We start from the raw sequence: 57,140 nt of genomic DNA on the forward strand, positions 1-57,140 counted from the left end.
GCGCGCAGGGGTTCGAGCAGTTCCGACAAGCCGTTGTGGTCGATTTCCTGCATCAAAGCCAGCAAACCACCCAGTTCACCGTGGGGGAAACCTTCGCGAGCGAACCAGTTCAGGTACTGACCGGGCAGGTCAGCGATGATGCGGCCCTTGTATTTGCCGAAGGGCATTTCGCGGGTAATCAGCAGTTCGAGCTTTTCGGGATTCATCATCAGTCATCTTGATTCAAGGCCGTCTGGAAAATACAGGCATTCTGCATGCAGGCCAAATGACAGATCATGCAAAAAAAGCGGATACAGATTCCTCGTTAAAACCTAACCAATTGAAATATAAGTAAAAAGTCATCAATTCAAAGCTGGCATGCAGGCTGCAACTACTTATTGCATCTTTCATCAACCGCAAGGAATTGAAAAATGACCGACATTAATAAAGAAGCGATTTCTGTACTCAACGACCTGATTGAAACCAGTAAAGACGGTCAGGAAGGGTTCAAGACTTGCGCTGAAGACATCAAGCATCCAGAACTTAAAAACCTGTTCATGCAGCGCTCCGCCGACTGCGCTGCTGCCGCTGCCGAGCTGCAGGCTGCCGTGCGTTCCCTGGGCGGTGATCCGGAAACCTCCACCAGTGTCAGCGGCGACCTTCACCGTCGTTGGGTCGACGTGAAGGCGATGTTCACCGGCAAGGATGAAGAGGCGGTGCTGAACGAAGCCGAACGCGGTGAAGACCACGCGCTGAAGGCGTACAAGGAAGCGCTGGAAAAAATCAACAAAGACAACCTGGTGAGCATTCGTGACATCGTTGAACGCCAGTATCACGGCGTGCAACGCAACCACGATCAGGTGAAAGCCCTGCGTAACCAGGCTCGCGCACGCTCATAAGCGTTCGTTATCTGTCAAAAACGCCAGCCAGTCTGGCGTTTTTTTATGTTCGGGATTTAACACTGGACGGGATATAGATAGCTAGCTAATAATTTGTCATTCAGATCATCTCGCCTAACCCGGCTATCGTTAAGCCGTCCTTTCAAGAGTGTCCTACGTGCCTATCACTTTGCAGGCTTTGTTCGCGCCTGACCGCCGCGCCTTGCAGTTCGCGATCAAGACTTTGATCGGCGGCGGCCTGGCACTGTGGCTGGCGTTGCGCTGGGGGCTGGAGCAACCGTCGTGGGCGTTGATGACGGCATTTATCGTCGCCCAACCGTTGTCCGGGATGGTGGTGCACAAGGGTTTGGCACGGCTGTTGGGTACGCTGGTCGGGACGATCATGTCGGTGGTGTTCATGGGCCTGTTCGCTCAGACGCCCTGGCTGTTTTTGCTGGCGTTGGCGTTGTGGCTCGGGCTGTGTACGGCGAGTTCGACCTTGCTGCGCAGCGCCTGGTCCTATTCCTTCGTGTTGGCCGGTTACACGGTGGCGATCATCGCATTGCCAGCCATTACCCATCCGCTGACAGTGTTCGATCAAGCCGTGGCGCGCTGCACGGAAATCTGCCTGGGCATTCTCTGCGCCACCGCTGCCAGTGCGTTGCTCTGGCCATTGCGGGTCGAACGGCAACTGGCGGACCAGGCCCGGGCAGCCTGGCAAAGCGGCATGAATGCCGCGCGTGCGACGTTGGCCGGCGACGCTCAGGCGCGTAAAGGCTTGCTGGAAATACTCGGGAAAATCGTCGCGTTCGATGCCCAGCGCGAACATGCCTGGTTTGAAGGTAGCCTCGGTCGGCAACGAGCGCGGGCCATCAGCGGTTTGAGTCAGAAGCTGTTGATGCTGTTGCGCATCGCCCGTTCGGTGCGCCGTCAATGGAATCAATTGGAACTGCTCGAAGCCGAGCAACTGATGCCATGGATGACCGAGGTTCAAGAAGCGATTGGCGCTTGTGATACCGCCCAGTTGCAAGCCTTGCGCCCCAGATTGCTCGACGCCTCTCACGATGCACGCATCAGTGCTGCGCAAAGTTACTGTCTGGCCCGTTTCACTTTGTTGCTCGATACCGCCATGGCGGCCTGTACCGCATTGAAAGCGGTGGAGGAGGGGCGTGAAACGGCCGACCCGCCGAGAACCCTTACGCCGCATCGCGACCTGTCATTGGCGCTGGTCTTTGGCGCGCGCAGTGCGCTGGCGTTTCTGGTGGTGTCGGGTTTCTGGCTGGCGACGGCATGGCCTGCGGCGTCGGGCGCTCTGGTGCTGACGTGTGTGGTGTGCAGTCTGTTTGCCAGCCGCGAGAATGGGGCGCAAATCGGCATGAGCTTTCTGCGCGGCATCCTGCTGGCGATTCCATCGGCGTTTATCGTCGGGCAGATTCTGCTGCCGCAATGGAGCGGGTTTGCGCTGCTGTGCATGGGCATGGGCGTGCCGCTGTTTCTCGGCGCGCTGGGCATGGCCAAACCGCAGATCGGCGCCACGGCCACGTCCTTCTGTCTGCACTTTATTGTGCTGGTTTCGCCGCTGAACATGATGAAGTTCGATGTCGCGAATTTCTTCAATAGCGCTCAGGCCATGTTGATCGGTGTCGGCGCTGCCGTATTGGCGTTTCACTTGCTGATCATGCGTAACCCGACATGGCATGGCCGACGCTTACTGGCGGCGACCCTCGCCGATCTGGTGCGCCTCACCCGACGCAATCTGCGCGGCGCCGAAAGCTGGTTCGGTGGGCGCATGGCCGACCGTTTGCTGCAACTGGCGCGGCATTATCCCGAGTTGCCGGAGCCGGCGCGCAGCCGCTGGGATGACGGCTTGCTCGGCCTGGACATCGGCGATGAGTTGCTGCATTTGCGCTTGAGCCTGGCGGCCGCCCAGGTGCCGGTCAGTGCGCCCCAGCGGCGTTATCTCGAGCAACTGGAAAAAGTCCTCGGGCAAGGCCCGGCCGGCAGTCGCGCCGAGGCGCTGGCACAACCCAGCGAAGCATTATTGAAAACCTTGTACGCGTTGCCGCCCAGCGACGCGGTGAAACTCGCCCAGGGCGCGGTGCTGCAATTACAAAGCAGCTGGCGTGCCTGGTGTCACCAACAGGAGCAAAGCCATGGGCTTGCGTGAGTGGTCGGTGGGCGGCGTGCTGCTCAGTCCGTTTCTGATTGATGTGTTGCTGGCGTTGCTGGTGACCGGAGCGTTGCGCATGGTCTTGCGCCTGACCCCGGTCGGCCGCTGGATCTGGCACGAAGCGTTGTTTGATTGCGCCTTGTACGTCTGTGTATTGACTCTGATCACCGTCGTCCTCGGGCCTTTATAAAGGAGTTGAATATGCGTACATCCGTACGTGTCGCGATAACCCTGAGCCTGACGGCGCTGGCGATTTTTGCCGGTTTCCATCTGTGGCAGTACTACATGTTGACGCCCTGGACTCGCGACGCGCGGATCCGCGCCGACGTCGTAGTCATCGCCCCCGACGTGTCTGGCTGGGTGCGAGAGCTCAAGGCTTTCGATAACCAACAGGTCAAGGCTGGCGATGTGTTGCTGAGTATCGACCGTGATCGTTTCGAAGCCGCGCTGGAGAGGGCGCAAGCGGTGGTGCAGACCCGTCAGCAGCAACTCGGTTTGCGTGAACACGAAGCCAGCCGCCGAGCCAGTCTCGGGCCGCAGGCGATCAGTGCCGAACTGCGCGAGAACGCGCAGATCAATGCCGGCATCGCCCGGGGCGAACTGCGCGAAGCTCAGGCTGAAGCCAAGGTCGCGCAACTCAACCTGACCCGCAGCGAGGTGCATGCGCCGCGCAGCGGTCACGTCACCAACCTGCGTCTGGCCCAGGGTAATTACGTGAATGCCGGGCAACCGGTGATGGCGTTGATCGACGATTCGACCTTTTATGTGCAGGCGTATTTCGAAGAAACCAAACTGCCGCGAATTCGCGTCGGCGATCCGGTCAAAGTCTGGCTCATGAGCGCCGGGGAGGCGTTGCAGGGGCACGTCGAAAGCATCAGTCGCGGGATTACCGACCGCAATACCACGCCCGATGGGCAGTTGCTGGCCGAGGTGGAACCGACGTTTAACTGGGTACGCCTGGCGCAGCGGATTCCGGTGCGGATCAAGCTCGACACGTTGCCTGAAGGGATCAGTTTGAGCGCGGGGATGACGGCGAGTGTGCAGGTGCAGGAGGAAGGTAACTGATCATTCCCACGCTCCGCGTGGGAATGATCATGCGGACTTGCAAATCAGCCGATGCTGATCGCCGGCAACGTCGGCAACGTCACGGTCTGTTGCTTGCGCGGCGCCAGAATCTCTGCCTCGCCATCCACGACCAACTCATCGCGCTGGTTGAACACGCGAGTGGCGATACGTACACGAAACTTCGGCAGTTTCTCGAGAATTTCCAGGCGCACAGTCAGCGTGTCGCCAATTTTTACCGGCTTCTGAAAGCTCATCTTCTGACCGATGTAAATCGTCCCCGGCCCAGGCAACTCGCAAGCCACCGCCGCGCTGATCAACGCGCCGCTGAACATGCCGTGGGCGATACGCTCCTTGAACATGCTGGCGGCGGCGAACTCGGCGTCCAGGTGCACCGGGTTGTGGTCGCCGGACATCGCGGCGAACAACTGAATGTCGCGCTCTTCGACGGTCTTGCGGTAGCTGGCGGTCTGGCCGACTTCAAGGGCTTCGTAAGGCGTGTTGGTAACCTGGGTCATCTGTCTCGATTCCTGTGACGAATTAAAAAAAATCCACAAAAAAACTATTCGGTTCTGGGTGGCCGGCGAGCGCTCAAGTCCTGGGCGATCCAGTTCAGCACATCGGCAGTCACTTCATCGCGATTGATTTCATTGAACAGTTCATGCCGGGCCTGCGGGTAAATAGTCAGCTGCAGGTTCTGGCAGCCAGCGTCGCGCAGGGCGTGGGCCAGATCTTTCAGACGTTTGCCTTCGCTTACCGGATCACATTCGCCGCCGATAACCAGCAGCGGCAGGCCCGGATCGATCTGGGCGAGATTGGACGCTTTGCTGATTTGCTGCAAGCCGCCGAGCAAATCGATCCACAGTTGATTGGTGCAGCGAAAGCCGCAGAGCGGGTCATTGGCGTATTTGTCGACTTCAGTCGGGTCGCGACTCAGCCAGTCGAACGGCGTGCGCGCCGGTTTGAATTTCTTGTTGAATGAGCCGAACGACAGCCATTCGATCAGCGCACTGAGACCCTTGGGCCCTTGGCGCAGGCGTTCGAGGCGAGCAATCTGTCGTGCTGCGCGATAGAGCGTTACGGGCTGGAAGTTCGAGCCGCTGAGAATCGCCCCGTGCAGGCTGGCGCTGTGGTGCAGCAAATAGGCCTGGGCGATGTAGCTGCCCATGCTGTGGCCGAGCAACACGATCGGCACGCCGGGATGCTGTTGGCCGATATGTTGGTTAAGGCTGGCCAGGTCGCCGACCACTTTGCACCAGCCATCATCATCGGCGAAATGGCCCAAGGTGCCGTTTTCGGCAGTTTTGCCATGTCCACGCAGGTCGGGCGCATACACACCGTAATCCCGATCACAGCATGCTTGCGCCAGACGGGCGTAACGGCCGCTGTGTTCTGCCATGCCGTGGGCCAGCAGGATCACCGCCTTGAGCGGCGCGGCCGGCAGCCACTGGTTGACGAAGAGGCGGCTGCGGTCACTCGCGGTCAGCCAGAAAGTGTCGTGGATCATGGCGATTCCTTTGCGTTGGGCTGCATGAGGCTGCCGGGTGGGAAACAGCCTCGATGCATTGTATAGCGCATCCCGTCGCCTACTGTCTGATCAGGCCACGGCGGGGCAGCAAGATTCACGCGATCAATGACGACCGTGCGCATATTTGCCTGATTCGTTATAGCTGCTAGTGTCCGGGAAGCACCGTTTTTCGCTTTCTGTTTTTGAGAAAGGACAGAAAGCGGCCCCGGATAGGCTCAGGTAAAGAGGACAAGAACAATGCAACCTGATTTCTGGAATGACAAGCGCCCGGCTGGCGTGCCCCTGGATATTGATCTTGGAGCTTATAAGTCGGTGATCGAGGTGTTCGAGCGTTCCTGCAAGAAATTTGCCGACCGCCCGGCGTTCAGCAACATGGGCGTGACCCTGACCTACGCCGAACTGGAACGCTACAGCGCCGCGTTTGCCGGGTACCTGCAAGCCCACACCGACCTGGTGCCGGGGGATCGCATCGCGGTGCAGATGCCCAACATCCTGCATTACCCGATTGCCGTGTTCGGTGCCTTGCGCGCCGGGCTGATCGTGGTCAATACCAACCCGTTGTACACCGCGCGGGAGATGCGTCATCAGTTCAAGGACTCCGGTGCCCGGGCGCTGGTTTACCTGAACGTGTTCGGACAGAGGGTCCAGGAAGTGCTGCCCGACACCGACATTCAGTACCTGATCGAAGCGAAGATGGGCGACCTGATGCCCACCGCCAAGGGCTGGCTGGTCAATACCCTTGTGAGCAAAGTGAAAAAGATGGTGCCGGCCTATTCATTGCCGCAGGCGATTTCCTTCAAGAGCGCGCTGCGTCTGGGCCGTGGCCTGGGCATCAAACCGCTGAACGTCGGCCTCGACGACATCGCCGTGCTGCAATACACCGGCGGCACCACCGGGCTGGCCAAGGGCGCCATGCTGACCCACGGCAACCTGGTGGCGAACATGCAGCAGGCGCGCGCGTGTCTGGGGCAATTCGGTGCAGACGGTCAACCACTGCTGCGCGAAGGTCAGGAAGTGATGATCGCGCCGCTGCCGCTGTACCATATCTATGCCTTCACGGCGAACTGCATGTGCATGATGGTGACCGGCAACCACAACGTGCTGATCACCAATCCACGGGACATTGGTAACTTCATCAAGGAGCTGAAGAACTGGCGGTTTTCGGCGCTGCTGGGGCTCAACACGCTGTTCGTCGCGCTGATGGACCATCCCGACTTCAAGACCCTGGATTTCTCCAGCCTCAAGCTCACCAACTCCGGTGGTACCGCGCTGGTCAAGGCCACGGCCGAGCGCTGGGAGCAGCTCACCGGTTGCCGCATCACCGAAGGTTACGGCCTGACCGAAACCTCGCCGGTGGCCTGCACCAACCCCTACGGCGACAAGTCGCGCATCGGCACGGTCGGCCTGCCGGTGCCAGGCACAACCCTGAAAGTGATCAACGATGAAGGCGTCGAGCAACCGCTGGGCGAGCGTGGCGAACTGTGTATCAAGGGCCCGCAGATCATGAAGGGTTACTGGCAGAAACCCGAAGACACCGCCGAAGTGCTGGACGCCGACGGCTGGTTCAGGTCCGGCGACATTGCGGTGATCGACCCGGACGGTTTCGTGCGCATCGTCGATCGCAAGAAAGACATGATCATCGTCTCGGGCTTCAACGTGTACCCCAACGAGATCGAAGACGTGGTGATGGCTCACCCGAAAGTCGCCAACTGCGCGGTAATCGGCGTGCCGGACGAGCGTTCGGGGGAGGCGGTGAAGTTGTTTGTGGTGGCCCGTGAATCAGGTGTCAGCCTTGAAGAGCTGAAGGCCTACTGCAAGGAAAACTTCACGGCGTACAAAGTCCCCAAGCACATCGTCTTGCGAGAGTCGTTGCCGATGACGCCGGTGGGCAAGATTCTGCGGCGGGAGTTGCGAGAGATCGCCTGATCGTTGAATGGCCGCGCTTTGCGCGGATCGCGGGCAAGCCACGCTCCCACACGTTCAGTTTGTGCACAAAGAATGTGTACGACGCGAACCTTGTGGGAGCGGGCTTGCCCGCGATGCTTTATAGGGGGCTGAAGCCCCTGTTTCAAAGGCTTTCAAGGAGTTATAGAATTTTTGCTCTAAAAGTGACTATTGATTAGTCAAGAGTCAAAAATGTGACTATAGAGGCCGTTTTTGGCTCTAGTCGGCCCTTGGCAAAGCTGCTACTCTCGGCGCGCTTTGTGACTTCTCGGCCTTGTTAAAAGCCAGACTCACCAATAATCAAACACCAATAATAATCGCATCAAATGCGGTATTTGAATTCGCGTTGCTGAGGAGTGGGCTTCCATGATCGAAGACTTTTGGAAGGATAAGTACCCAGCTGGAATTGCTGCCGAGATCAATCCAGACGAGTATCCGAATATTCAGGCAGTGTTGAAGCAATCCTGCCAACGCTTCGCTGACAAACCGGCATTCAGCAATCTGGGCAAGACAATCACCTACGGTGAGCTGTACGAATTGTCCGGTGCCTTTGCCGCTTACCTGCAACAGCATACCGATTTACAACCAGGCGATCGAATCGCCGTGCAACTCCCCAACGTGCTTCAGTACCCGGTCGCCGTTTTCGGTGCCATCCGTGCCGGGCTGATCGTGGTTAACACCAACCCGTTGTACACCGCGCGGGAAATGGAACACCAATTCAACGATTCCGGTGCCAAAGCCCTGGTCTGCCTGGCCAACATGGCGCATCTGGCCCAGACCGTCGTGCCGAAAACCGGCGTCAAGCATGTGATCGTCACTGAAGTGGCCGACCTGCTGCCGCCGCTCAAGCGCCTGCTGGTCAACAGCGTCATCAAGTACGTGAAGAAGATGGTCCCGGCGTATCACTTGCCCAAGGCCATCAAATTCAATGACGTGCTGCGCAAGGGCCATGGCCAGCCAGTGGCGGAAGCCAACCCGGCCAGCAGCGACATTGCCGTGCTGCAATACACCGGTGGCACTACCGGCGTGGCCAAGGGTGCGATGCTGACCCATCGCAATCTGGTGGCGAACATGCTGCAGTGCAAAGCGCTGATGGGTTCCAACCTCAATGAAGGTTGCGAGATCCTGATCACCCCGCTGCCGCTGTACCACATCTATGCGTTCACCTTTCATTGCATGGCGATGATGCTGATCGGCAACCACAACATCCTGATCAGCAACCCGCGCGACCTGACGGCGATGGTCAAGGAACTGTCGAAGTGGAAGTTCAGCGGCTTCGTCGGCCTGAACACGCTGTTCGTCGCGCTGTGCAACAACGAAGCGTTCCGCAAGCTGGATTTCTCCAGCCTGAAAATCACCCTGTCCGGCGGCATGGCCTTGCAACTGGCCGCGGCCGAACGCTGGAAAGAGGTTACCGGTTGCCCGATCTGCGAAGGTTACGGCATGACCGAAACCAGCCCGGTGGCCACGGTAAACCCGAGCCAGAACATCCAGATCGGCACCATCGGTATTCCGGTGCCATCGACGCTGTGCAAAGTCATCGACGATGCCGGTGTTGAACAGCCGTTGGGCGCCATCGGTGAACTGTGTGTGAAAGGTCCGCAAGTCATGAAGGGCTACTGGCAGCGTCAGGACGCCACCGATGAAATACTCGACAGCGAAGGCTGGTTGAAGACCGGTGACATCGCGCTGATCCAGCCCGACGGTTACATGCGCATTGTCGATCGCAAGAAAGACATGATCCTGGTCTCCGGTTTCAATGTGTATCCCAATGAGCTTGAAGACGTGCTGGCGACTCTGCCGGGCGTGCTGCAATGCGCGGCCATTGGTGTGCCGGACGAGAAGTCGGGCGAGGCGATCAAGATCTTTATCGTCGCCAAACCGGGTGTGACCTTGACCAAGGATCAGGTGATGGAGCACATGCGCGCCAACGTCACCGGCTACAAAGTGCCGAAAGCCGTGGAATTTCGCGACGCGCTGCCGACCACCAACGTCGGCAAGATCCTGCGCCGCGAACTGCGCGACGAAGAGCTGAAGAAACTGGGCGTGAAGAAAGTCAGCGCCTAGTCAAACAAAAGCCCCGCAGTGCGGGGCTTTTTGTTGCCTGACTGATCGTTCCCACGCTCTGCGTGGTAACGCAGCCCGGGACGCTCTGCGTCCCAGCATCGGACGCGGAGCGTCCGTGGCGGCATTCCCACGCAGAGCGTGGGAACGATCAACAGGGGGGTTACTGACGGAACTGCACGAAGTTGACGTTGGTACCGGCCGGGCGCATGTCCTGCAGGTAGGAATCCTTGTCGGCGCTCAGTTCCAGGCTCAGGGCTGCCTTGCGCTTGCCTTGGTTGCGCACCACCAGGCCTTCGAGTTTCTCGCGCAGGAACACCGTCGGCACTTTAAGGTGCAGCAGTTCGTCGGTATCCGGGGTGTGCATCAGCAAGTGAATCCATTCGTACTGACCAACGGCCAGGCGCGCGACCGGAATATCGAACCAGAAGATATTGCGGTTGCGGTTCAATTCGGTGAAATGGCAATTGTTGACGCCAAGCACAGCACCGCCGAGTTCCTGGTTTCTGCGGGCAATGGCCTGCTTTTTATCGAGTTTCATAACGTTCCTACGGGATTGGATCTTCAGCGCCATGGCCTGAATACGTTGCGCATTCTCGGGGCAAAGACTGCAAACATAAAGCCTAACCTGCGAAATGTCCGGTTAATAAATAAATGAAACTCCGGGCAAAGGCCTCCGGTCAATCCTTGTGTAACCACTTTCCCCGTTGAAATGTTCACAGGAGAAATACCATGGGCAGCACTGGCGATAAAGTTAAAGGCATGGCAAACGAAGCGGCCGGCAACGTCAAGCAAGGCGTCGGCAAGGCCACCGGCAATGAAAAACTGCGCTCCGAAGGCGTGGCGCAGGAGAGGAAAGGCGAGGCCCAACAAGCAGTCGGCAAAGCCAAGGATGCTCTTAAAAAAGGTATCGACAAGGTGTAATCCGGCATTTGACGAGTAACAGAAACGGCCATCCGAAGATGGCCGTTTTTGTGTTGGATAGGCGAGATATACCCTGTGATTGTTTCAAAGTCGCCAAGTAGGCTACTTTGTTGTAGAAAACGGCCTCTGAGTCGCCATGACTTCAACTCTTTTTGCGGCGAAAGGAGACGCTAATGTTTTTTCCAACCATGAAAGGTTTGCCCCTGCATCGGGTAATGATGCGTACGGTCACTGAGTTCATCGATGATGAGATGTCGACCTATGCCTCGGCGCTGGCCTACCAAATGCTGTTCTCGCTGTTCCCTTTTATCCTGTTTCTGATCGCCCTGATCGGTTTTCTGCATTTGCCGGACTTCTTTTCCTGGCTGCGCCTGCAATCGGAACTGGTTCTGCCCCCCCAGGCGCTGGAGCAGGTGAATCCGGTGATCGACCAGCTCCAGCAATCCAAGGGCGGCTTGCTCTCGGTGGGTATCGTGATCGCCCTGTGGACCGCATCTGCCGGTGTGCGGCTGATGATGAGCGCGATGAACGCCGCCTATGACGTGGTTGAAGGCCGTCCGGTCTGGAAACGTTTTCCACTGTCGATTTTCTACACCATCGGCATCGCCGGCATGTTGCTGATTGCTGCCGCGCTGATGGTGCTCGGGCCGCAGGTGATGGGTTGGATTGCCTCGCAAGTGGGCCTCGAAGATTTTATCGTGACCGTGTGGACCATCGTTCGCTGGCCGGTGATCGTGGTTCTGTTGATGATGGCGGTGGCGCTGATTTACTACGTCATGCCCGACGTCAAACAAGAATTTCGCTTCATCACCCCGGGTGCGGTGTTGTCTGTGGTGGTCTGGATCATCGCTTCGCTGGGCTTTGGTCTCTATGTCAAAGCCTTCGCCAATTACAATGCCATGTATGGCAGTATCGGCGCGATCATCGTGTTGCTGCTGTACTTCTATATTTCCGCTGCCGTGCTGTTGCTCGGCGCGGAAATGAACGCGGTGATCGAGCACATGTCATCCGAAAACAAGAAACACGGCGAAAACGTGCCCGAAGAACCCAAACACCACGTTTCGGGACTGGGACGGGACCACTCAATCAAGCCGACCACTGACGAAGCCCTGAAATGATCCGTGAAATTCTGAAAATGGGCGATGAACGCCTGCTGCGCATTGCCCCACCGGTGCCGACAGAAATGTTCGACAGCCCTGAGTTGTGGCAATTGATCGACGACATGTTCCAGACCATGGAAAGCGTCGGCGGAGTTGGCCTGGCCGCGCCGCAGATCGGTGTCGACCTCCAACTGGTGATCTTTGGTTTCGAACACAGCGAACGCTATCCGGACGCCGAAGCGGTGCCGCAGACGATTCTGATCAATCCGCTGATCACGCCATTGAGCCCGACCCTCGAAGAGGGTTTCGAAGGTTGCCTGTCAGTGCCGGGCCTGCGCGGCGCGGTTGATCGTTATCAGCAGATTCGCTATGAAGGTTTCGATCCCAAGGGCGAACCGATCGTGCGAATTGCCTCGGGATTTCATGCGCGGGTGGTGCAGCATGAGTGCGATCACCTGATCGGCCGGCTATACCCGTCGCGCATCAGTGATTTCAGCAAATTCGGCTTTACCGAGGTGATGTTCCCGGATCTGGACCCTGCGGCGGACGACTGAGATCGTCCTTCGAATCCAACGCAAAACACTGTGGGAGCGGGCTTGCCCGCGAATGCAATCTGCCTGACAACACTGATATCGGATGTGCCGGCCTCTTCGCGGGCAAGCCCGCTCCCACAGGGGTTGTGTCGTTTCAGAGGGCGCGCGGTTCCAGCCCCATCGCAATCATCGGTTTGCTCCGCGCATAGCGGCTCAACCGTTCAGCCATGGCGTAGGGCAGGGGCGGGTCGAAGGTAAAACCGCGACGTTCATAAAAACCACGCAGATCCGGATGGCAGAACAACCAGACGGGTTCTTCGAGGTGCTTGATGGCGTGGGCGATCAACGTCGCGGCGATCCCTTGCTCGCGACAGCGCGGGTCGACGAACAGCCCGGTCAGCCAATGCCCGCCGGCCACTGGCCGCAAACATAACGCGGCAATGATCTCATCGCGTTTCGCGACCCACAGGCGAGCGTCGCGGACTGCTTTCATCGACGATTGGTGGGCGCGGTAAAACTTGTTCATCAACGGCCATAACGGCTCGTCGAGCAAGGTGTACTGGGTGTTGGGCATGGGCCAGGACTGTCAGTGCGCAAAGCGGGTGATTATAAAAGAACGCGGGCGCCGCGATAGGTGTATACCTGATCTCACGTCCCGTATGAGTGGAGTATGTATCATGGCCAAAGGCATGGATTCAAAGAAAGCGGCAAAGAAGAAACCGGCTAAAACCGCCGATGAAAAACGTGCGGACAAGAAGGCCAAGAAGGTGGGCGTGTTCGGCCACTGATCCCGCGTCAACGGAGCCCGAGTCCTCGGGCTCCTTGTTTTTTAGGCCTATCGAAATAACCAGATAATCTGCAAGAAATCCCGAAGACCTGCCCACCCTTTCAAGGCTAAACCTACAAGCGAGTTACTCGCGGTTGATTTAACGCCTCACGCCAATTGCGCAGCCAACGCGCCTTTCACGGCTGGCCGCATATCAACCCTCGCCTGAAATCGCGCCAATGCAGGCCACTGACTCAGATCGATGTCAAACCCCTGAGTCCAGCGCAACACCGTAAACAGATACGCATCAGCAATACTGAATCCGCCAGCCATCAAATAATCCTGCCCCTCCAACGTCTGACTCAACACGACAAAACGCTTGAACAGCTTCTCTTTGATTAGCGCTTTCACATCATCCGGAAACTGTGAATTGAATAGCCAACCCAGCCCACCATGAATCTCGGTCGAAACGAAATTCAGCCATTCCTGCAAACGCACCCGCTCGAACGTCCCGTTCGCCGGTGCCAGGTTCGCCTCGGGTCGTAGATCCGCCAGGTACTGCAGGATCGCCGGGCCTTCGGTCAGCACCTCACCGTTATCCAGCTGCAATGCCGCGACGTAGCCTTTGGGGTTTATGGCGAGGAAGTCCTCGCCGGTGGCGGTTTGCTTGGTGCTGTTGTCGACGCGGACCAACTCGAACGGCAGATCCAGTTCGCACAGCACGATGTGCGGCGCCAATGAGCAGGCTTGCGGGGCGTAATACAACTTCATGGGCAGGGCTCTGGTTGCGGGTTTGCGCCAGTGTCATAGTGCGCGGCACGCTCGGTAAAATTAATCTTTCAGAAAACTGCCATTAGGAAAGCTACTGCCATGATGAACCTGATGCACTGGCGAATGGTGGTGACGGTGGCCGATACCGGCAACATTACCCGGGCAGCCGAGCGGGTTGGAATGACCCAGTCTGGTGCCAGTCAGGCGTTGGCCTTGATCGAAGAAACCCTGGGCGTTCAGCTGTTCAGCCGGGAAAACCGTCAAACCTTGCCGACCGCCATCGGCTTGGCTGTGATCGAACAGGCGCGAACCATGCTCGGTGCTCTCGAGAACATTCGCAGTACCGTCAACGCCACTAAAGATATCCAGCGCGGGACGATTCGCCTGGCCAGTTTTCCGTTGGTGCTGGCGACCTTACTGCCGCCGCTGCTGCGCCAATTCAGTCGGCTGTATCCCGGCATTCAAGTGGTAGCGTTGGAGGTCAGCGACGATGAAGTGGAAACATTGCTCAGTACCGGGCTGGTGGATGTCGGCGTGGTGTTGAACCCTGCGCCCGCGCGCAGTGCTGGTCGTTTAGGGCGTGATGCCTGGGTGGCGGTGCTGCCTGGTGGCCACCCCTTGGCGCGCCGCTCGAATGACGAGGGCGTTTCATTGGCTGAACTGGCGGAGCAACCCTTCGTGCTGGCCACGGGCGGTTGTTCGACCAATGCCCGCAGCCTGGCCGCCGATGCCGGGCTGCAACTGCTGGATGTACGGGCAGAAGTGCGTGAGTGGAGCAGTGCGTTCACCCTGGTGCGAGAGAACATCGGCGTGACCCTGGTGCCGGGAATGACCCTGCCGACCCATCGCCAAGGATTGTGCGTAGTGCCTGTGACGCCGCGTATCGATCGCGAGTTTGCCTTGGTGGTCGCGCCTCACAAAGAACCTTCGGCGGCGGTGCGGGCGTTGTTGGGGATGCTTGCAGATCACCCGATGGGAATGTCGAACTCCTGAAACGCATCATCCACCGGCCTATAACCCAACACCCGGGTAGTTTCACTGAGGTCCAGGCGTTTGAAACGGTTATTGGAAATACCGTGGGCGATCAGGTGTTGCACACCTTTGACCTCTACCGAGAGTTGCAGTAACTGCACCGCATCACGAGGGCTGAGCCATGCGCTCAGGTCACGAGCGTTGGTCAATTCGTGACGGTCCGCAAACTCGAAAGCGCCGATGCGTATGGCGATGCTCGATAGGTTGTGTTTGGCAGCATAGAACGCACACAAGGCTTCGCCATAACACTTGCTGACGCCATACAGATTGGCCGGCATCACCTGCATGCCCGGTGTGATCTGCCGGTCCACCGGATAACCCTCGATGGTCTGCGCGCTGCTGGCGAACACCAACCGTTTACAACCCGCCGCCACGGCGGCTTCGAACAGGTAAGTGGTGGCCAGAATATTGTTGGGCAGTAACTCATCGAAAGAGGCGGTGGCGTAAGGGATGCCAGCCAGATGCACGATGACGTCGATGCCCTTCAGCACTTCGCTTATGGCGGTGAGGTCGGACAGGTCCTGGCGTACAAAGCGATGCGGTGCATCGACATTGAAGTCGGGTTCGATTCGATCCGTCAGCACGAAGGTGTAGCGGTCCTGCGAAGCTTCGAAAAAGGTTCTGCCGATTCTGCCACAGGCGCCGGTCAGCAGTACGTTGAGTCCGTTCATGGGGTTCTCTTTTTATGGAAGGGCAGAGGGGGCGGATTTGGCGCTATGGCACGCCAGTGCAAGCGTGTTCCATGAACCCCGGCCGCAGCGCCAGTCGTCGGCAATAGGCGTCGACGGCGGGGTAGTCCGGACGTTCCATCGGGGTCATCCGCCAGCGGTTGACCGACAATCCGATGAGAATATCTGCCAGTGTGAACTGCGGTCCGGCGACATATGCTCCGGTCGCCGCGAGTTGCTGTTCGAGGATGCCCATTTTTGCGTTCCAGCCGCGAACGCCATCGGCAATCCGCTGCGAGTCCTGGAAGTTCGGCAATTGCCTGACCAGCGCAAAAAAAGCGTAGCCCCACGACGGGTTGAGTTCGGTGGCTTGCCAGTCCATCCACTGCTCCACGCGAGCGCGGGCCGCCGGTTCGATGGGCAGCAGGTCAGTGTTTTGGTGTTTGCCGGCCAGGTACCGGCAAATGGTATTGGACTCCCACAGCACGCCGGCTTCGTCGATGAGTACCGGCACTTGTGCGTTGGGGTTGAGCTGGAGAAATTCCGGGCTCTGGGTCGATGCGAAACCGCTGCCCCAGTCTTCGCGTTCGTAGGAAACGCCCAGTTCGTCGCAGGTCCACAGGACTTTTCTGACGTTGATTGACGAGGCCCGACCCAAAATCTTCAGCGTATGTCCCATTGAGCTTCTCCGTTTGCTGTTCCAGGTCTCGGGAATCTAGCACGCGGAGCGTGGGAATGGTCGCGCTTCAGGTGCTCTCGCGCACCTTCAATTCAAACCCCATATCCTGCACCGGTTTGGTCACTGAATTGCCGGCCAGCAAGGTCAGCATCAGCTCTGCGGAGCGACGGCCAATGGCTTCTCGTGGGGTGCTGATGCTGCTCAGGCGCGGCACCATGTGCTCAGATGCCGGCAGGTCGTTGAAGCCGAGGATCGCCACGCGCTCCGGGATCTTGATTCCATTGCGCAACGCTTCGAGCAACGCGCCCTGGGCCAGGTCGTCGTTACCGAAGAAGATTGCATCGACGTCCGGATGGGCGGTGAGCAGTTGCAGGAACAATTCGCCGCCCAGACCCACCGACGAGGCTCGTGGTGTCAGCACTTCCAGGGCGGGATCATACAAACCGGCCTTTTGCAGCGCGCGGCGGAAACCTTCGCCACGCAGTAGCGTTCGTTGATCGAGTTGCGCGCCGATGTAGGCCAAGCGTTTGCGACCGCGTGACAGCAAATGCCCGGCAGCGGTTTCACCGGCAGCGACTTGCGAAAAACCGACGCAATTGAGCCCCGCCGCGCTGTCCAGTTCCATCATGTAGACGCAGGGAATGTTGCTGGCCTCGATCATCCGCCGCGAACTTTCGGTGCGGTCGAAACCGGTCAGCAACAGGCCGCGAGGCTGATAAGCCATGTAATTGCGCAGCAGGTTTTCTTCTTCATCACGCGAGTAATGGAAGTTGCCGATCAGCACTTCGAAGCCCTTTGGTCGCAAAACCTGATGAATGGCTTCCAGCGTGTCGATGAACAGCAGGTTGGACAATGACGGCACCAAAACCACCACGGAATGGCTCTGGGCCGAGGCCAGGGCGCGGGCGGCGGGGTTGACCACGTAGTTCAGGTCGAGGGCGGCCTTCTGGACTTTTTCCACCAGTTCGGTGGCCACCGTGCTGACGCCGCGCAGGGCGCGGGAGGCGGTAATCGGGCTGACACCGGCCAGGCGCGCGACTTCGTTGAGGGTAGGGCGGCCAGTGGTGCGAGTATTTTTATCGTTTTTAGGGGTATTCATCGGACGGCTTGCCAAACAAAATTCAAGGCACTAAGGTAGCGCTGTCTCGATGCAGCTGCAAATGCGTGAACGAGGTTTGCCTGATCCTCGCTTTTTGGCCTCGAGAACGAACATGCTGCAACCCACAAAAATGACAAGAAGGCGTCGGCAACTTCTGCTTTTGCACTTGAGTCTTACGTAGCAAAGGTAGCGCTGTCTGCGCGCTGAGGTGTTACATGAATCATCCCATCACCGCCCTGGTCATCATGGGCGTTGCCGGTTGCGGCAAGACCTGCGTCAGCCAGTCCCTGTGCCAGCTTAGCGGCGCGACCGCCATTGAAGGCGACACTTTCCACCCTGCCGCCAATATCGAAAAGATGAGCGCGGGTATCCCCCTGAACGATGAAGACCGTGCCGGCTGGCTCGACAGCCTGTGCGATGAGCTGCGCCGCGTCGATGCCAAGGGCGAGCGCCCGGTGCTGACCTGTTCGGCCCTCAAACACAGTTACCGCGAACGCTTGCGCAGTGCCTTGCCGGGCCTGGGCTTCGTTTTCCTTGAGCTGACCCCCGAAGTCGCCGCCGATCGTGTGTCTCATCGGCCGGGCCACTTCATGCCGTCGACCTTGATCGACAGCCAGTTCGCCACTCTTGAATCGCCCGTTGGTGAGCCCCTGACCCTGGCTCTGGATGCGTCCAGCCACAGCGTCGATGAATTGGCGAAGCAGGCTCATGCATGGTGGCTCGATCATGGCTTGAAACTCGCCAGTTGAGTTTTGCTCCAAGAGATAGCGCTGTCCTGACGGCATTTGAATAATTGCTTTCATAACAACAACAAACAACGGAGACACCCCCCATGTTTGGCATGTCCCACGAGTCATTCCTGCTGCTAGACGCAGTGGTCACAGTGATAGGGCTTATCGTCCTGATCACCAAATTCAAGTTGCACCCATTCCTCGCACTGATCATCGCCGCCGCCTTCCTCGGGCTGACGTCCGGCATGCCGATCGGCACCATCATCAAGGCGTTCCAGGATGGGTTCGGTGGGGTACTCGGTTTCGTCGGCATCATCCTGGCGTTGGGCACCATGCTCGGCAAAATGATGGCCGAGTCGGGCGGGGCGGACCAGATCGCCCAGACGCTGATTCGAGCCTTCGGCAAGGACAAGGTGCAGTGGGCGATGATGTTCGCCGCGTTCCTGGTCGGCATTCCGCTGTTCTTCGAAATCGGCTTCGTGCTGCTGATTCCGCTGGTGTTCATCGTGGCCCGTCGCACGGGCGTGTCGATCATCAAGATCGGTATCCCGCTGCTGGCTGGTCTGTCCGCGGTACACGGCCTGGTGCCGCCGCACCCGGGTCCGCTGCTGGCCATCGGTGTGTTCGGTGCCGACATCGGTAAAACCATTCTGTACGGCCTGATCGTTGCGCTGCCAACGGCCATCATCGCAGGCCCGATCTTCGGGACGTTCATTGCCAAGCACATTCCCGGTCACCCGAACCAGGAGCTGGTGGATCAACTGGCGCGCGAAACGGATTCGGCTGAACTGCCGAGCTTCGGCATCACGCTGGTGACCGTGCTGCTGCCGGTGTTCCTGATGCTGCTCAAGACATTTGCCGACGTGGTGCTGCCCGATGGCAACATCTTCCGCACTTTCATGGACCTGATCGGTCACCCGATTTCGGCGTTGCTGCTGGCATTGCTGCTGTCGCTGTATACCTTCGGCTACAAGCAGGGCATCGGTTCCAGTCAAATGATGAAATGGCTGGATGCCAGCCTTGCGCCGACCGCCGCGATCATTCTGATCATCGGTGCCGGTGGTGGCTTCAAGCAGATGCTGGTGACCAGCGGTGTGGGTGACGTGATCGGTCACATGGCGGTGAACGCGCAGATCTCGCCGATCCTGCTGGCCTGGCTGGTGGCGGCGGTGATTCGCATCGCGACCGGTTCAGCGACCGTGGCGACCATTACCGGCGCGGGCATCGTGGTGCCGGTGGTGGGGATGATACCGGGCGTGAACCGTGAGCTGCTGGTGCTGGCCACTGGTGCCGGTTCGTTGATCCTGTCCCACGTCAACGACGCCGGTTTCTGGCTGGTGAAGCAGTACTTCAACATGACCGTGGCGGAAACCTTCAAGACCTGGACCGCGATGGAAACCATCCTGTCCGTGGTGGGCCTGGGCTTCATCCTGCTGTTGTCGTTGTTCGTCTAAGCACACTGCACTGATCGTTCCCATGCTCCGCGTGGGAATGCATCCCGTGACGCTCCGCGTCACAGTGGACGCGGAGCGTCCATGGCGGCATTCCCACGCAGAGCGTGGGAACGATCAAGCAAAAAAAAACCGCAGCAATGCGGTTTTTTTGTGGGAACGATCAATGTGTCAGGCGTTGGTTTTCTGAACCAACCCATCCGCCCGGAACATCCCGCGAATCCCGCGCACGGCCTGACGAATCCGGTCCTGGTTTTCGATCAGCGCGAAGCGCACATGATCATCCCCATACTCGCCAAATCCCACACCCGGCGAGACACAGACCTTGGCCTCGGCCAGCAGTTTCTTGGCGAATTCCAGCGAACCCATGTGTGCGTAAGCCTCGGGAATCTTGGCCCAGACATACATCGATGCTTTCGGGTTTTCGACCATCCAGCCCAGTTCATGCAGGCCTTTGACCAGCACGTTGCGCCGCTGCCGATACTGATCGGCGATGTCTTTGACGCATTGCTGATCGCCTTCCAGCGCCGCGATGGCCGCGACCTGCAGCGGGGTGAACGTGCCGTAATCGTGGTAGCTCTTGATCCGCGCCAGGGCGTTGACCAGTTCCGGGTTGCCGACCATGAAACCGATGCGCCAGCCGGCCATGTTGTAGCTCTTGGACAGGGTGAAAAACTCCACCGCGATGTCCTTGGCGCCGGGCACCTGCATGATCGACGGGGCTTTCCAGCCGTCGTAGACGATGTCGGCGTAGGCCAGGTCGTGCACCACCAAAACGTCGTACTGTTTGGCGAGGGCGATCACCCGCTCGAAGAAATCCAGCTCCACGCACTGGGCGGTGGGGTTGGACGGGAAACCGAGGATCATCATTTTCGGTTTCGGGATCGAGCCGCGAATCGCCCGTTCCAGCTCGGCGAAGAAATCCACGCCAGGAATCAGCGGCACCGAACGCACCTGGGCACCGGCAATCACGGCACCGTAGATGTGAATCGGGTAGCTGGGGTTCGGCACCAGCACGGTGTCGCCCTGGTCGAGGGTGGCCAGCATCAAGTGCGCCAGACCTTCCTTGGAGCCGATGGTGACGATGGCTTCGGTTTCCGGGTCGATGTCGACTTCGTAGCGATCCTTGTACCAATTGGAGATCGCCCGGCGCAGGCGCGGAATCCCTTTGGACGTGGAATAGCCATGGGTGTCTTCACGCTGGGCAACAGTGACGAGTTTTTCGACAATGTGCGGTGGCGTGGCGCCGTCGGGATTGCCCATGCTCAAGTCGATGATGTCTTCGCCACGACGACGGGCGGCCATCTTCAGCTCGGCAGTGATGTTGAAAACGTAAGGGGGGAGTCGATCTATGCGCGCAAAGCGGCGCGGCGAACCTTGTTCGGCCATTGTTGCCTCGGATAACGTAAGCGCCCGGAACCGTCCGAGCGACGCTGGCCACTGCGGTGGCCTGTGGCGGAATGTAAGGGCAGCTGTGGCAGACTGTCCAGCGTCTATGTAAACAATTTTTGCGAAGGAAATCGGTTGATGGAATTTACCAGCGGCTTTTTGCTGAGCCTTTCGCTGTGCCTGGACATCGGTGTGGCCAATATCGCAATGATCACGTTGGCGATGCAGCGCGGCTATTTCCAAGGCTTTGCGCTGGGACTGGGGACGTGTGTCGGCGACCTGATTTACGCCGTGCTGGCCCTGGCTGGCATGACCGTTTTGCTGCAATACGAAACCGTGCGCTGGATGCTTTGGATCGGCGGGTCGGCGCTGCTGCTGTATTTCGCGGCGAAGATGATTTATTCGGCGATCCACCATGAAGCGCTGTTGGCGCAGACCGCTGAAGTCGGTCACAACTCCCACCGCAAGGAGTTCTTTCGCGGGATTTTCCTCGCCATGTCGTCCCCCAGCGCCATTCTCTGGTTCGCCGCGGTAGGCGGAACACTGATCGCCCGTTCCGGTGGTGGTGGCGCGGTCAGCTCGGCGCTGTTTCTTGGCGGTTTCTTGTGCGCCGGTGTGCTCTGGTGTGTGGGTCTGTGCTTCGCTGCGAGCCACGGTGGCAAATTGCTCGGGGACAAACTACTGCGTTATTCCTACATGGCATCGGCAGCGATCTTCTGCTATTTCGCGGTCTACGTGATCCTATCGGGTTACAACGAGTTCATCGGTCCGGGCGCCCTCGAACAGTTGCACGCACTGTAACTGGGCGAATCAGGTTTGGCTTCTATACTCCCAGCCGAACCCACCTTTTGTACCAGGAGTTGAGTCATGGATGAGCAAACAAGCGCCGAGAAGGTCGAGCCACGCTTTGAAAACGGGCACTTCATGCTCATAGCGGGGCTTGGCGGACGATTTACGGCGGAGACAACCAAAGCGATCCCCGACCTATGGGAGAAATTCATTCCCGAGATGGGCAAAATTCCCGGTCAGAAAAGCGAAGTAACCTACGGCATCTGCTGCAATCCGGATGGCAAGGGTGGTTTCGAGTACATCGCCGGTGTCGAAATCAGCAAGCTCGACGACCTGCCCGAGAAGTACCGCTGGATCGAAGTTCAGCCTCAGAAGTATGCAGTCTTCGAACACAAGGGCTCTCTGGATGCCTTGCCCCAGACCTTTCAATACATCTGGAAAACCTGGCTGCCGAAGTCCGGTCATGAAGCGGCGGACGCTCCGGAGTTCGAACGCTACAGCGACGATTTCAACCCCAAGCTCAATACCGGCGTGCTGGAAATCTGGCTGCCTCTCAAGGCGTAATGAGCGGGTCGAGCGGCGGATCGGTGATTCGCCTCTCGATGTCGTATTGATGCTGATTTATGATCCCAACCTTTCCCACGCCGATTCCGAGCTGCCATGAACACCGTCATCCGCCACGTCAGCCCCGCTGACCTGGACCGTTGCTATGCCATCGAAACCGTTGCCTACGAAGGCGATGAAGCCGCTACCCGCGAGAAAATCGCCACCCGCATTGCCACTTGGCCCGAGGGCTTCATCGTTGCTGAAGTGAATGGCGTTGTCGCCGGTTTCATCAATTCCGGTGCGGCATTTCAGGTGGAGATGTCGGACGAAGCGTTCAAGGAACTGATCGGCCACGACCCGGCCGGCCCGCACGTGGTGATCATGTCGGTGGTGGTGCATCCGGACTATCAGGGGCAGGGGCTGGCGAAACGCTTGATGAGTGAGTTTATCCAGCGCATGCGTGCACTGAACAAGTCCAGCATCAACTTGATGTGCAAAGAGCGGCACATTGCGCTCTATGCCGGGTTTGGTTTTGCCTACATCAAGCCCTCGGCGTCCGACCATGGCGGGATGGCGTGGCATGAGATGGTGTTGACGCTGTAACCAGGGCCGGCCCAGATTCAGCATGGGCCGGTTTGATCATAATACTCAATCGATCCCGACAAACCCGCCGGTCTGGTGCTGCCACAACCGTGCATACAAACCGCCATGGGCCAGCAGTTCGGCGTGGCTGCCGGTTTCGGCGATCTTGCCGTTTTCCAGCACCACCAAGCGGTCCATTCGCGCGATGGTCGAGAGGCGGTGGGCAATGGCGATCACGGTCTTGCCCTGCATCAGGGTTTCGAGGCTTTCCTGGATCGCTGCTTCGACTTCCGAGTCCAGTGCCGAGGTGGCTTCGTCCATGATCAGGATCGGCGCGTCCTTGAGCAGCACCCGGGCGATGGCAATCCGCTGACGCTGACCGCCGGAGAGCTTCACGCCACGTTCACCGACATGAGCATCGAAACCGGTGCGACCTTCAGAGTCCGACAGCAACGGGATGAACTCGTCGGCGCGAGCCTTGTGCACCGCTTCCCAGAGTTCGGCATCGGTGGCGTCGGGTTTGCCGTACAGCAAATTGTCGCGGATCGAACGGTGCAGCAGCGAAGTGTCCTGGGTGATCATGCCGATGCGTTCACGCAGGCTTTCCTGGCCGACTTCGGCGATGTTCTGGCCGTCGATGAGAATCCGCCCACCCTGCACGTCATAGAGGCGCAGCAGCAGATTGACCAACGTCGATTTGCCGGCACCGGACGGGCCGATCAAGCCGATTTTCTCGCCGGGTTTGATCGTCAGGTTGAGGTCGCTGATGATCCCGCTTTTCTTGCCGTAGTGAAAATCGACGTGATCGAAACGTACCTCGCCACGGGCCACCTTCAAAGGCTTGGCCTGCTCGCGGTCGGTGATGCTGACTGGCTGGGAAATGGTCTGCAAACCGTCCTGAACCATGCCGATGTTTTCGAAAATGCCCGTCACCACCCACATGATCCAGCCAGACATGTTGACGATGCGGATCACCAGACCCGTGGCCAAGGCAATTGCGCCCACTGAGATCAACGACTGCGTCCACAGCCACAGCGCGAGGCCGGTGGTGCTGACGATCAGCAGGCCGTTCATGCTAGTGATGGCCACGTCCATGCTGGTCACCACACGGCCAGCCAGTTGGGCTTTTTCGGTTTGTTCCTTGATCGCTTCGCGGGCGTATTGCTGTTCGAAGTTGGTGTGGGCGAACAGCTTCAGGGTGGTGATGTTGGTGTAGCCATCGACGATCCGTCCCATGAGTTTGGAGCGTGCATCGGAAGACACCACCGAGCGTTCCTTGACCCGTGGCACGAAGTAGTGGAGGGCGCCGATGAAGGCGGCGATCCAGGTCAGCAGCGGGATCATCAGGCGCCAGTCGGCTTCGGCGAACAGCACCAGTGAACTGATCGCGTAGATCAGCACATGCCATAGCGCGTCCACCGCTTGCACAGCCGAATCGCGTAACGAGTTGCCGGTCTGCATGATGCGTTGGGCGATGCGCCCGGCGAAGTCGTTCTGGAAGAAATTGAGGCTCTGTTTGAGCACGTAACTGTGGTTTTGCCAGCGGATCAGGCTGGTCAGGCTAGGGCTCAAGGTCTGGTGCACCAGCAAGTCATGCAAGCCGACGAATATCGGGCGCAGGATCAACGCCACCACCGCCATCCAGGCCAGTTCGATGCCGTGTTCCTTGAAAAAATCGACGTTGGGCGTGCCTTGGGCGAGGTCGATGATGCGGCTCAGATAGCTGAACAGCGCCACTTCGATCAGCGCGCCGAACAGGCCGACGATCAGCAGGACGGCGAAACTCGGCCAGACCTGCTTCAGGTAATAGGTATAGAAGGGGAGAACCCGATCCGGCGGAGCCGCCGTCGGTGCATCGCGGAAAATGTCGATCAGTTTTTCAAAACGACGATAAAGCATCAGTTCTCCGCCCGCGCACGGGCTCTCCTTTAAACGATATGAGCGGCGCCGGCAGAACCGGCGGCCGCTCAAGACTCCCTGTCCAGCTTACTCTCAGTCGATGCGCTTGGCCGACTTGATGAAGACCGGGTCGGCCGGCACGTCTTTCATGCCGCTTTTGGTGGTGGTCTGGGAGTTGACGATGACATCGACCACGTCCATCCCTTTAACGACTTTACCAAACACGGCATAGCCGTCGCCCTGGTCGAGGAAGTCGTTGTCTTTGACGTTGATGAAGAACTGGCTGGTGGCCGAATCCGGGACGGACGTACGAGCCATGGACAGCGTGCCACGCACGTTATGCAAGCCGTTTTTGGATTCGTTCTTGATCGGCGCCTTGGTTTCTTTTTGCTGCATTTGTTGAGTGAAGCCGCCGCCCTGGACCATGAAGCCAGGAATCACACGGTGAAAAATCGTGTTGTTGTAAAAGCCGCTGTCGACGTACTCAAGGAAGTTCTTGGTACTGATCGGCGCTTTGACCGGGTCCAGTTCGATTTCGATCTGGCCATTGGTGGTTTCCAGCAGCACGTGCGGCGCCTTGGCGGGCGTGGCGGCCATCAGGTTGGCGGCAAACAGAACGGAGCCGGCGACGAGGGCGATTTTTTTCAGCATAAGTCAGTGATCCTGAGTGGTGGTGTCGACTGCGGTGAGAAACTCGAGCAGCGTTTGGTTGAAGCGTTCCGGTTGATCCAGCGGGGTGGCATGGCGTGAGTCGGCGATCACCACCAGCCGCGCATCGGGTAGCAGTTTTACATAGGTTTCTTTCAGTGCGACCGGGGTGTAGTCACGGTCGGCGCTGACGATGAGGGTTGGACAGGAGACCTTGGAAAGTCGTTCCTGAACCCCCCAGCCGACAATGGCATCGAAGCTGGCGAGATAAGCACGTTTGTCGTTTTTTGCCCAGCGCGCCGCTATTTTTTGTCGTAACGAAGCTTGTTCGGGCTTGGGAAACAGCTTGGCACCCAAGGCCTTGCCGATGGTGCCCATGCTCAGCGCGCGCATCAGACTCCAGCGCTTGAACCACTGCCAGTAATCGTTGCGGCTGCGCCGTTTGACTTCGGGCGCGCTGTTGACGATGCACAGGCTCTTGAGCAGTTGCGGCTGGTCCACCGCCAGTTGGAAAGCGATCATGCCCCCCATCGAAAGCCCGACAAGATGCGCAGGGCCAAGATTCAAGTGTTCCATCAACGCAATCAGGTCGGCGCTGAACCCGGCGATGCTGTAGCGCTCGCGGGGTTTGTCGGAGCGCCCGTGGCCGCGCACATCCGGGACAATCACCCGATGATGGGCTGAGAGCGCCGGGATCTGCATTTCCCAGTCCAGGGTGCTGGATCCCAGCCCGTGAACCAGCAGCAACGGCGTGCCGTGGCCATATTCCTCATAGTGCAGGTTGCAACCTTCATGTTCGAAATAGGCCATGGGTACACTCCGTGTCAGGCTTGTTCAGGGGCGGCGAAGGGCGCATCCAGCGGCGCGGTATCGAAGGTGCGCAGCAGTTCGATGAGAATCTGCGTGGCCGGGCCCAAGGGTTTGTCCTTGTTTGAATACAGATAGAAGCTCGGGTTGCGGCTGCCACCCTGGTCCAACGGTAGCACTTTGAGCGTCCCTTCCTTGAGTTCGCGCTCGATCATGTGCCGAGGCAACCACGCGAAACCCAGGCCGCTGCTGACGAAGGTCGCGGCGGTGGCCAGGCTGCCGACGGTCCAGCGCTGCTCGGCGCCGAGCCAGCCGACGTCTCGTGGTTGCTGGCGGCCGGAGTCGCGGATCACCACTTGCATCTGGCTTTCCAGGTCCTGGAAGTTCAGTTCGCGGTTCAAGCGATGCAAGGAATGCTCGGGGTGGGCGACCGCGATAAATTCGACGTCGCTCAATTCCGCGCCCAGATAACCGGGAATACTGAACCCGGTGATGGCCAGATCGGCCACGCCTTCGAGCAACACTTCCTCGACACCCGACAACACTTCTTCGCGCAGACGCACCCGGCAGCCACGGCTTTGCGGCATGAACGCGGTCAGTGCGCGGACGAGGCGGGCGCTGGGGTAAGCGGCGTCGACCACCAGCCGCACTTCCGCTTCCCAGCCTTGCTCCATGTGATGGGCGAGGTCTTCCAGTTGGCTGGCCTGTTTCACCAGTTGTCGGGAGCGGCGCAACAACACGCCGCCGGCCTCGGTGAGCACCGCTTTGCGGCCGTCGATGCGCAACAGCGGCACGCCGAGCTGGTCCTGCATGCGCGCTACGGTGTAGCTGACCGACGATTGCGAACGGTGCAGCGCTTCGGCGGCCTGGGCGAAACCGCCGTGATCGACCACGGCTTGCAATGTTCGCCATTGATCAAGGGTCACGCGGGGCGCTTTCATGTTGAGCTCCTCTTGTCCTAAGCTGGCAGTCCCTATTGGAGGCTGCTGAATGAAAAAACTTTGTTGTGTGATGGCGGGTTGTGCGGCGTTGGCGCTGCTGCCGCTGACTGCGTTTGCCTATCCGATCGACGTTCAAAAGCAATTGAACGGCTTGAGCATCGACTACAACGCCTTTGATACAGATGCCGATATCGCCTCCATTCAGGTGAACAACTACGGCAGCACCGATGCGATCTGTAAGGTGGTTTTCAACAATGGTCCGGAAGCGCCGCGTAACCGCACAATCGAAGTGCCTGCCGGTAAACACAAAAACGCCACTGCCAAGTTCACCCGCACCATCATCAAGATGCGTATCAACCTGACCTGCACCCCGAAATGACATCGAGCGGAGCGGCCCGGCTGGGGCATGCTCTGCTTATAAACGAATTTATCGATGCTTTATAGCAGTTATTTGCGCTTTTTCATCGATATGGCTCTGTTTAACCTTCACTCCATCGACCTACAGCATTCTCAGATGGAGGCTACATCCCATGTCCCGCGTTCTGATCATCGAAAGCAGCGCCCGTCAGCAAGACTCGGTTTCCCGCCAGCTGACCCAGACCTTCATCAGCCAGTGGAAAGCCGCACATCCGGCCGACCAGATCACCGTCCGTGACCTGGCCACCACCCCGGTGCCACACCTGGACATCAACTTGCTGGGCGGTTGGATGAAGCCTGCCGAACAACGCAACGAGATCGAGCAGGCCTCGCTGGAACGCTCCAACCTGCTGACCGACGAGCTGCTGGCCGCCGACGTACTGGTAATGGCTGCGCCGATGTACAACTTCGCCATTCCGAGCACCCTCAAAGCCTGGCTCGACCACGTGCTGCGTGCCGGTGTGACCTTCAAGTACACCGAAACCGGCCCGCAAGGTTTGCTCAGCGGCAAGCGGGCTTATGTGCTGACTGCTCGTGGCGGCATCTACGCCGGCAGCACCGCCGATCACCAGGAACCGTACCTGCGCCAGGTCATGGCCTTCATCGGCATCCACGACGTCACGTTCATTCACGCCGAAGGCATGAACCTGGGCGGTGACTTCCAGGAGAAAGGCCTGAACCAGGCCAACGCCAAGCTTTCCCAGGTCGCCTGAGCCGTTAATCGCCAGATAATCGCTGGATGGTCTAGTGACCTGGCGCAACCCTTCAAGCCTGCACGCGCATCGAACCTCCCTTTGCACTTGTTGCTCCTGAGTGCTCTAGCCCGATTGAACGCATTAGCGAGATCGGGCTTTTTTTTGCCTGCGATTTAGTGAGCGCAACATAAACCTGTGTGGGCTTGCCCGCGATGACGGTGTGTCAGGCAGCATTGAAGTCGACTGATACACCGCCATCGCGGGCAAGCCCGCTCCCACAGGGTTTTGTGTATTGCCTGACTGTTCGCGATGAAGGGCAAAAAACGCTATCGTCGCCGCCATTCGAAATGAGGCGACCATGGGCTATCTACTTTTTGTCACGCTGATCCAGGCGTTTTCCTTCAGCTTGATCGGCGAATACCTGGCCGGGCACGTCGACAGTTACTTCGCGGTGCTGGTGCGGGTGTTGCTGGCGGGGCTGGTGTTCATTCCGCTGACGCGCTGGCGCTCGGTGGAACCGGCCTTCATGCGCGGCATGTTGCTGATCGGCGCGTTGCAGTTCGGCGTGACTTACGTTTGTTTGTATTTGAGCTTCCGGGTGCTGACGGTGCCGGAGGTGTTGCTGTTCACCATCCTCACACCTTTGCACGTGACCCTGATCGAAGATGCGCTGAACCGGCGCTTCAATCCGTGGGCCTTGATCGCGGCATTGGTGGCGGTACTCGGGGCGGCAGTGATTCGCTTTGACCGGATCAACCCGGATTTCTTCATGGGTTTCCTGCTGCTGCAACTCGCCAACTTCACCTACGCCGCCGGGCAGGTGCTCTACAAACACCTAGTGGCCCGCCATCCGAGCGATCTGCCGCATTATCGACGGTTCGGTTACTTCTATCTGGGCGCGTTGGCGGTGGCGTTGCCGGCGTTTCTGCTGTTCGGCAAACAGAACTTCCTGCCCGAAGCGCCGCTGCAATGGGGCGTGCTGCTGTTCCTCGGCCTGGTCTCGACCGCGCTGGGTTTGTACTGGTGGAACAAGGGCGCGTGCCTGGTGAACGGCGGGACGCTGGCGGTGATGAACAATTTGCATGTGCCGGTGGGGTTGCTGATCAACTTGCTGATCTGGAATCAGCATGAAGAGCTGGGGCGGTTGTTGTTTGGTGGGTCGGTGATTTTGATGGCGGTGTGGATTAGTCGGTTGGGTGTACGCCAATCAGTAACAGCACGCTGAACCTGTGGGAGCGGGCTTGCCCGCGATAGCGGAGTGTCAGGTACCAAATTCGTTGACTGATACTCCCTCATCGCAAGCCCGCTCCCACAGGGTTTTGTGGTGCTACATCAGGTGTTTTTCGGGCTCGGGAATGTGGCTCGCGCCGAGCACCGCCGGAAGCAACCCCGACCGCAAATCCCCGCCGCTCGGCTGCTGATAAAGGCTCAAGCCAAACTCCGGCAATACCGCCAGCAGGTAATCGAAAATATCCCCCTGAATCCGCTCGTAATCGGCCCACACGGTGGTGCGGGTGAAGCAGTAGATTTCCAGCGGGATACCCTGAGCGGTGGTCTGCATCTGGCGAACCATGCAGGTCATGTTCGGCTGGATTTCCGTGTGACTCTTCAGATAGGCCAGCGCATAGGCGCGAAAGGTGCCGATGTTGGTCATCCGTCGACGGTTGGCCGACATCGCTGCGACGTTGCCTTGAGCTGCGTTCCAGGCCTTGAGTTCGGCCTGTTTGCGGTTGATGTAGTCGGTCAGCAGATGCACCTGAGACAGCTTCAGCTCTTCGTCATCGCGAATGAACCGCACGCCGCTGGCGTCGATGAACAAGCTGCGCTTGATCCGGCGGCCACCGGACTGCTGCATGCCGCGCCAGTTCTTGAACGACTCGGACATCAGGCGCCAGGTCGGGATCGACACAATCGTCTTGTCGAAATTCTGCACCTTGACCGTGTGCAAGGTGATGTCCACCACGTCACCGTCGGCACCGACTTGTGGCATCTCGATCCAGTCGCCGACCCGCAGCATGTCGTTGCTGGTCAGTTGCACGCTGGCGACGAACGACAGCAGGGTGTCTTTGTAGACCAACAGAATCACCGCCGACATGGCGCCCAGACCCGACAGCAGCAACAGCGGCGAACGGTCGATCAGCGTCGCGACGATGATGATCGCGCCAAACACGAACAACACCATTTTCGCCAGTTGTACGTAGCCCTTGATCGAGCGGGTGCGGGCGTGTTCGGTGCGGGCATAGATGTCCAGCAGGGCATTGAGCAATGCGCTGACGGCCAGCACCAGGAACAGAATGGTGAACGACAGCGCCACATTGCCGAGGAAGTTAAGGGCGGTTTTGCTCAGCTCCGGCACCAGGTGCAGACCGAACTGGATCACCAGCGAGGGCGTCATCTGCGCCAGGCGATGAAACACTTTGTTGTGGCGAAAATCGGTGATCCAGTGCAACGACGGCTGGCGACCGAGGATTTTGGTCGCATGAAGAATGAGGTAACGCGCCACTCGTCCGAGCACCAGCGCCACCACCAGCAGCAACATCAGCGCGAGCGTGGAATGCAGGAGCGGGTGCTGATCGAGAGCACCCCAGAGGTCTTGGGCGTTGAGCCAGAGCTGTTTGATATCCATGGGTGAAAACGGTTCTTCTGTAGGACGCGACGGGGCGATTAGAGCATTTAAGACGTTCCGGATGACGTTTTGAGACAAAACAGGCAACAAAAAAACCACTGTTTGCAGCCGTTTGTATAAAGAAACTCGGCCTTCGCGCTCGAAACCGTTACCCTATGCAGCTGTTTTTTTGTATTTCTTCGAGGTAGCACCCGTGTTTTCCCAATTCGCCCTGCACGAACGCCTGCTCAAAGCCGTGGCCGAGCTTAAATTTGTCGAGCCAACGCCTGTGCAAGCAGCGGCTATTCCGCTGGCGCTCCAAGGGCGTGACCTGCGGGTGACGGCGCAAACCGGTAGCGGCAAAACCGCTGCATTCGTTTTGCCGATCCTCAACCGCTTGATCGGCCCGGCCAAAGTCCGCGTCAGCATCAAGACCCTGATCCTGCTGCCGACCCGCGAGCTGGCCCAGCAGACCATCAAGGAAGTCGAGCGCTTCGCTCAGTTCACCTTCATCAAGTCCGGCCTGATCACCGGCGGTGAAGACTTCAAGGTCCAGGCCGCCATGCTGCGCAAGGTGCCGGACATCCTGATCGGTACGCCGGGCCGGATGATCGAGCAACTGAACGCCGGTAACCTCGACCTCAAGGAAGTCGAAGTGCTGGTGCTCGACGAAGCCGACCGCATGCTCGACATGGGCTTTGCCGAAGACGTGCAGCGTCTGGTGGAAGAGTGCACCAACCGTCAACAGACCATGCTGTTCTCCGCCACCACCGGCGGTTCGGGCCTGCGCGAGATGGTCGCCAAGGTGCTGAACAACCCTGAACACTTGCAGCTGAACAACGTCAGCGATCTGAACGCCACCACTCGTCAACAGATCATCACCGCCGACCACAATCAGCACAAAGAACAGATCGTGAACTGGCTGCTGGCCAACGAGACCTATCAGAAGGCCATCGTGTTCACCAACACCCGGGCCATGGCCGACCGTATTTACGGCCGTCTGGTGGCGCAAGAATACAAAGCGTTCGTGCTGCACGGTGACAAGGACCAGAAAGACCGAAAACTGGCCATCGACCGTCTGAAGCAGGGCGGCGTGAAGATCCTCGTGGCCACCGACGTAGCCGCCCGTGGCCTCGACGTGGAAGGCCTGGACCTGGTGATCAACTTCGACATGCCGCGCAGCGGCGACGAATACGTTCACCGCATCGGTCGCACCGGTCGCGCCGGCAACGATGGCCTGGCCATCTCGCTGATCTGCCATGGCGACTGGAACCTGATGTCGAGCGTCGAGCGCTACCTCAAGCAGAGCTTCGAGCGCCGCACCATCAAGGAAGTCAAAGGCACCTACGGCGGACCGAAAAAGGTCAAGGCCTCGGGCAAAGCCGTAGGCGTGAAGAAGAAAAAGGTCGACGCCAAAGGCGACAAGAAGAAAACCGGCGCCAAGGCCCCGACCAAGCGCAAGATCGCCAACCGCCCGAAGACCGACGCCCTGTCGCTGGTCAGCAAGGACGGCATGGCGCCTTTGAAACGCCGCAAGCCGGAAGCGCCGGCTGCTGAGTAAAGCGCTGTAGCGTTCCCATAAAAAACCCGGACAGTGTCCGGGTTTTTTTACGTCAAAAAATCGCATCAGCTCTTACAGCTGCACGCTCAAACCCGTGTAGGAGCTGCCGAAGGCTGCGATCTTTTGATCTCGCCGTTCAGCTCTCGGCTTTCTTCTCCGCCGACTGCAACTCTTTGAGACGCTGATCGATCAACTGGCACTTATCCGGCAGATCCTTGCTGGCCGTCTCCAGGTCCATCTTCTGCAACTCATCATTGATCTCCTTGGCCTTGGCCGGGTTCTGCTCAGTGATCTTGGCGACTTCCTTGGCCAATTGTTCGCGCTTGGCGGTGGCTTCGTCGGGCGGGCAGGCCCAAACGGGGAGGGCGCAGGCTAGGGTGGCGGCAAGGGTGAGCGTCATTAAAGGTTTCATATCAGGGCCTTGGATTCCGTGTTGGGCGGTTAAACGGTTGAGGTCACTGATAGCTGAAAGTTCATCTGCCTGTAGGACGCGTCGCTCTTCGGAAATACCTCGTCAATTGCGGACGTTTTTCGACGGCTGCATCAAGAAATGTCCTGCATTCCTACCGGAAGCAGCTGATTTAGCTGTGCCCGTTCGTCGCCTAACCTACTCGAGTGGATCCATTATTTGACGCCAGAATGATGGCTCTCTAATATCGCGCCACTATTGCGCCATCACTCTCCATTCGAGGGAACGAACATGTACCCACCCGCCCTCGTGGCGAGGTTGTGCCTGGCTTTGCTGTGCCTTTCTCCGCTAAATCTTGCTCACGCCGCCCCCACCCCCGGTGAAACCGATCTGATCCGCGAACGTCAGGATCGCTTGCTCGAAGAGCAGCGTCGGCGTCTCGAAGAGCTCAAGGAATTACCCGGCAAGGAAGCCAAACCGACACCACCGACGGCCCCGGCCGACGCCCGTTGTTTCCCGATCAAGGACATCGAGCTCAAAGGCGCCGACAGTCTTTCGGACGGCGAAAAAAATCGCCTGCTCAAGCCTTATATCGGTCAGTGCCTGGGTGTCACGCAGCTCAACGAGTTGCTTAAAGTCATCACCGATCACTACATCGAGAAAGGCCTGGTCACCAGCCGAGCCTATTTGCCGCAGCAGGATTTGTCCGGTGGGTATTTGAAGGTGCTGGTGGTCGAGGGCAGGCTCGAAGGATTAAAGGGCGCGGAGGGCAGCAAGCTGTCGGACCGTGAACTGGGAATGGCTTTCCCCGGCAGGAGCGGTGAGCTGGTCAATCTGCGGGAAATCGAGCAGATGGTGGATCAGTTGAACCGCTTGCCGTCGAATCAGGCGCAGATGGAATTGTCGCCGGGCAAGAACGTTGGCGGCAGTGAAGTGTTGGTGAAGAACACGCCGCAGAAGCCTTGGCGTGCCGGTTTGTCGCGCAGTAATGACGGCCAGCGCAGCACCGGCGAGCAGCAGTGGGGCACGACGTTTGATTGGGACAGCCCGCTGGGTCTGGCCGATCAGTTGATGCTGCGCGGCGGTCACGATGCGATGACCGATCACCAGCACACCTCCAACAACGCGATGCTCAATTACAGCGTGCCGTGGGGCTGGTGGAATTTCAGTTACACCTACAGCCAGAGCGAGTACCGCTCGCAAGCGCAGGCCAACGGTTTCAATTTCAAGCAGACCGGCGACAGCGAAAACCATCAACTACGCGCCGAGCGGGTGATTCATCGCGACGCCCTGAGCAAGACCTCCCTCAGCACCGGCCTCTCGTACCTGCGCACCAACAACTTCATCGAAGACAGCAAACTCAAGCTGAGCAGCAACCGCATCAGCGAAGCGCAGTTCGGCATCAACCACGGTCGGCGGGTCGGCAGTGCCTTCGTCAACCTCGACCTGGGGATGCAGGAAGGCACCGGCGCGTTCGACGCTCAGGGCAACGGTCACCCGGGCCCCGGCGAGCCGGATGCGCGTTACCGCAAATACACCGCCACCGCGAGCTACTTGCAGCCGTTCAAGCTGTGGGGCGAGTCCTTCAGTTTCAGCAGCCTGATGACCGGCCAGCGCAGCGAAGACGTGCTGTTCAGCCCGCAGCGCACCAGCCTTGGCGGGCAGTCGTCGATCCGTGGCTACAAGGATCAATCCTTGTCCGGCGACAGCGGCGGCTACTGGCGCAACGACCTGCGCTGGAGCCGCCCGGTGACCCTGGAATGGCTGCACCCGGTGTTCGCCGAATACGGTACCAGCCTCGGTTACGACCAGGGCGTGATCCGTGGCGATCGCTACAACGGCGATCAGCACGGGCGCATGTCGAGCAACTCCGTGGAGCTGTTTGCCCGAGGTCAGCACCTGGCCGCCAGCGTGACCTTTGCCCATTCCCTGGAACGCCCTGACGTGCTGACCGAGCGTGAAGCGCCGATCTATTTCCGCGTGGATTTCTTCCTCTAAATTCTGCTTTAACGAGATTCAAATCATGGACGTTCGCCATTACGCCTTCCTCGCGCGCCAGCCTTCTGCTGCCGTCAAAAACCGAGAACACTTCTGGGGCATGCCCAAGCGCGGGTTGGCGTTCCTGTTGGCCAACGTCATGTTCTGGCAACCGATGTGGGCCCAGGCCGACGGGATTGTGGTGGCTTCGCCGGGCACCAGCCTCGGGCAGGCGGGCAACGGTGTGCCGATTGTTCAAATCGCCACGCCCAACGGCAGCGGCCTGTCGCATAACCAGTTTCACGATTACAACGTCGGCACCCAAGGCGTGATCCTCAACAACGTCGCCAACCAGACCGGCGCGACGCAACTGGGCGGCATCATCGTTGGCAACCCCAACCTGACCAACCGGGTCGCGGCGCAAACCATCCTCAACGAAGTGGTCGGCGGCAGCCCGAGCCAGTTGCGCGGGTACACCGAAGTGGCGGGGCAGTCGGCACGGGTCATTGTCGCCAACCCCTACGGCATCAGCTGCAACGGCTGCGGCTTCATCAATACCCCGCGCGTGACCTTGACCACCGGCAAACCGGTGCTGGACAACGGTCGCCTCGATCGCTTCCAGGTCGATCAGGGCAGCGTTGCCATCGACGGCGCCGGGCTGAACGCCAACAACGTCGACCGCTTCGAAATCATCACCCGTAGCGCGAAGATCAACGCCGAGATTCAGGCAAAAAACCTGACCATCGTCGCCGGCCGCAACGACGTCAACGCCGACAGCCTCAACGCCACCGCCCGCGCCGATGACGGCAGCGCCAAACCACAACTGGCCATCGACTCCTCGGCCCTTGGCGGGATGTACGCCGGGGCGATCAAACTGGTGGGCACCGAGGCCGGGGTCGGGGTGAAACTCGATGGCAACCTGGCCGCCAGTGGCGGGGATATTCAGCTTGATGCCAATGGACATCTCAGCCTCGCTCAAACGTCGGCCGCGGGCGCAGTCAACGTCAAAGCCGCCAGCCTCGATGCACGCGGCCCGGTCTACGCCGGCACCGCCGTCAACGTGCAAACCCAAGGCAACTTGACCAACCAACAAACCCTCGCCGCCCGGGACAACATCACGTTGAGTGCCGGCGGTGTACTGACCAACAACGGCATCATCGAAGCCGGAGTCAACGCCGACACCAGCCGCAACGCCAACGGCGATGTGAGCCTGAGCGCGCAGAACCTCAACAACACCGGCAAGACGGTGGTGGCCAGCCGTACCCTGACGGTCAACACCAGCCAGACTCTGAGCAATCAGGGCGGTACATTGAGCGCCGCGCAAACCGCCAACATCACGGTTGGAACGCTGGACAATCAAAATAACGGCCGGGTGTTGAGCAAGGGCAATCTCAACCTTACGGCCAGTCAGGTGCTCAACGGCCAAGGACTGATTAACAGCACCGGTAATCTCAACGCCACCCTTGGCCACCTGAACAACCGCAATGGCGAGGTGTCCAGCACGGGCATCACCACAGTTGTGGGCCAGAGTCTGGACAACAACGATGGCAGCCTTGTCGCTCAGCGCGGGCTGGATATTCGCCTCGACAATGCATTGAGTAACGTCGAAGGCCTGATCAGCAGCGAAGGCACTCTGACGGTCAACGCGGCCAGCCTCGACAGCACTCGCGGCAGCTTGTCGAGCGCCGGCGCGCTGGCGCTGACCACGACGGGAGTGCTCAACAATCAGGACGGTTCGATCACCACCGACAGCCGCCTGACCCTCAAAAGCCAAAGCCTGAACAACAGCCACGACGGCCTGATCAGTGGCAAGAACGCGACCACCGTCACCACCGGTACGTTCGACAACACTCAGGGCGGGCAATTGATCGGCGGCGATACGCTCGATTTGACCGCGACCCAAGTCAGCAACGGTGTTGCCAGCCGAATCGCCAGCGACAAGGCCCTGACCGCCAGCGTCACCGGTTTCGATCAGCAGGGCGGTCAGCTGTTCAGCAAAACGTCCCTGAGCCTGGACTTGAATCAGGGCCAACTGAACAACCAGAACGGGCTGATCAACGCACCGTTGCTGATGTTGAAAAACCTCAAGGACGTCAACAACGGCGGCGAAATTTCCAGCGCCGAGGCCTTCACACTGGCCGCGCAGAACCTGGACAACAGCAACGGCAAACTGCTGAGCAATCAGAACCTGACCCTGCGCATCGATCAGGCGCTGACCAACATCAAAGGCCTGATCAACGCCACCACCGACCTGATAATCAACAGTAGCGGCCTGAATAACCAGAACGGTTCTTTGCTGGGCAGCGCCATTGCCATCAATTTCGGGGCAGCCACCGGGGACCTGAACAACAGCGGCGGTCTGATCACTACCGCAGGCTTGCTGAGCCTCCAGCACCTGCGCGACCTGAATAACCAGAACGGTGAAATCTCCAGCAGCCAAAGCCTCGACCTCACGGCTCACGCCCTGGATAACAGCGGCGGCAAACTGATCAGCAGCAACCTGCTGACGGTCAACGCTGACACGGTACTCAACCAGGGCGGCCTGATCTCCGGCTGGCAAGGCCTGAGCCTCACCAGCAACAGCCTGGACAACCGCAACAAAGGCACGCTGTCGAGTCACGACGCCGATGTGGCTGTCAGCGTCAGCGGTGCGATTCTCAACAGCGGCGAAGGTGCGCTGGTCAGCCAGAAAACCCTGAGCGTCAACGCGGCCAGCCTGGACAACAGCAACGGCGGCATCCTTTCCAGTGCCGGCGCCCAGACATTGACCCTCAGCGGTCTGCTGAACAACGCCCAAGGCGGTTTGATCGACAGCGGCGCAACCCTGACCATGCAGGCCATGACGCTGGGCAATACCGGCGGCACGGTCAACGCAAAACAGGACCTCAGTTTCACCGGCACCACACTGGATAACACCGGCGGCAATCTGATCGGCAACGCTGCCGTGACCCTGGACCTGCTCGGCATCCTGACCAACACCAAAGGCAAACTGGCTAGCGCCGGCCCGCTACTGGTGCAGCGCGCCACGCAAATCAATAACCAGGGTGGCCAGCTCACCAGCCAAGGCTTGATGACCCTGCTCACCGGTGGCCTGGACAACCGCAATCTCGGCACCATCGCGGCCAACGATCTGCTGACCATCACCACGGGCGGTACGCTGCAAAACAGCGCCGCCGGCCAGATCTACAGCCAGAATGGCGACCTGCAAATCCAGGCCGCCAGCCTCGCCAACGCCAAGGGCACCCTGCAAAGCCAAGGGGCTTTGAACCTCACGGTCAGTGGCGATATCGACAACCAGAGCGGCCGCATCGTCGCCACGGACGGTGACCTGACCATCAAGGCCACCAACCTCGACAACCGCGGCGGTGTGCTCGCCAGCCTGCAAGCCGCGTTCACGGCCAATCTGAGCGGCGTACTGAAAAATGGCTATGACCTGAACAACAACCGTCGCAGCGGCGTCACCCAGGCCCAGCGTCTGAACCTGACCGCGCTGGCCGGCATCGACAACTACGGCGGGCGTATCGCTGCGCAAAGCGGCGACGCGATCATCGTCACGGGCAACTTCGACAACCGCAACGGCGGCCTCTATGCCAAAGGCAAGGTCAACGTCACCGGCAACAATTTTGACAACAGCGGCGACAATGATGGCCAGATCGCCGGTCAACAGATCGACCTCAACCTCAGCGGCGCCCTGAACAATCGACTGGGCATCATCGAGAGCGACACTACCCTGGCGATCAAGGCCGCCAGCCTCGACAACCAGACCGGCCAACTGCGCGCCCTCGGTACCAATGGCAAAACCAGCTTCCAGATCGGTGGCCTGTTCGACAACCGCAACGGCACCCTGGAAAGCGCCAACACCGACCTGACCATGGAGGTGGGCAGCTTCCTCAACGGCGGCGGCAGTTTGTTGCACGTGGGCAACGGCACCTTCGACATTTCCACCGCCAACGTCACCGGCGCCGGTGGCACCATCGTCACGCGCGGCGGCCTGACCCTCAACGCCGACAGCTGGACCAACAGCAACGTCATCCAGGCCGGGCGTCTGAAGGTCAACGTCAACAGTTTCACCCAGACGGCGAGCGGTCAGTTGCTGGCCTCGGAGAGCCTCGTCGGTACCGGTGTCAACTGGTTCAACGAGGGGTTGATTGCCAGTGACGGCAGCCTGCAGCTCAACCTCAGTGGTGCCTATACCGGTGCAGGTCGAGTCACCAGCCTGGGGAGTCTTTCGCTCAGCGCGGCCAGTCTGAATCTGGCCGAAGCGGGACGAATTGCCGGCGGCGGGCGGACAGATATCAGTGCCTCGGGCCCGATCATCAACTATGGGCGGATCACGTCAAATGACGATCTGCTGCTCAATACGGCATCCCTCAGCAACTACGGCACCGTGGGAAGTGCACAAGACCTTACGGTTAACGCCTCGCAATTGCTTAATCAGCGGGGCCTGATTTTCAGCGGCGCGAACATGCAGCTGCGCAGTAATACGCTGACGAACAACTATGGCGACATTTACAGCCTGGGTGATTTGACCGTCTCCCGAAACGCGGCGGGCGAACGGGCCGACGCTATCGAAAACATCTCCGGCAGCCTGGAAAGCGCCGGTGACATGCGCTTGCTGGCGACTTCAATCAGCAACCGCAGGGACGTGCTGACCTTCGCGGAGCAACGGGTGAATGGCACTATCACCCACAGCTGTAGCCATTGCTCGGACGAGTGGAACGTCTGGTACTACGTCACTGAAGTGTATGAGCGCACGGTCGATAAAGACTCGCCGTCGGCCTTCCTGACCTCCGGAGGCAATCTCGATGTCACGGGATCGAGCTTCCTCAATCAATACAGCTCGGTGTCGGCTGCCAACAACATCAACATCACGGTCGATACCTTCAAGAATGAAGGGGTGAACCTGGAGACCATTACCTATCGCAGTCACTATAGAAATCCGGCCGACCAGGAGCCGGGAAGCATCTACCTGGGGTTGATCGATCCGGGCGGTGCGGTCAACGAGTACAACAAGTACAGCGCCAAATACGTGCCGTTATACCGGCGAGCCGATGGCGGTTACTTCTACCAACAGGAGAGCGGATTAAGCACCGAACTCAACCCTGATTACGATCCGTCGAAAAACCTGCCGGTGCCTGAAGCGGTCACCAAATATGGGGTTTTTTCGGCCACGCAAACCGCCAGCACCGGTAAAAGCATCAACGCCGTTATTCAGTCCGGTGGCAGTACGACCATCACGGCTTCGACTTCTTTCAACAACAGCGTGCAAACGGTCAACGCGCCCATTGTCACCAGCGACAGCAAGGTGGACGCCACCGGTACCCAACGTGCGACCACACCGTTCATCGTCCACCTCAACAGCCAACTCCCACCGGACCTGGCTCAACGACGGGTCGATCCCCTGACACTGCCGGGCTTCGTGTTGCCGCAAGGTACAAACGGCCTGTTCCGCCTCAGCACGCAGGGCACCACCTCCGGCGCCGCCAACAACGGTCCGCAAAGCTGGACCCTGGGCGGTGCCAGCATTAGCCCGACCCAGCGGCAGCAAACGGTCCCTGCCACCAGCGCCGTCACGATCAACCGTGTCCAGGGCTTGCCGGCCAGCAGCGCGCCGTCCAAACCGCAGAAATACCTGATCGAAACCAACCCGGTACTCACCGACCTCAAGCAATTCATGAGCTCGGACTACCTGCTGTCGAACCTCGGTTACGACCCGGACAACAGTACCAAACGACTGGGCGATGGCCTCTTCGAACAACGCCTGATCCAGCAAGCAGTAGTGGCCCGCACCGGCCAACGCTTCATCGGTGGCCAGACCTCCGACGAGGGCCTGTTCAAATACCTGATGAACAACGCCGTCGCCAGTAAACAGGCACTCAACCTGTCGCTCGGCGTCAGCCTGACCTCCGAACAGGTCGCGGCGCTGACTCACGATATTGTCTGGATGGAAGAGCACGAAGTGAACGGCGAGAAGGTGCTGGTGCCGGTGCTCTATCTGGCCCAGGCCAACAACCGTTTAGCACCCAACGGCGCGTTGATTGCCGGCAACGACATCACCCTGATCGCCGGCAAGGACCTGAACAACGCCGGCACCTTGCGCGCCTCCAACAACCTGTCGGCCACCGCCGCCAACGACCTGGTCAACAGCGGCCTGGTGGAAGCCGGCAACCGCCTCGACCTGAAAGCCAGCAACAACCTCGTCAACAAGGCCGGCGGCATCATCGCCGGCCGTGACGTCACGCTCACCGCCACCCGGGGCGACGTGATCAATGAACGCACCGTCAGCAGCTACGACGACCAGAACGGCCAATGGTCCTGGTCCCAGGGCTTTGCCGACAGCGCGGCGCGGATCGAAGCGGCCAACAGCCTGACCATCGGTGCCGGGCGCGACTTCAACACCATTGGCAGCGTGGTCAATAGTCGGGGTGAGCTGACGATTAAAGCGGGCCGGGACGTGAACATCGTGTCGGCGCAAAAGAGCAACAGCATCACGGATGGTCGGGATCATAACGATGCGTCGGTGACGCAGCTTGGCGCGCAGGTCTCTGCAGGTCGCGATATGACCATTACCGCCGGCCGCGACCTGACCGCCATTGCCAGTCAGATCGATGCCAAAGGCGACATCAAAATGAGCGCCGTCGGCGACCTGACACTGGCCTCGGCGGCGGATGAACAGCACTCGTACGAAAAAACCAGGAAGGCCACCAGGCAGGAAGACCATGTTAGTCAGGTGTCTACCACTGTTAATGCGGGCGGTACCGTCTCGCTAAACGCGGGTAAAGATCTGGGCTTGATTGCCAGCCGGGTGAGTGCCGGAGATGAGGCGTATCTGGTTGCGGGTGGTGATCTATTGGTAGGCGCAGCACAGGACGAGGATTACAGCTTCTACAGCAAGACCAAGAAAAGCTCGTCGGGCAAAAAAAGTCGGCTTGAGGAAACTTCCAGCACGACCAACGTAGGGAGCTCGGTGACTGCCCAGGGTAAAACCGTGCTGTCCGCCGGCGACGATTTGCTGATCGAAGGGAGCAATGTGATCTCTGAGAAAGGTGGCGTCGGTCTGGCTGCTGGTAATGATGTGAAGATCGTTGCCGTCACCGATTCAACCAGCGCGCGCTATGAAAGCAGCTCAAGCAAAAGCAGCTGGGGTGGTTTGAAATCCAGCAAAGTCCAAGACAAGGTCTCGGAAACTCAAACCACCGCTGTGGGTAGCCTGATATCGGGTAACACCATTGCAGTGAGCGCAAAACGAGACGTAGCGATTACCGGCTCTGCCTTGGTCAGTACTGACGATTTGGCGGTTCGCGCCGGCCGCGACTTGGATATCACCGCCGCTGAAAACACCTACACCCGCACCGAATCGCACAAGGAAAAGAACCGTGACCTGACCGGCGTACTCACGGCCAACAACCTTGGCGTCGATGACATCACCGGCAATCAGCATCTGTCCATCAGTGGCCAACGCCACAATGGCACGATGTCGCAAACGACTCTGACCGGCAGCACCATTGGCTCCAGCAACGGCAATGTAAGCCTTGTGGCCGGGGGGGATCTGAGCGTTATCGCGAGCGATTTGATCAGTACCCAAAACATGAGCTTACGCGGTACTAACGTCACTATTGCGGCGGGCATCGAAAGCTCAAGCCAAAGCACCGCCGACAAATCTAATAGCCTGGCGGTAGGGCGAGTTATCGGCGGGGCGATCATAGACACCGTTAACACTATTCGTACGTCGGTCAAAGCCGCAAATGATGCGGACGATCCTCGTCTTAAAGCGGTGAAGTTTGCCCAGGCTGCATTGGCTGCTTACAACCTCAATGGCATGGCGGGTGATGCGGAGGCGAACAGCACCGGTTTCAAGGACAAGACTGGCGGTACGTCCAGCAATGGATCGCTGATTAAAATTGGTACCGAGCTTGCCAATACTCACAGTAAAAGCACCAGTGAGTACAACAGTCAAACGGCGAGACAGAGCTCCGTCAATGCTGGCGGCACGCTTTCGATCATCGCTACGGGGAACGCGGAGGGTGAGTCCGGCGACATACATGTCATCGGGAGTACTTTAAAAGCAGCCGATACTTCCTTGATCGCGAAGAACGACATCATTCTGGAGAGCGCGCAAAACACTGCTGAATGGGCCAATAACAACTCCAGCAACAGAACTGCCATCGGTGCCAGTTTCAACATTGGGCAACAAAACGGCTTTACCCTGGATCTCGGTGCATCGGGCGCAAAAGGCACCGGGACCGGCAGCTCCGTCACGCAGGTCAACAGCACACTGAACACAGGTTCGCTCCTGCTGCGTAGCGGAGGCGATACCACCCTTGCGGGCGCTCAAGTTCATGCTGACAGCATTAATGCGTTGATCGACGGCAACCTGAACATCGTTTCCCGTCAAGACGTAGAGATTCAGGAGAACAAACAAGGTAGCGGTGGTTTCGGCGCGAGCATTTGCATTCCTCCGTTTTGCTATGGCGTACCAGTGACCGGCTCGGCAAATCTTGCCGCTGGCAATATGAACAGCGAGTACAGAGCCGTAGCTGACCAAACCGGACTGTTTGCCGGCTCGGGTGGGTACACCATTGATGTGGGGAAAAACACCACCCTGACCGGTGGGGTTATTGCCAGTGACGCGACGCCGGACAACAACCTGCTGATCACCGACCGACTCATTGTCAGTGACATCAAGAACGTCAGTGAGATCGAGGCTCAGTCCGCAGGCATTTCGGCCAGTTTCAGCAGTGCAGGTGGCGGGAGTGGTTCTGTCGGTGGTTTGTATGGCATTGCACTTAATGACTCAGACAAAAGCAAAACCCGTAGCGCCGTCAGTGAAGGCACCATCATCGTACGCAACCCAGAAGGCGCGAACGATCTGGTTGGCCTGAATCGCGACACCGCCAATGCCAATGAACAGCTCGACAAGCCAGATCAACATGCAATGGACGAACGCATCGAGCTTGTAAAAAGCGCGATGCAATTGGCGCAGGGCATTGGTGACGCCATCGCCGCTGCAAAAATCAACGAAGCCAACGACCTGAACAGCGACGCATCCAACGCTGCAAGGCAGAAGCTTAACGACAAGGGCATTGCCGACCCGACCCCTGAACAAATTGCGCAGCAAGTTCAGCAAGATTACGGCATGGGCAGCAGCTTCCAAAAAGCCTCGAAGGCTGTAAGTGCAATCGTGCAAGGAGTGCTGAGCGGCAACATTCTCGGTGCCTTGGCCGGCGCATCTGCGCCTTATCTGGCTCAAGCCGTGAAGCAAATGACTGAGGGTGATGACGCGGCCAACTTGATGGCGCACGCCTTGTTGGGGGCGGTGCTTGCGAAGGCGCAGGGCGGATCGGCCTTGGCCGGCGCTGCGGGAGCGACTATTGGTGAGCTGATTGCTAAACAGCTCTATCCGGGTAAGACCAGCGATCAGCTGACTGAATCGGAAAAGCAGACGGTTTCGGCACTGTCGACACTGGCTGGTGGGTTGGCTGGGGCTATGGTTACCGGGAGTTCCGCAGGAGCGGCGTCAGGTGCCTGGACTGCGAAGAATGCGGTAGAAAACAACCATCTGAGCGTGATTGAAAAAGTCTCGCTTAGGATGAAGCAGAAAGAGTACGACGAGTCGTGCAGCGGCTCTACATCAAGCTATTGTCAGGGGCTGTCCGGCGACATTGCTGATCTTATCGCCAAGGGCTTCAGCGTGCTCAAGGACGAAAGAATCGTAGAGGATAGTGATTTCACGCGTGCTTTTGTTTTCAGTACCAACCCTGGAGATATCGTTTCCTGCGCTACGTCAGCGAATGGATATTGCGTTGCCAGTGATAAGTCGATTACGACGGATCAGGGGGAGGAGTGGATCCTGCAACCAGCATCTTATGAGCAGTCCGTCATAGGGAAAACCAAAAATACCCAGAAGATTGCGGAAGAGACGGCTCGCCTTAAGGGAGTATCCAACGAGCTTTTCATGGCGGGTTGTGGCGGGGCGGGAATCGTTGGTATAGGTTGTCAGAGCTACATGGCCGCAGGGGGGGCGAACCCTTTAACAGGGAAGAGTGCGTCAGATTCCGAGCGGGTCATGTGGGGGCTGGGGGCTTTACTAAATGCTTGGGGACTATATGGCTCCGTTTATACTGGTGGTCTAAAGATCTCAGGTGTCAGTCGTAGTACTGAAATAACAGAACTATTTAGCTCTGCCAGTTCAAGGAATAGTATTCAAATTGGAAGCCGTACGCTTACGGAGCTGCCAAATACGGGGAATGCGAAAATATTTTCTGGCGCGACTGAAAATGAGATAAAGCAATATTTTTCGGAGTTGACAGACGCTGTTTCTTTGCCTCCTCCTCGCATGATTCCTGGGAAAGGAGAGATATATGTTGTTAATACGCCGCACGGGAACTTCACGCTTAGAAATTTTTCGTCCTCATCGGGGCAGACTGGTCCAGCCTGGACTATAGATGTTCCTAAAGGTGCAACGGGTACAACATATAACCCAGAAATAAAATTTCTAATAGGAGGGAAATAATGACTATTAAGTTTCTTGAAGAGATAGTAGAGGATTCATTTGGTTTGTGGATTTCGGCTCTATTTAGTGCTGTTGGAGCACGGAATCCAGATTTAACATTCTCTCAGCAGAAAGATACGTTCTTTACTGTGGTTGAGTACCTACTAACAACGGGGAGAATAAAGTTCATCGCGCCAGATGCGGATTGCTATATCTCCCCAGATAATCTACATCCTAAACTCTCCATTAATGACAGTGAATCTCATTGGGTGTTAAGCCCGAGGCAGATCGTTTCGTATTTGGAAAGCAAATGGCCTGAAGGTGTAGGGAGTGAGGATGATGAAGCTCTCACGATTTATTTTTATGAAATTCCAGCTGTGATTTGGGTCGATGAGAAAGGCTGTTTTTTTTCGTCATGATTGGGGACGGAAAACGGGGGGCAGACCAAGTTTTTCCTGAGAGTGTAGGCAATGCTCTTTCGATTTAAACTTGGTTTGTCTCCGGTTTCCAATGTTTCGATAATTTGATGTGTATATAAATAGAGGGATTACGCACTGGGCAGGCCTGCCTACAGTGAATTCAGAATGCGCTGCTTTGAAGATGTTTTTTCATCAGCCGAACATACGCTTTCAAGGACATTCAGACGTGAAGAGAACCACACTACTAGCACTGACCCTGATTCTGGCATTACCAGGCTGCCATTCCAACGTCAGGGACTCTTCACCCAGCCTGCTGAAGGATGGTGTCCAGCTGCGCCAGAACAAGGTGACAGTTGATGCGCAACACGCCAAGGTCATCATGAAAGCCTCAGGTAACACTTCTCCGGTAGAGTTCGCGATCAGGCGCGCAGCGGATCCTGACCAGCGTATGGAGGTGCTTGGAACCGTGGTGGATTCAGGTCAGGGGAAGGTATTCGGCTGGATCGCCAAACTTAACGAAGTGGCCAACAGCGCGACTGTTAAACGCTTCCCACAACTGGAAGTACAGGCCGATGCCGATCAGCCGTTCCAGGTGTCGGGTTACTCAAAGGGTGGGGGTGTTGGGAATACTTACAGCTGCGGTCCGCTCAAAACCACTTTCACACCGGAAAGAAGCAAGGTCTATTTGGTAGAGTTCCAGTTTGTTGGTAGCCGTTGTGAGCAGCATGTTTACGATATAACTCAGCCTCAGGAACGCATTCCCGTGATGAGCATGCCTGCAGCGTAAGGCTCATTTGTTTGTATTCACTATGTAAATCGGGCAACCCATAGGTCGCCCGTTTTTCATTCACTCCGCAGCCCGCGCCCGCAGCCGTCTGCCAATTACATCCATCAAATCACAGCCATCACGCAGCGGTATGGCCAGCAGTTTTGAAAAGTCGGAAAGCACTACCGTGTCGCAACCGATCTCTGCGCGAAAGGCAATGTTTTCAAGAACTTGGGTGGCCGTGCGAATGCGGTAGTCGGCCATGGCTTGAAGGACGTCGAGTGGGGCTTGGGTATCGATGAGCAACGATGCCGGGATCAGGTCGATTCCCGTGAGGGGCATGTATCTATCCATGGGTGGAGCCTCTTGTCATTGATGAGGACTCTCTGTGGTCGGGTCGCCAAACCCGGTCGTTTTTTGGGCGACCGGCGGACTATAGGCTTCATCGTTCCAGCGGTGCAAGGTGCCAGATTCCGAGGTTGTTGTAGGGCATTTGCCCCAGTTGCAGTCAGGCAAACGGATGCAACCTACAGAACACCACGCAACTTTGTGGGAGCGAGCCTGCTCGCGAAAGCGGTGTATCAGTCGACATCAATGTTGAATGTCAGTCAGTCATCGCGAGCAGGCTCGCTCCCACAGGGGATTGGTGGTGTTCACGGATGCTGTGACCAACCCGGATCAAGCAATCTACCCCCCATGACAGCAACTGGCCGACGCCTTGTCCTCATACCGATCATGATGCCGCACCCAATCCATGATCTCCTCTTCATTACGCCCTTTGGGCGTGAGGTCCAGATAGTTATAGGCCCCCACCAGCAAATCCAAACCTCGTGCATACGTTGAATAGGTGTGAAAAATCTCACCCGCTTCATTGCGATAAAACACGCTGAGCCCTGGGAGTTCTTCTTCAGCCCCGTCGGATTTTTCGTAGTTGTAGGTAGCTTTTCCAGCGGCGACGTCTTCGGCCCGGGCTGATACGCCAAAGTCATAGTTGAAGTCGCAACCTTCGGAGGACACCCAGTCGAATGTCCAGCCCATGCGCCGTTTGAAAGGCTGGAATTCGGCGAACGGTGCGTGGGAAACCGCGACCACGGCTACATCGTGATGGGCCAGGTGTTGGTTGGCGCCGTCGATGTGGTCGGACAGGAACGAGCAACCGGGGCAGCCTTCGTCCCAGCCAGCGGCGAACATGAAGTGGTAGATGATCAATTGGCTGAGACCGCCGAACAGGTCGGCCAGGCTCAGTTCGCCGTTGGGGCCCTGGAAGCGGTAGGGTTTGTCGATTTTCACCCAGGGCAGGGCGCGGCGTTCGGCGCTGAGTTTGTCTCGTTCCTTGGTGAAGGCTTTTTCGTGGGCCAAATGTTGTTTGCGGGCGGCGAGCCATTCTTCCCGGGACACGACCGAATGGTTCTGAATGTTCATGGTGATTTCTCCTGCATGCTTTGGCGAAAGTCGATCCGCGCAGAGGGGTAAACCGTCTTACACAGCCTAGTCGTTTGGCCTGCGCCTTATTCGACATACCGCCGGTCGGTAGGGCGAAATACCTCGGCTGAACGGCTGCCCTGCCTGTCGGTCACAACCTATGAAGGCCATTTCACTCACGGGCTCTGGAGGTTGATCAGGATGACGACTTATAACTGGGATTTGATGGAGCGCTTGTTGCATGAAGTGCAGAACGGCGCTGGACACAGTTTCACTCCACGGCCTTATGCCGAGCAGTATGCGGCGGCGAAAGCCTCCGCGGGCGAGCCGTTTGAGAATCTGGATCACCTGAAAACGGTGGCTGGTGAGTACGAAAAATTACTGCTGCTGCGGGGCTATATCGAGCCTCGGCCAGAAGATCAGGGTGGCAATGGTGAGAACTACATTTTGACGCCCAGGGGCTCGAGTTTATTGAGCCTGATTGACAGCAGCATTCCGGGTAATGAGCATCCGCGCGAGGTGCTGGATGAGCAGGAAGATGCGCTGGAGGAATTGACGTTTGATGAGGTGGCGTCGAAGGCGCAGATTGCCTGATTTTGTGGCGACAGCAAAAGATCGCAGCCTTCGGCAGCTCCTACATGGAGTTGCGTTCACCCTTAAACATCGGGCGGACACAAATTCTGTAGGAGCTGCCGAAGGCTGCGATCTTTTGATCTTCTAGTCTTGCCGCGCCGCTTTCAGGCATTTCAAATCAGCGAAATCCTTGCGCACGCCTTCAATTTTTTGCAGCAACCGTTCACGTTGAACCGGTGTGCTCTCGGCCATCACGTCCACCAGCAACGCCCGAGCCTGGGCTTCGGTGTTGGCGTAGGCCTCGCGGTAAGCCGGCGTCCACAAACTCTCGCGATTCACCAGAAGTGTCTCGATTCGCTGTGGGAATTCCGGGCTCTGCCGCTGCGCGACTGCCGCGCTGAATTGCTGTTGCCAATGGACGCGGTTGGCAATCCATTGCTTGTTCTGATCACCCAAGGCATTCGACCAGGCCACGACCCGTTGCTGTTGGCTTGGGTTGAGCGGGCCGAGCCAGTCATTCAGGCGTTTCTCCATGCGCTTGCTCCGCTCTCTGATCTGTTGTTCCAGAGACGGTTTGAGGTAGGCCTCCTGGCGTTTGCGTTGGTCCTTGGCGAAGGCATCGTTCATTTCCGCGACTTGCTTGTCATCAAGACCCTGCAACAGCTCGATGGCCGACGGGGTGATTTCCCGGGCGGTATCGGCGATGGCCTGTTTGGCTTCCTGGGTGCGGGTTTGCAATGCGGCGTCGGTGATCTGGTTGGCCTCGACCATGACCTGTAAGCGATCCAGCCAGTCGAGGTAGCCGGGCAATTGCGTGGTGCAGTGCCAGCTCAAGTGCTCTTTGAGGCGCTCGTTGAACCAGTCTTTTTGCTCGTGATTCATCTCCAGGTAGTCGCTGAGCGTCCAGGGAATGATCACGTCGAGATTGCGGTAAGCCAGGCCCACGCGGCTGCACGCGGCGACAGTGAGGCTGAGGGTGATGATGACGCCGATCTGCTTCAACCAGTGCGACATGGCGAGTCCTTGCGAAGACCTGGTTTCTTAAGGGTTCTCTTGTGTGATCGCGGGATAAGCCCGGCAGTTCAGCCAATTAATAGAAGCTGTGCGCAGCCTTGAGCGTCACCAGGCCGTCGCACTGGCTATTGTGGCCAGAATAAGCGGAACAATCGCTGCCGCTCAGGCTTGAATCACTGTAGATCAAGTCCAGATCGATGCCCATGAACGGCCGGGACAATTTCACTGACCAGTCGGTAAAGCTGCCTACATACCCATCGTCGACGGACACCGGTGTGTTGAGTTGGTGGGTGGTGTATTTCAGGCTGATCCCGATGCCGAACGGCTGATTGCCACTGAGGTCGGCGAACAGTGTGCTGTTCTGTTTGTCCGGGTCGTTGCTGAAGGCCGCGCCGAAGCGGCTGCCCAGCAGGGTCAGGCCGCCGAACAGCTCCTGGCTGTCGAGGGTGTCCACTTTCGGGTAGCTGTATTGGATCATGCCCACTTCGTAGCCGAGGGAGTGATCGAAAGGCTGTTTAAAACCCATGTAGGAATCGACTTCAAGGTTGCTCGACGGGCTGAGTCCCATGCTGGGGGACCATTGACCTACATAGAAGCCGCTGTCGTGGCTCAGGTCGAGGCCACCGTGGAACGACCCGGTCGTCGAGGGTTTGACCAGCCCTTGGGCCATGCTGCGGCTGGGGGTGGTCGCGAGCTTGAGATCGAAATCGCCCAGTTCGCGCTGGAAGACTTGTGCTTGGGCGACCGAATACCACAGCAGGCTGCCGAGCAGAAAAAGAGAGGGCTTGAGCATGCGTCACTCCATGAACAGCGAGGAGCGGGTCCTGAAAACCTGCTGAAACGCTTGATCCAGACACGTGCAAGCATACCGGCGAATGTTCGGCATCGAGGGCCGTTCGTCGATTTTTGAAATATTGATTTGTTTTATGGGGTATTGCGGGAGGGTTCCAGTCCAAGCGCTTCGAAGCTCAAAGCGCTTACGGACCAGTTAACGCGGGGGAAATTACTTCTTGCCCAGCGTGATCTGCTTGGACGGGCCGAACGTCTGGCCGCTGACGCCTTTGGCAATTTGCTGGATCTCTCCGCCGGACTTGAGGAACGCAGCGATCTGGTTGTTGATCGATTCGCTGGTTTCAACGGCTGGAGCTGGCTTTGCTTTGCTGTTGGATGCTTTTACACGCATGGCGGCCATTAACCTGTAGAAATTAACTTGGCCAGGCATCGTACAGGAAATACTTGACAATTGCTTGGTAAATATCCTCCCGAAATACACCTTGGAGCAACGCAATTTATCGCAAGTTATTATTCGCAATGTTCCCGTAAGCTGCTGTTTTAACTAAGAACCCAAGTGAGGAAAAAGCGCTTTTCGGATGGGCTGGCGAGGGGGAGGAACAGCCGAACGGCCTGACGAGCGGCCAAACGCACGCGGCAAAACCCAGGAAAATTAAGGCCTTCGACGGATTTTCTTGTGCCACCGGACCGGCCGCCGAACGCGGCCCGCAAAACCGGGTAGAATGCCGCCCACGCAATGAGGGTATTGGACATGGCTTTAGTCGGGCGCTACAACAGTTTGCAAGTGGTTAAACACACTAACTTCGGTTTATATCTGGACGGTGGCGCGGATGGCGAAATCCTTCTGCCTAACCGTTATATCCCCAAAGATATTCCCAGCGAAGATGAAGACTGGCTCAACGTTTTTATTTATCTGGACAGCGATGACAAACTTATCGCTACCACCGAAAAGCCGAAAGTTCAGGTCGGTGAATTCGCCAGTTTGAAAGTTGTTGAAGTCAACAGCATCGGCGTGTTCCTGGATTGGGGTTTGCCGAAGGATCTGCTGCTGCCGTATTCCGAAGAAAAGCGCCAGATGACGGCCGGCGAGTATGTCGTGGTGCACGTTTATCTCGACAAACACACGCGACGCATCACCGCGACGGCGCGTCTGGACCGCTACCTGGACAAGACCCCGGCCAACTACACGCCTGGCCAGGAAGTTGATTTGCTGGTGGCCGAAGCGACCGATATGGGCTTCAAGGCAATCATCAACAACAAGCACTGGGGCCTGATCCACAAGAACGAAATCTTCAAGTTCATGCGCGCCGGTAAAGAAGAGAAGGGCTTTATCAAAGAAGTCCGCGCCGACGGCAAGATCAGCCTGAGCCTGCAACCGGTGGGCGAGGAAGCTGCCACTAGCCTGAACTCGAAGATTCTTGCCAAGTTGCGCGACAACAACGGCACTCTGCCAGTCAGCGACAAGAGCGACCCGACGCTGATCAGCAGTATGTTCGGCGTCAGCAAGGGCAACTTCAAAAAGGCCATTGGTGCGTTGTACAAGAACGGGCAGATCGTCATTCACGCTGATCGTATCGAACTCAGCTGACCCTACGCCGGCCGCGGCCGGATGACGCAGGTGATGATTTAAAGGTCTTTTGCAGACACCTTTTTCTGTCCATCTGGTTAATAATCGACGGCATAATTTTTCGCCCCGGCACTCTGCTCAGCCAGAAGGTCGGGGCTTTGCTTTTACTGTCGAGTCACTGCCATGGATTGTGTTATCGAGGTGTTCCGGTGAGCGCCACCCGGCGTAGCGCCGATGGATTTGCCCTGCAAGTGATGGTCGGGTTGTGCCTGATCTGGGGCGTGCAGCAGGTGATGATCAAGTGGGCCGCGCCCGACATCGCGCCGGTCATGCAAGCGGCGGGGCGGTCGGGTATTTCCGCATTGCTCGTAGGATTGTTGATCTGCTGGAAGGGCGGTTGGGATCAGGTTGGCACTACCTGGCGCGGCGGCTTGCTGGCGGGTGCGTTGTTTGGCCTGGAGTTCTTCTTCATTTCCGAAGGCCTGCAACTGACCACGGCGGCGCACATGTCGGTGTTCCTCTACACCGCGCCGATTTTCACCGCGTTGGGCGTGCATTGGCTGCTGCCGAGTGAGCGTTTAAGGCCGGTGCAGTGGCTGGGGATTGTTCTCGCCTTCATCGGCATTGCCATTGCGTTTGCCGGTGGCGTGTCCTGGGACAACCTCGACCACCGCATGTTGATGGGGGATGCGTTGGGCGTGCTGGCCGGCGCGTCATGGGGCGCGACCACTGTTGTGGTGCGCGCCTCGCGCCTGTCGGAAGCGCCGGTGACGCTGACGCTGTTTTATCAACTGATCGTCGGCTTCGTCGGCCTGCTGTTGATTGCGATCCTCAGCGGGCAGGTCACTCATGTCAGCCTGACCACTGTTGCCGTGGCCAGTGTGTTATTCCAAGGGTTGGTGGTGTCGTTCTTCAGTTACCTGACCTGGTTCTGGCTGCTGCGTCGTTATCTGGCGGCGAACCTGGCGGTGTTTTCGTTCATGACGCCGCTGTTCGGCGTCACATTCGGCGTGGTGCTGCTGGGCGAAGAACTGAGTCTCAACTTTGTGATCGGCGCGGTGCTGGTTCTGCTCGGGATCACTTTTGTGAGCGCAGAGCAGTGGGTCCGCCATCGTTTGCGCAAAGCACTTGGGCAACCCTGATCGGGCGCAACAATAAAGCCCCCGCGATAATCAAACCGCTGCCGGCGATCAGCAAGGCAGGTTGCAAGCCACTCGTCGTCGCGAAAGCGTGGCGGCCGAGCCGTTCGCCAGCGCGACCATCTGGCTGATGTGGCGCAAAGGCATGGTCGGCGCCAACCTGAATGCATGGATCGAGCAGCAGCAGGCGGTGTATCCGTCGACAGCGATTCAGACCCAGGCAATTGCTTGAACGGGCGGTCTGGGATTTGGATCAATTTAGTAACAGATCATTGCGATCTTGGGCGAGCATTGCGTAGGACTTCGGACTATTATCAGTGCGAAGGGGCTACAGAACTTCAGCCGCTCGGCACTACCCTGAAGGGGGCACCATGAAAGAGAAAATCCAAAACTGGCTGCATGACCTGGGTGTCGCACTCGGTTTGATCGAACCGCCTCTGCAACCCATACCCATTCGCACTGACGACGAACAACGTCGCCGCCAGCAGCAGCGCCGCCGGTAATTCTGGCAAATCACCTGTGGCGAGGGAGCTTGCTCCCGCTGGGGCGCGCAGCGGCCCCATTCATCGCCACAGAGGTGGATCAGGTCGAGCACGGATGCAGCTTGCGATTGCTGCGCAATCGAGCGGGAGCAAGCTCCCTCGCCACAGAGGTTTATTCGTCATATCGGTGGTATCTGACAACCTGTCTCAATACCGCCCAATCTCAATCAAAAACCGGCTCAAGTCGTCGACGGTCGTCGCAGTCTTGAGCATCCGGTCTTCTTCGGCGATAGACGCTGTCAATCCCAGCTGATCTTCCAGATGGAAAATCAGATCTTCAATATCTTCTTTATCCAGTCCCAACTGCACCAGACGGGTGTTGTCGTCGAAGTCATCACGGCCCTCCAGCAGGCGGCTGATGAAGCGGTGCACGGCTGTACGAACGGCGTCTCTTGTCATGATTGTTCTTCGAGGGCGTCATTGTTGTTGTCCCTGGTGCTGAGTACAGCAGGCTTCAGGCGTGTCGGTGCTGCCACTCGTCAATCATCGTGCGCAAATATTCCCCGGAAAAACTCCCGAAATGCCCGCCATGCACGGTGCGGATCGGCAGCGCGCGCAAGCGTTGCAGGCTGCGGGCGTAGTCGTCGAGGTTGGAGTGATAGGCGTCTTCGATCAGTGGCCCGTCGTAAATGATGTCGCCGCTGAACAGGGTTTCGGTTGCCGCCTCGAACAGGCTGATGCCGCCCGGTGAATGACCCGGTGTGTGCAGCACCTGCAAGACCCGATCACCGAGATCGAGCACGTCGCCTTCATCGATCAAACCCGTGGCCGGTGCGGCTTTGACCCGGTATTCGGCGTAGTACAACGGGCAGTCGGGGTGAGCCTCGAACATGTCGTCACCGACGAAAGCCTTGCTCAGGGTGTTGTCGCCGTCGGGCTCGGCGAGGATCTGTGCTTCGGCCGGGTGCACCAGCCGTTCGGGGAATTCGTGATGCCCGGCAATGTGGTCGAAATGGCAATGGCTGGCCACCGCCACCAGCGGTCGTTCGGTGATCCACGGCAATTGCTCGCGCAGGCTGACCAGCCCGGAACCGCTGTCCAGCAGCAAATCCTTGTCACGCCCCTGAATGTGCCAGAGATTGCAGCGGTAAAAGGGCCGAATGTAGGGCTCGTGAATCAGGCGGATGCCGTCGCTCAGCTGTTTGACCTCGAACCACTGATCGCGGCTGACGATCTTCATAAGCAGATTCCTTCAGGCGAAAAAAAACGGGTGTGGCAAGTGGGCGCGTCCTCCCTTATTTCCTGCGCCGCGCCGGATCTGATGTCGTGCAGGGCAAGGCGCGAGGAGCGTGGTTTGGTTGTTCCAAATAAGCTCCGAGTAACGCAGCCCTGCACGACATCAGCTCCGGCCCTCCGGGTTGTGCCTAAAAGCGAGCCAGGCTGCGTTGCAGTCCTTGGCAAGGAAACGACCCTTACCTACGGATTGCGCCTTGCCTGGCTCGCTTTTAGGCGCAACGCGGTGCAGGAAATAAGGGAGGACACGCCCGTGCCACACCCGTCGAAGAAAGCATCAAGTCGTCATGGAAAGTTTAGGCGGCGCTCGCCACCACTGCCGGGCGACGGGACATCAAGCTGACCACCACGAAACTCACCAGGCCTACGCCGAGGCTGTAGTAGATCGGGGTGTTGGCGTCCATGCCGTCCTTGAACATGAACACCAGCGCGGTGACGAAGCCCAGCGCCATGCTGGTGATCGCACCGGCCGTCGTGGCGCGTTTCCAGTAAATGGCACCCATCAACGGAATCAGCATGCCGCCCACCAACAGGTTGTAGGCCAGGGTCAGTGCGCTGATCACATCATTGACCACCAGAGCAATGCCCAATACTGCGATGCCAGTCAGCAGGGTAAACAGGCGATTGACGCTTACGTTCGATTGTTTACCGCCCCGCAGTTTCGGCAGCAGGTCTTCGGTCAGGGTGGTGGATGCGGCGAGCAGGCCGGCGCTGGCGGTGGACATCATGGCCGCCAGTGCAGCGGCGATCACCAGGCCGCGGATGCCGTCCGGCAGCGACACTTTGACGATGGCGGCAAAGGCATTGTTGACGTTGTCCAGATCCGGGATCAGCACATGAGCAGCCATGCCGATCAGCGCACACACCAGGCCATAGACAATGCAGTAGATCCCGGCAGACGTACCGGCGTACTTGGCGACTTTTTCGCTCCGTGCGGTGAACACCCGTTGCCAGATGTCTTGGCCGATCAGGATGCCGAAGAAGTAGATCAGGAAGTAGGTGATGATGGTGTCCCAGCCGATGCTGGTGAAGTTGAAGCTGGCGGCCGGCAATTGGGCAACCAGTTGATCCCAGCCACCGACACGGTACAGACAGATTGGCAGCAACAGGAACATCAGGCCCACGGTCTGGATCCCGAACTGGACGATGTCGGTCAGGGTCAGGGACCACATGCCACCGATGGTCGAGTAAATCACCACCACACCGCCGCCGAGCAGTACCGAGAGCCAGAACGGCAGACCGAAAAGCACTTGCAGCACAGTGCCGATCGCCAGGATCGAGGTCACGCCGATCATCAGCGCATAGGCCAGCATGATGGTTGCGCTCGCGGTACGAGCCATTGGGTTGTAACGCTTTTCCAGTACTTGGGTAACGGTGAAAACCTTCAGCTTCAGCAGCGGTTTGGCGAGGAACAGATTCAGCGCAACGATCCCGCAACCCAGTGCGGCGCACAGCCAGAAACCGGAAATGCCATGAACATAGCCCAGGCGCACGGTGCCGACGGTGGACGCACCACCCAAGACGGTAGCGGCCATGGTGCCCATGTAGAGACCAGGGCCGAGGTTGCGACCGGCAACCAAATAGTCTTCGTGGGTCTTGGCCTTGCGCATGCCGTAGTAGCCGAGTATCAGCATCGCGGCGGCGTAGATGAGTACGACGAATAAATCCAAAGCCATGATGGCGTGTCTCCGATTGTCTTTTTTATGGTGAGGCTGAAATCAGTCTTTTCTGTGGGAGCGTGGCTTGCCCGCGATGGCTGCGCCGCGGTCCATCAGGCAGACCGCGTCATCGTTCTTCGCGGGCAAGCCACGCTCCCACAGGTAATGCGTTGACCGCAGGTAATGCGTTGAATCAGGCGGCTTGTCGTATCGCCGGTTTACCGAGCGAATCCTTGCCCTTGCTGCGTGCATCGGTCGGGCCAAACACTTCCCGCGATTCCGGGAACAGGCTCAGCAGCGTCAGGTACACCAGCGAGGCCAGGCCGAGGGTCACCGGCAGGCTGATGTCGATACCGCCCGCCAGATGCCCGAGTGGCCCGACAAACTGCCCCGGCAGGTTCACGAAGCACAAACCCACCAATGCACTTGGGATCCAGGCACCCAGGCCGCGCCAGTTCCAGCCGTGGGTGAACCAGTAACGGCCGCCTTTCTCGCCACGGGTGAACACTTGCAGGTCATCCGGGCAGTAGAAGCCGCGACGCACCAGCAGGCCGATGATCATGATCACCATCCACGGGGTGGTGCAGGTGATGATCAGCACGGCGAAGGTCGACACGCTCTGCACCAGGTTCGCCGCAAAGCGCCCGATGAAGATGAAAGCAATCGACATCACACCGATCAGCAGCGTTGCCTTGACCCGCGACAGCACCCTCGGGAACACGCTGGACATGTCCAGCCCGGTGCCATACAGCGAAGTGGTGCCGGTGGACATGCCGCCGATCACCGCAATCAGGCACACCGGCAGGAAGAACCAGCTCGGCGACACCGCCAGCAGACCGCCGACATAGTTGTTGGCCGCGATGTAGTCCGGTGCCTTGA

At 58.3% G+C, this 57,140-nt stretch carries 52 protein-coding genes and 1 pseudogene (2 of these 53 only partly in view); 28 read left to right on the forward strand and 25 right to left on the reverse strand.

Annotated elements, in window-relative coordinates; translation table 11 throughout:
- Positions 1-206: the 5' portion of a DUF3820 family protein gene (locus tag AB7M26_RS12250; RefSeq protein ID WP_007949456.1), read on the reverse strand. It extends 31 nt beyond the left edge of the window; 206 of the gene's 237 nt are visible here — the first part of the coding sequence; it begins with the start codon at positions 204-206; the stop codon falls past the left edge of the window.
- Between the two features lie 204 nt (positions 207-410).
- On the opposite strand from AB7M26_RS12250, the gene AB7M26_RS12255 reads away from it, so the two are divergent.
- The 4 genes from AB7M26_RS12255 (at position 411) to AB7M26_RS12270 (ending at position 4,092) form a co-directional block, all read left to right on the forward strand.
- Positions 411-878, forward strand: coding sequence for a PA2169 family four-helix-bundle protein (locus AB7M26_RS12255; protein WP_123495446.1), 468 nt, complete (start codon positions 411-413; stop codon positions 876-878).
- 157 nt (positions 879-1,035) lie between these two features.
- Complete coding sequence (locus tag AB7M26_RS12260) at positions 1,036-3,024, forward strand: FUSC family protein (protein WP_123495444.1); 1,989 nt, start codon at positions 1,036-1,038, stop codon at positions 3,022-3,024.
- Complete coding sequence (locus AB7M26_RS12265) at positions 3,011-3,217, forward strand: DUF1656 domain-containing protein (RefSeq protein WP_008069143.1); 207 nt, start codon at positions 3,011-3,013, stop codon at positions 3,215-3,217. The genes AB7M26_RS12260 and AB7M26_RS12265 overlap by 14 nt, the downstream gene beginning before the upstream one ends.
- A gap of 11 nt (positions 3,218-3,228) precedes the next feature.
- Complete coding sequence (locus tag AB7M26_RS12270) at positions 3,229-4,092, forward strand: efflux RND transporter periplasmic adaptor subunit (protein ID WP_123495442.1); 864 nt, start codon at positions 3,229-3,231, stop codon at positions 4,090-4,092.
- Between the two features lie 44 nt (positions 4,093-4,136).
- Here AB7M26_RS12270 and AB7M26_RS12275 read toward each other — a convergent pair whose 3' ends face one another.
- Positions 4,137-4,607, reverse strand: coding sequence for a MaoC family dehydratase (locus tag AB7M26_RS12275; protein ID WP_123495440.1), 471 nt, complete (start codon positions 4,605-4,607; stop codon positions 4,137-4,139).
- Between the two features lie 44 nt (positions 4,608-4,651).
- Positions 4,652-5,596 carry an alpha/beta hydrolase gene (locus tag AB7M26_RS12280; protein ID WP_008069139.1) on the reverse strand — a complete coding sequence of 315 codons (945 nt, stop codon included), beginning with the start codon at positions 5,594-5,596 and terminating at the stop codon, positions 4,652-4,654.
- Between the two features lie 258 nt (positions 5,597-5,854).
- On the opposite strand from AB7M26_RS12280, the gene fadD2 reads away from it, so the two are divergent.
- Both fadD2 and fadD1 read left to right on the forward strand, forming a co-directional pair.
- Positions 5,855-7,543 carry a long-chain-fatty-acid--CoA ligase FadD2 gene (gene fadD2, locus AB7M26_RS12285; protein ID WP_123495438.1) on the forward strand — a complete coding sequence of 563 codons (1,689 nt, stop codon included), beginning with the start codon at positions 5,855-5,857 and terminating at the stop codon, positions 7,541-7,543.
- Positions 7,544-7,927: 384 nt separating this feature from the next.
- Complete coding sequence (fadD1, locus tag AB7M26_RS12290; RefSeq protein WP_123495436.1) at positions 7,928-9,628, forward strand: long-chain-fatty-acid--CoA ligase FadD1; 1,701 nt, start codon at positions 7,928-7,930, stop codon at positions 9,626-9,628.
- Between the two features lie 160 nt (positions 9,629-9,788).
- On the opposite strand, the gene AB7M26_RS12295 is transcribed toward fadD1, so the two are convergent.
- Complete coding sequence (locus AB7M26_RS12295) at positions 9,789-10,166, reverse strand: hypothetical protein (RefSeq protein ID WP_063341286.1); 378 nt, start codon at positions 10,164-10,166, stop codon at positions 9,789-9,791.
- A gap of 191 nt (positions 10,167-10,357) precedes the next feature.
- Between AB7M26_RS12295 and AB7M26_RS12300 the strand changes: the two genes are divergently transcribed.
- The 3 genes from AB7M26_RS12300 (at position 10,358) to def (ending at position 12,203) form a co-directional block, all read left to right on the forward strand.
- On the forward strand, positions 10,358-10,549 hold the full coding sequence (locus tag AB7M26_RS12300) for a CsbD family protein (protein ID WP_123495434.1): 192 nt from the start codon (positions 10,358-10,360) through the stop codon (positions 10,547-10,549).
- Positions 10,550-10,722: 173 nt separating this feature from the next.
- Positions 10,723-11,667 carry a YihY/virulence factor BrkB family protein gene (locus AB7M26_RS12305; RefSeq protein WP_123495432.1) on the forward strand — a complete coding sequence of 315 codons (945 nt, stop codon included), beginning with the start codon at positions 10,723-10,725 and terminating at the stop codon, positions 11,665-11,667.
- Positions 11,664-12,203, forward strand: coding sequence for a peptide deformylase (def, locus tag AB7M26_RS12310; RefSeq protein WP_008069131.1), 540 nt, complete (start codon positions 11,664-11,666; stop codon positions 12,201-12,203). Before AB7M26_RS12305 ends, def begins: the two co-directional genes overlap by 4 nt.
- 133 nt (positions 12,204-12,336) lie before the next feature.
- Here the strand turns inward: def and AB7M26_RS12315 are convergent, their stop codons facing one another.
- Entirely contained in the window at positions 12,337-12,756 is a 420-nt protein-coding gene (locus AB7M26_RS12315; RefSeq protein WP_063341283.1) for a GNAT family N-acetyltransferase, read from the reverse strand.
- Between the two features lie 360 nt (positions 12,757-13,116).
- Positions 13,117-13,719: a glutathione transferase GstA gene (gene gstA / locus AB7M26_RS12320; RefSeq protein WP_429384478.1), complete on the reverse strand. Its 603-nt coding sequence runs from the start codon at positions 13,717-13,719 to the stop codon at positions 13,117-13,119.
- Positions 13,720-13,818: 99 nt separating this feature from the next.
- Between gstA and AB7M26_RS12325 the strand changes: the two genes are divergently transcribed.
- Positions 13,819-14,712 carry a LysR family transcriptional regulator gene (locus AB7M26_RS12325; RefSeq protein WP_429384481.1) on the forward strand — a complete coding sequence of 298 codons (894 nt, stop codon included), beginning with the start codon at positions 13,819-13,821 and terminating at the stop codon, positions 14,710-14,712.
- Here AB7M26_RS12325 and AB7M26_RS12330 read toward each other — a convergent pair.
- The 3 genes from AB7M26_RS12330 to AB7M26_RS12340 form a co-directional block, all read right to left on the reverse strand.
- Positions 14,685-15,422, reverse strand: coding sequence for an NAD-dependent epimerase/dehydratase family protein (locus AB7M26_RS12330; protein ID WP_429378348.1), 738 nt, complete (start codon positions 15,420-15,422; stop codon positions 14,685-14,687). The two genes, AB7M26_RS12325 and AB7M26_RS12330, sit on opposite strands and share 28 nt — an antisense overlap.
- 43 nt (positions 15,423-15,465) lie before the next feature.
- Positions 15,466-16,098: a glutathione S-transferase family protein gene (locus AB7M26_RS12335; protein WP_429384485.1), complete on the reverse strand. Its 633-nt coding sequence runs from the start codon at positions 16,096-16,098 to the stop codon at positions 15,466-15,468.
- Positions 16,099-16,165: 67 nt separating this feature from the next.
- The gene (locus AB7M26_RS12340) at positions 16,166-17,197 is read right to left on the reverse strand and encodes an HTH-type transcriptional regulator GntR (RefSeq protein WP_429384488.1); all 1,032 of its coding nucleotides are present in this window, start codon (positions 17,195-17,197) and stop codon (positions 16,166-16,168) included.
- 215 nt (positions 17,198-17,412) lie between these two features.
- Between AB7M26_RS12340 and AB7M26_RS12345 the strand changes: the two genes are divergently transcribed.
- Both AB7M26_RS12345 and AB7M26_RS12350 read left to right on the forward strand, forming a co-directional pair.
- Positions 17,413-17,946 (forward strand): gluconokinase, encoded by a 534-nt coding sequence (locus AB7M26_RS12345; protein WP_007902444.1) that lies wholly within the window; start codon positions 17,413-17,415, stop codon positions 17,944-17,946.
- Between the two features lie 83 nt (positions 17,947-18,029).
- Entirely contained in the window at positions 18,030-19,382 is a 1,353-nt protein-coding gene (locus AB7M26_RS12350) for a GntP family permease (RefSeq protein ID WP_429384491.1), read from the forward strand.
- Between the two features lie 168 nt (positions 19,383-19,550).
- Here AB7M26_RS12350 and alaC read toward each other — a convergent pair whose 3' ends face one another.
- Positions 19,551-20,768: an alanine transaminase gene (gene alaC, locus AB7M26_RS12355; RefSeq protein ID WP_038982007.1), complete on the reverse strand. Its 1,218-nt coding sequence runs from the start codon at positions 20,766-20,768 to the stop codon at positions 19,551-19,553.
- Between the two features lie 138 nt (positions 20,769-20,906).
- Between alaC and AB7M26_RS12360 the strand changes: the two genes are divergently transcribed.
- The 3 genes from AB7M26_RS12360 to AB7M26_RS12370 all read left to right on the forward strand — a co-directional run bounded on the left by AB7M26_RS12360 (position 20,907) and on the right by AB7M26_RS12370 (position 22,706).
- Positions 20,907-21,569 (forward strand): LysE family translocator, encoded by a 663-nt coding sequence (locus AB7M26_RS12360; RefSeq protein ID WP_123501444.1) that lies wholly within the window; start codon positions 20,907-20,909, stop codon positions 21,567-21,569.
- Positions 21,570-21,635: 66 nt separating this feature from the next.
- Complete coding sequence (locus tag AB7M26_RS12365; RefSeq protein ID WP_123501443.1) at positions 21,636-22,121, forward strand: GyrI-like domain-containing protein; 486 nt, start codon at positions 21,636-21,638, stop codon at positions 22,119-22,121.
- 96 nt (positions 22,122-22,217) lie between these two features.
- Positions 22,218-22,706 carry a GNAT family N-acetyltransferase gene (locus AB7M26_RS12370; RefSeq protein ID WP_123501442.1) on the forward strand — a complete coding sequence of 163 codons (489 nt, stop codon included), beginning with the start codon at positions 22,218-22,220 and terminating at the stop codon, positions 22,704-22,706.
- Positions 22,707-22,751: 45 nt separating this feature from the next.
- Here the strand turns inward: AB7M26_RS12370 and AB7M26_RS12375 are convergent, their stop codons facing one another.
- The 4 genes from AB7M26_RS12375 to AB7M26_RS12390 form a co-directional block, all read right to left on the reverse strand.
- Complete coding sequence (locus tag AB7M26_RS12375; RefSeq protein WP_123501440.1) at positions 22,752-24,584, reverse strand: ABC transporter ATP-binding protein; 1,833 nt, start codon at positions 24,582-24,584, stop codon at positions 22,752-22,754.
- 93 nt (positions 24,585-24,677) lie between these two features.
- A complete protein-coding gene (locus AB7M26_RS12380; RefSeq protein WP_007902463.1) occupies positions 24,678-25,235 on the reverse strand; it encodes a peptidylprolyl isomerase A in 558 nt (185 codons plus the stop codon).
- Positions 25,236-25,238: 3 nt separating this feature from the next.
- Positions 25,239-26,042 carry an alpha/beta fold hydrolase gene (locus AB7M26_RS12385; protein WP_123501439.1) on the reverse strand — a complete coding sequence of 268 codons (804 nt, stop codon included), beginning with the start codon at positions 26,040-26,042 and terminating at the stop codon, positions 25,239-25,241.
- Positions 26,043-26,056: 14 nt separating this feature from the next.
- Positions 26,057-26,980 (reverse strand): LysR family transcriptional regulator, encoded by a 924-nt coding sequence (locus AB7M26_RS12390; RefSeq protein WP_008069097.1) that lies wholly within the window; start codon positions 26,978-26,980, stop codon positions 26,057-26,059.
- A 49-nt stretch (positions 26,981-27,029) separates the two neighbouring features.
- On the opposite strand from AB7M26_RS12390, the gene AB7M26_RS12395 reads away from it, so the two are divergent.
- The 3 genes from AB7M26_RS12395 (at position 27,030) to AB7M26_RS12405 (ending at position 29,317) form a co-directional block, all read left to right on the forward strand.
- A complete protein-coding gene (locus tag AB7M26_RS12395; RefSeq protein WP_123501438.1) occupies positions 27,030-27,359 on the forward strand; it encodes a 3-phosphoglycerate kinase in 330 nt (109 codons plus the stop codon).
- Positions 27,360-27,510: 151 nt separating this feature from the next.
- Positions 27,511-28,110: an FMN-dependent NADH-azoreductase gene (locus AB7M26_RS12400; protein ID WP_123501437.1), complete on the forward strand. Its 600-nt coding sequence runs from the start codon at positions 27,511-27,513 to the stop codon at positions 28,108-28,110.
- Positions 28,111-28,450: 340 nt separating this feature from the next.
- Complete coding sequence (locus AB7M26_RS12405) at positions 28,451-29,317, forward strand: carboxylate/amino acid/amine transporter (protein ID WP_123501436.1); 867 nt, start codon at positions 28,451-28,453, stop codon at positions 29,315-29,317.
- 102 nt (positions 29,318-29,419) lie between these two features.
- Here AB7M26_RS12405 and AB7M26_RS12410 read toward each other — a convergent pair whose 3' ends face one another.
- Positions 29,420-30,718, reverse strand: a complete 1,299-nt coding sequence (locus AB7M26_RS12410; RefSeq protein ID WP_123501435.1) for a mechanosensitive ion channel family protein — start codon at positions 30,716-30,718, stop codon at positions 29,420-29,422.
- A gap of 193 nt (positions 30,719-30,911) precedes the next feature.
- On the opposite strand from AB7M26_RS12410, the gene AB7M26_RS12415 reads away from it, so the two are divergent.
- Entirely contained in the window at positions 30,912-32,258 is a 1,347-nt protein-coding gene (locus tag AB7M26_RS12415) for a DEAD/DEAH box helicase (protein WP_008153197.1), read from the forward strand.
- 136 nt (positions 32,259-32,394) lie between these two features.
- Here the strand turns inward: AB7M26_RS12415 and AB7M26_RS12420 are convergent, their stop codons facing one another.
- Positions 32,395-32,670: a hypothetical protein gene (locus AB7M26_RS12420; RefSeq protein ID WP_429384503.1), complete on the reverse strand. Its 276-nt coding sequence runs from the start codon at positions 32,668-32,670 to the stop codon at positions 32,395-32,397.
- A gap of 288 nt (positions 32,671-32,958) precedes the next feature.
- Between AB7M26_RS12420 and AB7M26_RS12425 the strand changes: the two genes are divergently transcribed.
- The 4 genes from AB7M26_RS12425 to AB7M26_RS12440 all read left to right on the forward strand — a co-directional run bounded on the left by AB7M26_RS12425 (position 32,959) and on the right by AB7M26_RS12440 (position 46,342).
- Positions 32,959-34,665 carry a ShlB/FhaC/HecB family hemolysin secretion/activation protein gene (locus tag AB7M26_RS12425; protein WP_429378371.1) on the forward strand — a complete coding sequence of 569 codons (1,707 nt, stop codon included), beginning with the start codon at positions 32,959-32,961 and terminating at the stop codon, positions 34,663-34,665.
- Between the two features lie 25 nt (positions 34,666-34,690).
- Positions 34,691-45,157, forward strand: coding sequence for a two-partner secretion domain-containing protein (locus AB7M26_RS12430; RefSeq protein ID WP_429378373.1), 10,467 nt, complete (start codon positions 34,691-34,693; stop codon positions 45,155-45,157).
- Positions 45,157-45,555 carry a hypothetical protein gene (locus tag AB7M26_RS12435; RefSeq protein ID WP_429378375.1) on the forward strand — a complete coding sequence of 133 codons (399 nt, stop codon included), beginning with the start codon at positions 45,157-45,159 and terminating at the stop codon, positions 45,553-45,555. Before AB7M26_RS12430 ends, AB7M26_RS12435 begins: the two co-directional genes overlap by 1 nt.
- Positions 45,556-45,781: 226 nt before the next feature.
- Positions 45,782-46,342: a hypothetical protein gene (locus tag AB7M26_RS12440; RefSeq protein ID WP_429378377.1), complete on the forward strand. Its 561-nt coding sequence runs from the start codon at positions 45,782-45,784 to the stop codon at positions 46,340-46,342.
- A 60-nt stretch (positions 46,343-46,402) separates the two neighbouring features.
- Here AB7M26_RS12440 and AB7M26_RS12445 read toward each other — a convergent pair whose 3' ends face one another.
- Positions 46,403-46,675: a hypothetical protein gene (locus AB7M26_RS12445; protein ID WP_429378379.1), complete on the reverse strand. Its 273-nt coding sequence runs from the start codon at positions 46,673-46,675 to the stop codon at positions 46,403-46,405.
- A gap of 333 nt (positions 46,676-47,008) precedes the next feature.
- Positions 47,009-47,743, reverse strand: a complete 735-nt coding sequence (locus AB7M26_RS12450; RefSeq protein WP_429384508.1) for a DUF899 domain-containing protein — start codon at positions 47,741-47,743, stop codon at positions 47,009-47,011.
- Positions 47,744-47,944: 201 nt separating this feature from the next.
- Between AB7M26_RS12450 and AB7M26_RS12455 the strand changes: the two genes are divergently transcribed.
- Entirely contained in the window at positions 47,945-48,337 is a 393-nt protein-coding gene (locus AB7M26_RS12455) for a transcriptional regulator (protein WP_123494651.1), read from the forward strand.
- A gap of 123 nt (positions 48,338-48,460) precedes the next feature.
- Here AB7M26_RS12455 and AB7M26_RS12460 read toward each other — a convergent pair whose 3' ends face one another.
- The 3 genes from AB7M26_RS12460 to AB7M26_RS12470 form a co-directional block, all read right to left on the reverse strand.
- The gene (locus AB7M26_RS12460) at positions 48,461-49,330 is read right to left on the reverse strand and encodes a DUF6279 family lipoprotein (RefSeq protein ID WP_123494649.1); all 870 of its coding nucleotides are present in this window, start codon (positions 49,328-49,330) and stop codon (positions 48,461-48,463) included.
- A 76-nt stretch (positions 49,331-49,406) separates the two neighbouring features.
- Positions 49,407-50,123 carry a TorF family putative porin gene (locus AB7M26_RS12465; RefSeq protein WP_123494648.1) on the reverse strand — a complete coding sequence of 239 codons (717 nt, stop codon included), beginning with the start codon at positions 50,121-50,123 and terminating at the stop codon, positions 49,407-49,409.
- A 210-nt stretch (positions 50,124-50,333) separates the two neighbouring features.
- On the reverse strand, positions 50,334-50,522 hold the full coding sequence (locus tag AB7M26_RS12470; protein ID WP_017337097.1) for a hypothetical protein: 189 nt from the start codon (positions 50,520-50,522) through the stop codon (positions 50,334-50,336).
- Positions 50,523-50,873: 351 nt separating this feature from the next.
- Here AB7M26_RS12470 and AB7M26_RS12475 point away from each other — a divergent pair, with 351 nt between their 5' ends.
- From AB7M26_RS12475 to AB7M26_RS12490, 4 genes and pseudogenes are all read left to right on the forward strand, one after another.
- On the forward strand, positions 50,874-51,710 hold the full coding sequence (locus tag AB7M26_RS12475; RefSeq protein ID WP_030131899.1) for a CvfB family protein: 837 nt from the start codon (positions 50,874-50,876) through the stop codon (positions 51,708-51,710).
- Between the two features lie 188 nt (positions 51,711-51,898).
- Positions 51,899-52,831 carry a DMT family transporter gene (locus AB7M26_RS12480; protein WP_429384514.1) on the forward strand — a complete coding sequence of 311 codons (933 nt, stop codon included), beginning with the start codon at positions 51,899-51,901 and terminating at the stop codon, positions 52,829-52,831.
- Between the two features lie 79 nt (positions 52,832-52,910).
- Positions 52,911-53,060: pseudogene (locus tag AB7M26_RS12485) on the forward strand (LysR family transcriptional regulator); the annotation flags it as partial.
- 139 nt (positions 53,061-53,199) lie between these two features.
- On the forward strand, positions 53,200-53,331 hold the full coding sequence (locus tag AB7M26_RS12490) for a PA1414 family protein (protein WP_256348862.1): 132 nt from the start codon (positions 53,200-53,202) through the stop codon (positions 53,329-53,331).
- Between the two features lie 186 nt (positions 53,332-53,517).
- Here AB7M26_RS12490 and AB7M26_RS12495 read toward each other — a convergent pair whose 3' ends face one another.
- The 4 genes from AB7M26_RS12495 to AB7M26_RS12510 all read right to left on the reverse strand — a co-directional run.
- On the reverse strand, positions 53,518-53,769 hold the full coding sequence (locus AB7M26_RS12495) for an acyl carrier protein (RefSeq protein ID WP_123494647.1): 252 nt from the start codon (positions 53,767-53,769) through the stop codon (positions 53,518-53,520).
- Positions 53,770-53,824: 55 nt separating this feature from the next.
- A complete protein-coding gene (locus AB7M26_RS12500; RefSeq protein WP_123494646.1) occupies positions 53,825-54,550 on the reverse strand; it encodes an MBL fold metallo-hydrolase in 726 nt (241 codons plus the stop codon).
- A gap of 349 nt (positions 54,551-54,899) precedes the next feature.
- Entirely contained in the window at positions 54,900-56,279 is a 1,380-nt protein-coding gene (locus AB7M26_RS12505; RefSeq protein WP_123494645.1) for a sodium:solute symporter, read from the reverse strand.
- A gap of 175 nt (positions 56,280-56,454) precedes the next feature.
- Positions 56,455-57,140: the 3' end of a purine-cytosine permease family protein gene (locus AB7M26_RS12510; RefSeq protein WP_429384519.1), read on the reverse strand. It continues 826 nt past the right edge of the window; 686 of the gene's 1,512 nt are visible here — the last part of the coding sequence; its start codon lies off the right edge, out of view — the gene reads right to left on this strand; it ends in the stop codon at positions 56,455-56,457.

This window comes from Pseudomonas sp. F-14 TE3482 (genome assembly GCF_053629455.1).

Coding starts and splice junctions, on each gene's coding strand:
- AB7M26_RS12255 (WP_123495446.1), top strand. CDS start 411: ATGACCGACATTAATAAAGAAGCGATTTCTGTACTCAACGACCTGATT.
- AB7M26_RS12265 (WP_008069143.1), top strand. CDS start 3,011: ATGGGCTTGCGTGAGTGGTCGGTGGGCGGCGTGCTGCTCAGTCCGTTT.
- AB7M26_RS12270 (WP_123495442.1), top strand. CDS start 3,229: ATGCGTACATCCGTACGTGTCGCGATAACCCTGAGCCTGACGGCGCTG.
- AB7M26_RS12275 (WP_123495440.1), bottom strand. CDS start 4,607: ATGACCCAGGTTACCAACACGCCTTACGAAGCCCTTGAAGTCGGCCAG.
- AB7M26_RS12280 (WP_008069139.1), bottom strand. CDS start 5,596: ATGATCCACGACACTTTCTGGCTGACCGCGAGTGACCGCAGCCGCCTC.
- fadD2 (WP_123495438.1), top strand. CDS start 5,855: ATGCAACCTGATTTCTGGAATGACAAGCGCCCGGCTGGCGTGCCCCTG.
- fadD1 (WP_123495436.1), top strand. CDS start 7,928: ATGATCGAAGACTTTTGGAAGGATAAGTACCCAGCTGGAATTGCTGCC.
- AB7M26_RS12295 (WP_063341286.1), bottom strand. CDS start 10,166: ATGAAACTCGATAAAAAGCAGGCCATTGCCCGCAGAAACCAGGAACTC.
- AB7M26_RS12300 (WP_123495434.1), top strand. CDS start 10,358: ATGGGCAGCACTGGCGATAAAGTTAAAGGCATGGCAAACGAAGCGGCC.
- AB7M26_RS12305 (WP_123495432.1), top strand. CDS start 10,723: ATGTTTTTTCCAACCATGAAAGGTTTGCCCCTGCATCGGGTAATGATG.
- def (WP_008069131.1), top strand. CDS start 11,664: ATGATCCGTGAAATTCTGAAAATGGGCGATGAACGCCTGCTGCGCATT.
- AB7M26_RS12315 (WP_063341283.1), bottom strand. CDS start 12,756: ATGCCCAACACCCAGTACACCTTGCTCGACGAGCCGTTATGGCCGTTG.
- gstA (WP_429384478.1), bottom strand. CDS start 13,719: ATGAAGTTGTATTACGCCCCGCAAGCCTGCTCATTGGCGCCGCACATC.
- AB7M26_RS12325 (WP_429384481.1), top strand. CDS start 13,819: ATGATGAACCTGATGCACTGGCGAATGGTGGTGACGGTGGCCGATACC.
- AB7M26_RS12330 (WP_429378348.1), bottom strand. CDS start 15,422: ATGAACGGACTCAACGTACTGCTGACCGGCGCCTGTGGCAGAATCGGC.
- AB7M26_RS12335 (WP_429384485.1), bottom strand. CDS start 16,098: ATGGGACATACGCTGAAGATTTTGGGTCGGGCCTCGTCAATCAACGTC.
- AB7M26_RS12340 (WP_429384488.1), bottom strand. CDS start 17,197: ATGAATACCCCTAAAAACGATAAAAATACTCGCACCACTGGCCGCCCT.
- AB7M26_RS12345 (WP_007902444.1), top strand. CDS start 17,413: ATGAATCATCCCATCACCGCCCTGGTCATCATGGGCGTTGCCGGTTGC.
- AB7M26_RS12350 (WP_429384491.1), top strand. CDS start 18,030: ATGTTTGGCATGTCCCACGAGTCATTCCTGCTGCTAGACGCAGTGGTC.
- alaC (WP_038982007.1), bottom strand. CDS start 20,768: ATGGCCGAACAAGGTTCGCCGCGCCGCTTTGCGCGCATAGATCGACTC.
- AB7M26_RS12360 (WP_123501444.1), top strand. CDS start 20,907: ATGGAATTTACCAGCGGCTTTTTGCTGAGCCTTTCGCTGTGCCTGGAC.
- AB7M26_RS12365 (WP_123501443.1), top strand. CDS start 21,636: ATGGATGAGCAAACAAGCGCCGAGAAGGTCGAGCCACGCTTTGAAAAC.
- AB7M26_RS12370 (WP_123501442.1), top strand. CDS start 22,218: ATGAACACCGTCATCCGCCACGTCAGCCCCGCTGACCTGGACCGTTGC.
- AB7M26_RS12375 (WP_123501440.1), bottom strand. CDS start 24,584: ATGCTTTATCGTCGTTTTGAAAAACTGATCGACATTTTCCGCGATGCA.
- AB7M26_RS12380 (WP_007902463.1), bottom strand. CDS start 25,235: ATGCTGAAAAAAATCGCCCTCGTCGCCGGCTCCGTTCTGTTTGCCGCC.
- AB7M26_RS12385 (WP_123501439.1), bottom strand. CDS start 26,042: ATGGCCTATTTCGAACATGAAGGTTGCAACCTGCACTATGAGGAATAT.
- AB7M26_RS12390 (WP_008069097.1), bottom strand. CDS start 26,980: ATGAAAGCGCCCCGCGTGACCCTTGATCAATGGCGAACATTGCAAGCC.
- AB7M26_RS12395 (WP_123501438.1), top strand. CDS start 27,030: ATGAAAAAACTTTGTTGTGTGATGGCGGGTTGTGCGGCGTTGGCGCTG.
- AB7M26_RS12400 (WP_123501437.1), top strand. CDS start 27,511: ATGTCCCGCGTTCTGATCATCGAAAGCAGCGCCCGTCAGCAAGACTCG.
- AB7M26_RS12405 (WP_123501436.1), top strand. CDS start 28,451: ATGGGCTATCTACTTTTTGTCACGCTGATCCAGGCGTTTTCCTTCAGC.
- AB7M26_RS12410 (WP_123501435.1), bottom strand. CDS start 30,718: ATGGATATCAAACAGCTCTGGCTCAACGCCCAAGACCTCTGGGGTGCT.
- AB7M26_RS12420 (WP_429384503.1), bottom strand. CDS start 32,670: ATGAAACCTTTAATGACGCTCACCCTTGCCGCCACCCTAGCCTGCGCC.
- AB7M26_RS12425 (WP_429378371.1), top strand. CDS start 32,959: ATGTACCCACCCGCCCTCGTGGCGAGGTTGTGCCTGGCTTTGCTGTGC.
- AB7M26_RS12430 (WP_429378373.1), top strand. CDS start 34,691: ATGGACGTTCGCCATTACGCCTTCCTCGCGCGCCAGCCTTCTGCTGCC.
- AB7M26_RS12435 (WP_429378375.1), top strand. CDS start 45,157: ATGACTATTAAGTTTCTTGAAGAGATAGTAGAGGATTCATTTGGTTTG.
- AB7M26_RS12445 (WP_429378379.1), bottom strand. CDS start 46,675: ATGGATAGATACATGCCCCTCACGGGAATCGACCTGATCCCGGCATCG.
- AB7M26_RS12450 (WP_429384508.1), bottom strand. CDS start 47,743: ATGAACATTCAGAACCATTCGGTCGTGTCCCGGGAAGAATGGCTCGCC.
- AB7M26_RS12455 (WP_123494651.1), top strand. CDS start 47,945: ATGACGACTTATAACTGGGATTTGATGGAGCGCTTGTTGCATGAAGTG.
- AB7M26_RS12460 (WP_123494649.1), bottom strand. CDS start 49,330: ATGTCGCACTGGTTGAAGCAGATCGGCGTCATCATCACCCTCAGCCTC.
- AB7M26_RS12465 (WP_123494648.1), bottom strand. CDS start 50,123: ATGCTCAAGCCCTCTCTTTTTCTGCTCGGCAGCCTGCTGTGGTATTCG.
- AB7M26_RS12470 (WP_017337097.1), bottom strand. CDS start 50,522: ATGGCCGCCATGCGTGTAAAAGCATCCAACAGCAAAGCAAAGCCAGCT.
- AB7M26_RS12475 (WP_030131899.1), top strand. CDS start 50,874: ATGGCTTTAGTCGGGCGCTACAACAGTTTGCAAGTGGTTAAACACACT.
- AB7M26_RS12490 (WP_256348862.1), top strand. CDS start 53,200: ATGAAAGAGAAAATCCAAAACTGGCTGCATGACCTGGGTGTCGCACTC.
- AB7M26_RS12495 (WP_123494647.1), bottom strand. CDS start 53,769: ATGACAAGAGACGCCGTTCGTACAGCCGTGCACCGCTTCATCAGCCGC.
- AB7M26_RS12500 (WP_123494646.1), bottom strand. CDS start 54,550: ATGAAGATCGTCAGCCGCGATCAGTGGTTCGAGGTCAAACAGCTGAGC.
- AB7M26_RS12505 (WP_123494645.1), bottom strand. CDS start 56,279: ATGGCTTTGGATTTATTCGTCGTACTCATCTACGCCGCCGCGATGCTG.